We start from the raw sequence: 57,377 nt of genomic DNA on the forward strand, positions 1-57,377 counted from the left end.
CCCTCGCTATCCAGCACGGCCGGATTGGTCATCAGGTGCCCGACATTGCGCACCAGCATCAGTGAACGGCGCTTCAGCGAAAACCGCGAGCCGTCCGGCGCGAAATAGTCCGTGTCAGGGTTCAGCTTTCGGGTGAAGCTCTTGCCCACCTTCTCGACTTCTTCTGCCAGATCGCCTTTCATCAGGCCAAGCCAATTGCGATAGACCACGACCTTGTCTTCCGCGTCGACGGCGGCGACGGAATCCTCGCAATCCATGATCGTGGTGATGGCCGACTCGAGGCGGACATCCGAGATCTTCGCCGGATCGTCCTTGCCGGTCAGCGTGGTTGCGTCGATCACGATCTCGATATGCAGGCCGTTCCTTCTCAGCAGCAAATGGGTCGGCTGCGACGGCTGGCCAAGATAGCCGGCAAATTGAGTAGGGTCGGCAAGCTCGACGGTCTTGCCATCCTGGGCTGCAACCTTCAGCTTGGCATCGGTGACGACGAAGGAGGTGACTTCGCTCCAGCTTGCCCCCGACAGCGGCACGGACCGATCGAGGAATTCGCGCGCCCAGGCAATCACCTTCGCGCCGCGAACCGGATTATAGCCCTTGCCCTTTTCGGCTCCGTCGGCTTCGGGAATGGCATCCGTTCCGTAGAGCGCGTCATGGAGCGAACCCCAGCGCGCATTGGCGGCATTCAGCGCGTACCGGGCGTTCATCACCGGCACGACGAGCTGCGGCCCGGCGATCCCGGCAATCTCGGGATCGACCTTGTCGGTCGAGACGCTGAAATCCGGCCCTTCGGGCAAGAGATAACCGATCTCGCGGAGGAAAGCCTCATAGGCCGCTAGATCCGTTGGCGCGCCGTTCTTGCGGTACCAGTCGTCCAGCTTCTGCTGAAAAGCGTCACGGGTGGCAAGCAAGGCGCGGTTCTTGGATGCGAGATCATGAACGATCTTCGAAAATTCGGAGAAAAACCGCCCGGCATCGACGCCGGTGCCCGGGAGTGCTTCCTTCACCAGGAAATCGTGAAGCTCCTCGTCGATCGCGAGACCGTTCTTTTCAATGCGACCCATGCATACCTCCCGATGTGCGCTGCAAAAAGTGTCTCACATTGCGCGGGCAAGGACGGGTGTCAATGCGACGAAGGCCTGAAACGGTTCGGTTCCGCCTCAACCTGCGGCGATCCGCGGCCTTCCCGTGGCCGTGGCCGTAATCCTGGCCTCTATGAGTTTTCTCGACCCTTCGATTTCCGGCGCGTCCACATCTTCCGAAAGCGTGACGACCGCCTCGTCGGCTCCCCCGGCTTTGGCCTGTGCCAGCGCCGCGGATACCGCTCGTTCCCGTGCAGCCGCCAGTGCTGAGGCCTCTCCAACGATCGCCAGTCGTTCGCCACCGCCGGACAGGATAAATCGACCTTCATCCGGAGAGGTCACGACGACACTGACGACCGCGCGGATTTGCCCCACGACCGCCCCGACCGCATTGGCGACATCGGCGTCCGACGGAATGACGGCTTCTGCGCCCAGCATATCCGCCACCGCAGGATAATAGACAGGAGCCGAAGCCCCGAGCCCGATCAGCGGCCGATCGAGCGACAGCAGCAAGCGGGCGATGCCGGGGCTTTTCTTGAGTGCCCGGTCGACAGCCAATGAAACGGATGGATCGATCCCTTCCGCCCCATCTTCCGCCAGACAGGTCGCAAGGACAGCCTCCGACGATTGGCGGGTCAGCCGGTAGACGATCTTCTCGGCGAATTCCTCCGGCGATCCCGCGATCTGTCGGCCGGAGCCATCCTTGCGCCGGATCGCAAGTTCCAGCCCCATTCGTGCCGCGTCGCCATTCCATTGGTTCTGCCGTCCAAGCACATGCAGGGCGTCCGAAGGCGTCAGGCCTGCCAGATGCACCAGGCCGCGCGCAACCAACCGGTCCAGTACCGCCTTCTGGGAGTTCATCGTCAAGAGATCGTTGAGTGCGATCGGCCCCTCTCCTATTCGGGCATAGAGGGCCTGCTCCGGCGTCGGCAGGCCCTGAGCCACCATATCCGGCACTCCTGTGCGCACCGCAAACCGGCCGTCATGCCGACCGACATGGGTGGCACGCAATTGCCTCTCGAGAGAGGAGATAACCGCTTCGCCGTGCGTTGCAGCCAGCAAACTGAGCGGCAACAGACGCCGAGGACCCAGCGTGAATCGGGCATCGAGGCCGCGATCATCGATATGCACCTCCGAATCGCCGCCTAGCCCATAGGTGCGCAGTGCCACGGCCTCCACCATGGTCCGATGGCCGCCCACGACCGCGCCTTCCTCGGCGAGCTTCGGCCGCCCTCCGTCAAGCACCGCGACATCGGTCGTGGTGCCGCCTATATCCGAGACGACGGCCTCGTCCAATCCAGTGAGAAACCGTGCACCCACCAGGCTGGCCGCCGGACCGGACAAGATCGTTTCGATAGGATGAAGCCGAGCCTCGGAAGCAGAAATCAGCGCGCCGTCGCCGCGCACGACCATCATCGGCGCCGATATGCCGCGGCTCGCCAGAAAATCCTCGCAGGAGCCGATCAGGCGATCGACAATCGAGACAAGGCGCGCGTTCAGCAACGTCGTCAGCGCCCTTCGCGGGCCTCCGAGTTTCGAGGTGAGTTCATGGCTGCATGTAACCGGCAGATGCAAAAGATTTCGAATGCGGTCTCTCACCCGGATTTCGTGAGCCGGATTCCGGACGGCGAAATAGCCAGCCACGGCAAAGGAGGAGACGGTGGTACCGAGCCCGGACATCGCCTTGTCAAGCTCGCTCATCTCGAGCGGCGTTTCGTTTCCATGGACATCGTGGCCGCCGGGTAAAAAGATCACGGGATCATTGCCAAGGGCTTCGGACAGCCCGCCGCGGGTGACATCCTCCGGTCCGAAGCCGATCATCACCAATGCCGCGCGGCCGCCCTGCCCTTCGACGAGTGCATTGGTGGCGAGCGTGGTCGAAAGAGAGACGAGCCCGATTTCCGAGGCGGAATACCCGCTCCTTGCAAGGACTGCATCGACGGCACCGGCGATGCCATCAGCAAGATCGTGCCGTGTCGTCAGCGACTTGGCCTTGGCGATGACACCCTCGCCTTCCCGGAAGAGTACGGCATCCGTATAGGTGCCGCCCGTGTCGATGCCTAAAAGAATGGGAGAGGTCACGCGAAATTCCTGAAGATCGTTCTCCGATCAATATCGCATGCTTGGCAAAGATCAATTCACCAAGGAAGACGTTGAGCGTCGCAGACTGACTCGCATCGGCATGCCATTACGGGGCTGTGTCGTCAGCTTCTGCACCGGCCAGACCTTGGTCTTCGGCGTCACGTCGAACCGATAGCGGTGCATCAACACCGAGAGTGCGATCACCGCCTCCTGCAGCGCAAAGGTCGCCCCGATGCAGGTTCTTGGCCCGACGCCGAAGGGCAGATACTGGAAACGGTTGATGCTGCCGCGGTTTTCGGGAAGGAAACGCTCGGGCATGAAGGCGCGCGGCTTATCCCAGAGAAGCTCGTGGCGATGCAGGGTCCATGGCATGACGAGAACCGTAACCCCGGCATCGATATCGATCGCTTCCCCTTCCGGGCTCGTCCAGGAATCGCGTGCGATTGCAGCACGGTTCAGCGAAGGTGCCGGCGGATAAAGCCTCAACGCCTCTTCGAAGGCAGCCCGCACCCACGGCATCAGATCCAGCCACTCGACAGGCTCTGCTCCCGTCACAAGAACCCGGTCGATTTCCTCTTCCATACGCTCGCGGATATAGGGCGATTGCCCCACGCAATAGAGTGTCCAGGCAAGCGCCCGGGCCGTCGTTTCGTGGCCAGCGCCGATAAACGTCAGGATATTGTCCTCAATCTCGTCCCGAGTCAGGCCTTCGGGACCTTCCAGCTGCAGAAGAAGCGTCAGGAAGTCCTGCGGCACCGTGTCCGGGTCCTTGCGCATCCGCTCGCGACGAAGCGCCATGGTCTCCGCCACGATGGCTCGGAATTTTTCCAGCACCCTTCTTCCGCCGATACGGGTCAGCCGGGGCACCCAGGGCGGTGCACGCATCATGTCCATGGGGTCGATACGCCCCATTCGATGCAGGAGCTGGTCGACGTCCTCCGATACCGAGTCCTTGCCCCCGGCAATTTCGCCGGAGAACAGCGTCTCGGACAGGATGGCATAGGTGAGATCGGTCATTTCGACGGAGATGTCGAAGACTTTCCCACCAGCGCCAACGTCCTGATATTTCCTGGCGAATTCCAGCACTTCGGCCAGCATCTGGCCCGCGAAGCCTTTGGAATGCCTGGGGGTGAAGACAGGCGCCATGGCTCTGCGCGAGCGCCTCCAGACCTCTCCCTCGGCGGTCAGCAATCCGTCCTTCAGGATCGGGCGCAAGACCAGCTGGCGGATTTCCGACATCTCGTAGTTTGCGGAGTTGTCGACCATGATGTGGCGGATAAGACCCGGATGATTGACGATCAGGGTCCTCTCCTTGAAGAACTTCGTCTCAATCCAAGGCAGGGTATAGGAAGCCCGGCCCCAAAGCTCCAAGGGATTGCGCAGAGCGATCCAGATCACCTCGGCGGGATTGAGCAGCCGATTACGCGGTACGGGCGCCGGCGGTACGAAGGGTTCGGGGCGCATGTCCATCGACGGCCCTCCTCAAAGGTCTCCTGAGGAAGAATATCAGCCCTCAGAGAAGAGATTTCAACTCGGCCAGCTTGTCGTTGACGAGCCAGCCGTAATAATTCTCCTCGGGCAGACCGCCGCGGTTCTTCAGCGCTGCGGCGCGTTCGGCCGATCCGCCGGTGTTGTAAAGGGTCGCGGTGACGCCGGGGTTGCGGGAGATGTCGATGCCCGCAATAGTCTTATAATCGTCGATGGCGCGGCGGATGCTGGCGGCCATATAGGCAAGCGATTTGTCCGGATCCATGATTGCATCATAGACGCTCGCAGCTTTGTTTTCATCCAGCTTCGGATAGCCGGATGTCCTTGCAACCATGTCCGACAACATCAAGGCCGTCAGCGGATTGACCTGGCCGAGGCCGAAGGTCTGGCCGGCATAAAAGGGCTGGAAGAAGACGGCGCTGAAACGGTTGTCTGGATAGGACACGCCCGTCACAGTGCGGCCCCGGAAACTCCGCTCCCAGACAGTCTCGCGGCAGGTCCACAGGCGGTAGGAATCGGAAACGTCGTCACATTTTTCGAATTCCGGCCGGGCGAGAAATTCCTGGATCGACTCGTCGCCGTAGCCGAACCGGAAACTGTTGCCGGCATAAGCCGCTGCCTTGACATAATAGGTCTGGAGCCGGTCATAGGCGTCGACATTGTAGGTGTGTTCGCCGACGATCGCGCCGATCATGTGGATCGCGTCGATGCCATAGTCGGCAGCGGTCGCCTTGATTTTGGCGACCAGCTTCCTGTCGGAGGCGAGCAGATCGCGGATCTTTTCGTATTTTTCATCGAAGCTGGTCTTGCCGGCACGGGTCCGGCGCACCGACGCACCCGGCACCTTCGGTTGCTCGGCATGGCGATTTCCCTCCGGCACCACCGTCAGACCGGTGGCGAAAACGGAGGAAGCCGCCGGTAGAGCGACGGCAAGAACCAATGCCAGAAGAATGCGTCTCAAGATTTCGTGTCCCAGGATTTCGTCTATGCCGGCTTCCGGCACGGGATGCTTAAAGCCATTCCATCGGCTCGCTTCAAGGGGGAACCGCATTTCCAGAAAACACGTCCCCCTTACGTGAATCGTCACCGACCTGTCGAGACGCGACCATTCAAAATCCCGTCAGTCTGCATAAAAGCAGCCGGACGTTGCCCGGCTGCCACGTTGCGACACTATAGAATGTAACGGGACAGATCGGTATCGGCGGCAAGATCACCGACATGCTTGCGGACATATTCCGCATCGATCATCACCGACGTACCTCCCTGGTCCGGAGCGTTGAACGAGATTTCGTCAAGAACCCGCTCCATTACTGTCTGGAGACGGCGGGCGCCAATGTTTTCCACCGAGGAGTTGAGATGTACGGCGACATCCGCCAATGCGTCTATCGCATCCTCGGTGAAATCGAGCGCCAGTTCTTCCGTGCCCATAAGCGCCTTGTACTGCCGGATCAGGCTTGCTTCCGTTTCGGTCAAGATCCGGCGGAAATCCTCCTTCGTCAGAGGCCTCAGTTCCACGCGGATCGGCAGGCGGCCCTGCAGTTCCGGCAGCAGGTCCGAAGGCTTCGCCACATGAAAGGCGCCGGAAGCGATGAAGAGAACATGATCCGTCTTCACCGGCCCGTATTTGGTCGAAACGGTCGTCCCTTCGACCAGGGGAAGCAGGTCACGCTGGACGCCTTCCCGGGAAACCCCGGCACCGAGGCCACCGTCACGGGCGGCAATCTTGTCGATCTCGTCCAGGAACACGATCCCATCATTCTCGACCGACCGGACAGCTTCCCGCTGGATGACCTCGTTGTCGATCAGCTTGTCGGATTCATCCCGGATCAGTTCGCCATAGGACTTCGCCACCGTCGTACGCACCTTCTTGGTACGACCGCCCATCGCCTTGCCGAACATTTCGGACAGGTTGAGCACGCCGATATTGGCGCCCGGCATGCCTGGAATTTCGAAGCCGGGCATACCTGAGCCCGTATCGGAGATTTCGATCTCGATCTCCTTGTCGTCCATCTCTCCGTTGCGCAGTCTCTTGCGGAAACTGTCGCGCGTCGCTGGAGACGCGGTCGCACCCACAAGCGCATCGAGCACTCTTTCTTCCGCGCTCATATGGGCCTTGGCCTGCACTTCCGCGCGCTTCTTCTCCCGCACCAGGCCGATCCCGACTTCCACGAGATCGCGAATGATCTGCTCGACGTCGCGACCTACATAGCCGACCTCGGTGAACTTGGTCGCTTCGACCTTGATGAACGGCGCTCCGGCAAGTTTGGCCAGACGGCGGGATATTTCCGTCTTGCCGACGCCGGTCGGGCCGATCATCAGGATGTTCTTCGGCATCACCTCGTCGCGCAGGCTCTCGTCGAGCTGCTGGCGGCGCCAGCGATTGCGGAGCGCAATCGCGACGGCGCGTTTGGCGTCATGCTGACCGATGATGTAGCGGTCGAGTTCAGAGACGATTTCTCTGGGTGAAAAAGTAGTCATTTCAAATCCGTTTCTTCCGGTGCATCCAGCGCCATGAAATGCGCCGGACCATAGATGGATGTCCTGGTGTCGATGTAGCGGAAACCTGCCTTTTCATAGGCGCGGATCGCGCGGATATTTTCCGGGTCGGGGTCGATGACGATCCGTTTAGCGCCGGCTGCGAAAAGTTCATCCACAAGCTGGCGAACGATCGCACTGCCATGCCCTTTTCCAATGAGATCCGGCGTCCCGATCGAGATATCTATGCCAAGTGTGCCTTTCGGCTGATCCTGGTAGGGATGCCCCTCTTCCAGATGCGGATCGTAGTACTGGAGGTAAGCGATCGGCTGGCCGTCCAACTCTGCGATCATAGGCCTCGTTTCGATACTCGACATCGAGTGCCTGATGCTTGTCAGCTCCTCACCGACCTCGCCCCACCATTCCGCCACATGCGGTTCGGCGAGCCACTTCGCCAGCAGAGGAAAATCTTCGCTGACGACATCGCGGAAATGATAGCGGCGGGCGCCGTCAGCTGTCGGCATCCAACGCTTCCACAACCAGGTTGTGATTGGTGTAGACGCAGATGTCGGCGGCAATATCGAGCGCCTGCCGGGCAATCTCTTCCGCCGACTTGTCCGTATCCATCAGGGCGCGCGCGGCGGCGTAAGCAAAATTCCCGCCGGAGCCGATCGCCGTCACGCCATGTTCGGGTTCCAGCACGTCGCCATTGCCGGTCACGGCAAGCGTGGTGGATTTGTCGGCGACCAGCATCATCGCTTCGAGATTGCGCAGATACTTGTCCGTGCGCCAATCCTTGGCAAGTTCGACGGCCGCGCGCATGAGCTGACCCGGATATTGCTCGAGCTTCTTTTCCAGCCGGTCGAGCAGGGTAAAGGCATCCGCCGTGGCGCCGGCAAAACCGGCAATCACTTCGCCCTTGCCGATACGGCGCACCTTGCGGGCATTGCCCTTCATCACGGTCTGGCCGAGGCTCACCTGGCCGTCACCAGCCATGATCACCTTGCCGCCTTTCCGTACAGTGATAATTGTTGTCATTCAGCACCCGTTGAGCCCCTGGTGGGGGCATTGGTTGGAGGCACGAAAAGCCTCGTTGGACCCTATGTAAGTTGGGCGCCGCGGAATGCAATCTTGCGGACGGGGATGTCCGGCTTTTGCTGGATATTTGGCTTTCTGCCTGATAAGGAGCCTCATCTAGTGCATGGAGCAGACCCCGATGGGCGAAACCACGATCCGGCGTGCAGGAACCATTTCCCGCAAGACCAACGAGACTTCCGTTTCCGTTTCCGTCAATCTCGACGGCACCGGGGCGGCAAAGGTTTCCACGGGCGTCGGTTTTTTCGATCATATGCTCGACCAGTTGTCACGACATTCGCTTATCGACATGAATATCGACGTGAAGGGCGACCTGCATATCGATGATCATCATACGGTAGAAGATACCGGAATCGCGCTCGGGCAGGCACTTTCGAAGGCGCTCGGCGACAGGCGGGGCATTCAGCGGTATGCTTCGATCGACCTTGCTATGGACGAAACCATGACCAAGGCCGCCATCGACATTTCCGGCCGGCCTTTCCTTGTCTGGAACGTCGCTTTCAGCGCGCCGAAGATCGGCGCATTCGATACGGAACTCGTGCGGGAATTCTTCCAGGCTTTTGCCCAGAACGCCGGCATCACGCTGCATGTGACGAACCACTACGGCGCGAACAACCACCATATCGCCGAGACCTGCTTCAAAGCCGTGGCGCGGGTGCTCCGCGCGGCAACCGAAATCGATCCGCGGCAGGCCAATCGCGTCCCCTCCACAAAGGGAATGCTGGTCTAGCCGCTCCGGGAGAAACTCCTTGAGAAGCTATCTCGTTCTGACACCGCCTGGAGGCCCGGATAGGGACCACCGCTCGACGCTCGTACTGCCGGACGGGTTTTCCTGGATGGCGCTATTCTTTCCATGGATCTGGCTCATCTGGCACAGGCTCTGGCTCGCCGGGATCGTGGTACTCTTCGGCCAGATCGGCGGCGGCCTTCTGACGAGCTTGCCCGGTTTCGAGCTTGGAGGCTTCCTGTGCGCCTTCGCGATCAACTTGCTCGTCGCGCTGGAAGGTCGACATTATCGCTCCGAAGCGCTGATCAGACGCGGCTGGACGGTGGAAACGGTGATTACCGCGCCCGATCTGGCGACAGCGGAAGAGATCTATTTTTCCCATCTGCCGCAACCCGACGAACAACAACTGCCGGCCCCGAGCGCATGGACGAAGCAGGCAAAGCCGTCCACGTACGGCTGGCAAGGGCCAGGTATCGGCCTTTTCGACTACCAAGGAGGACGCTGATGCGCGTCGCAATCATAGACTACGGGTCGGGCAATCTGCGTTCTGCGACCAAGGCCTTCGAGCGGGCCGCCCGCGAGGCGGGCATCGAGGCCGTGATCGACCTCACCGACAAGGCGGATGCCGTCGCGACAGCCGACCGGATCGTACTACCGGGCGTTGGCGCCTATGCCGATTGCCGGGCGGGGCTTGATGCGGTTCCGGGCATGCGGGACGCCATCATAGACGTCGTCGAACATAAAGGGCGCCCCTTTCTCGGCATCTGCGTCGGCATGCAGCTTATGTCTTCGCGTGGGCTAGAGAAGACGATCACCGAAGGGTTCGGCTGGATCGAGGGAGACGTTGTCGAGATGACCCCCAACGACCCTCACCTGAAAATCCCGCAGATCGGCTGGAACACGCTCGACCTGCATCACCCCCACCCGCTCTTCGAAGGCATTCCGACAGGTCCCGCCGGGCTGCACGCCTATTTCGTGCATTCGTACCATCTGGCGGCAAAACACCGGCACGACGTGATCGCCACCACCGAGTACGGCGGCGCCATGACGGCTTTTGTCGGACGCGACAATGTCGTGGGCTCTCAGTTCCACCCGGAAAAGAGCCAGACACTGGGCCTCGCCCTGATCTCCAATTTTCTGCGCTGGAAGCCTTGAGCTCGCGTACTGCCAGGACTGAACACCCCATGATCCTATTTCCCGCAATAGACTTGAAAGACGGCCAGTGCGTCCGCCTGAAGCTCGGCGACATGGCGCAGGCCACCGTCTACAATCCCGACCCCGCAGCGCAGGCCAAGGCCTTCGAGGACCAAGGCTTCGAATGGCTGCACGTGGTTGACCTGAATGGTGCCTTCGCCGGCGAAAGCGTCAACGGCGCCGCCGTCGATGCAATCTTGAAAGCCACGAAGAACCCCGTTCAACTCGGCGGCGGCATCCGGACGCTCGATCATATTGAAGCCTGGCTTTCGCGCGGACTTGCCCGCGTCATCCTCGGAACCGTTGCCGTGCGCGACCCGGGGCTGGTGATCGAAGCCTGCAAGAAGTTTCCCGGCAAGGTCGCCGTCGGCATCGATGCCAAGGGCGGCAAGGTCGCCGTCGAAGGCTGGGCCGAGGCTTCGGAACTTGGCGTCATCGAGCTTGCCCGGAAGTTCGAGGGAGCCGGCGTTTCAGCCATCATCTACACGGATATCGATCGCGACGGCATTCTGACCGGTATCAACTGGCCTTCGACGCTTGAGCTTGCGAATGCTGTTTCCATCCCAGTGATCGCGTCCGGCGGGCTTGCTTCTCTTGACGATATCGCCCGCATGCTGGAACCGGATGCGGCGCGGCTCGAAGGTGCAATTTCCGGCCGCGCGCTTTACGACGGCCGTATCGATCCCGCGCAGGCATTGGCGTTGATCCGCGCCCAGAAAGGACGTGCCGCATGACCTTGAAGGCCCGCGTTATTCCTTGCCTGGATGTTAAGGACGGCCGCGTCGTGAAAGGCGTGAACTTCGTCGATCTCATCGATGCCGGAGATCCGGTGGAGGCCGCAAAAGCCTATGATGCTGCCGGCGCCGACGAATTGTGCTTCCTCGACATCACCGCCTCTTCGGACAATCGCGAAACCATCTTTGACGTGGTTGCCCGCACGGCAGAGCATTGTTTCATGCCGCTCACCGTCGGCGGCGGGGTGCGGGCCACTTCCGACATCCGCAAGCTGCTGCTGGCCGGAGCGGACAAGGTCTCGATCAATTCGGCCGCCGTCAACAATCCGGATTTCGTGGCAGAGGCGGCCGACAAGTTCGGCAACCAGTGCATCGTCGTCTCGATCGATGCCAAGAAGGTATCGGCTGCTGATGAAACCGCCCGATGGGAGATCTTCACCCATGGCGGGCGCAATCCGACAGGCATCGATGCGGTCGAATTTGCGATCAAGATGGTGGAGCGGGGCGCGGGCGAACTGCTTGTGACCTCCATGGACCGCGACGGCACGAAAAGCGGCTACGACCTACAACTGACGCGCACGATTGCCGATAGCGTCCGAGCGCCCGTCGTCGCATCCGGCGGTGTCGGCAATCTCGACGATCTGGTCGCAGGCATCAAGGAAGGCCACGCCACCGCCGTGCTCGCCGCATCGATTTTCCATTTCGGTACCTATACGGTGGGTCAAGCGAAGCATTATATGGCCGAGCATGGCGTTGCGATGCGGCTCGACTGACCGGGAGAGACAGTGTGAGTGAATTTTCTCTTGGTGACCTCGAACGGATCGTGGCGCAGCGCGCCAAGGCCTCGCCCGATGAATCCTGGACGGCGAAGCTCGTGGCCGCCGGGCAGATGAAGGCCGCCAAGAAGCTTGGCGAAGAGGCCGTCGAGACGGTCATTGCGGCAGTCTCACAGGACCGGAAGGATCTGGTCGGCGAAAGCGCGGACCTCCTCTATCACCTTATGGTCGTATTGAATATTGCCGGCATCCCGCTACAGGATATCCTGGAAGAGCTTCAACGGCGGACCGGTCAATCCGGGATCCAGGAAAAGGCGGGCCGGCCGACATCATGAATATAGCACCTCAATCCGCCGAAACGTCCGATCCGGACGCGATTGTCGAATATTACTCGCCCTATCATCGATTCACGGCTGACGAATGGGCGAGGTTCCGCGCCGATACGCCCCTGACGCTGACGGCGGACGAGGTAGGGCGGCTTAGATCCCTCGACGACCCGATCGATCTCGACGAGGTGCGGCGGATCTATCTCTCGCTCTCGCGCCTGCTGTCTTCGCATGTCGAAGCTTCTCAGCTTCTATTCCAGCAGAGAAACCGCTTCCTGAGCCTCTCGGACGTCACCAAGACGCCTTTCATCATTGGAATCGCCGGGTCGGTGGCCGTCGGCAAATCGACGACAGCGCGTATCCTGCAGGAATTGCTCGCCAGATGGCCGTCGAGCCCGAAGGTGGATCTGATCACCACAGACGGTTTTCTCCATCCCAATGCCGTGCTGCAGCGCGAGAACCTGATGGAGCGCAAGGGTTTTCCGGAAAGCTACGACGTGGGCGCCATCCTGCGCTTTCTTTCGGCGATCAAGGCAGGCGAGCCCAACGTCAAGGCGCCGCGCTATTCGCACCTCACCTATGACGTGCTGCCCAACGAATTCACTCTCGTCGACCGGCCGGACATATTGATCTTCGAAGGCATCAATGTCCTGCAGTCGCGGGCGTTGCCCGCCGATGGAAAGATCGTGCCGATCGTTTCGGATTTCTTCGATTTTTCGATCTATATCGACGCGGACGAGGAGCAGATTCATACCTGGTACGTCCAGCGCTTCATGAAACTGCGCCAGACCGCCTTCCGCGATCCGACTTCCTTCTTCAAGAAATACGCTGCCATTGACGCGGACGCAGCACGCGCCGTCGCCGAGGGGCTTTGGGAAAACATCAATCTCAAGAACCTGCGGCAGAACATCCTGCCGACGCGTCCTCGCGCCGACCTCATCCTGCGTAAGGGGCGCAATCACCTCGTGGAAACGGTGTCGCTCCGCAAATTGTAGGCGATGGATCGGCGGCTATCGATAATTTTAGATGTTGACTCGGCGAAGGGTCAGATTGATCCGGCCGCCGTTCTTCAGAAGCGTAGACGTGCCGGGATAGATGCGATCGACGCCGTGGAAGACCAGCCGCCCTTCCCCGCCGAGCACTACGATATCCCCGCTCGCCAGCCGGAAGGAACGCGTCGGGTCCTTGCGGCTCAAGCCACCGACCCGGAACAGACAGCTGTTGCCAAGTGAGACCGAAAGAACCGGCGCTGCCAGATCGATCTCGTCCCTGTCCTGGTGCAGCCCCATCTTGGCCTCGTCCGAATAGAAATTGACGAGACAGGCTTCCGGCGCTTTCGGGTAGTCCGAGAGCGACGTCCACAGATCGATCAGTTCCTGCGGAATGGCGGGCCATGGCTTCCCCGTTAGCGGATGAAACGGTTGATACCGATAGCCCCCATCCTTGTCGGTCACCCAGCCGAGCGACCCGCAATTCGTCATGCGCACCGACATGGGTTTTCCCGTGCCGGGCATTTCCGGCACATAGAGCGGCGCTTCCGTTACAATGGCGCGAATCCTCTCGACCAGGCGTTCCTGCGCCGGCCGATCCAGATATTCCGGCAGATGACGTATGCCGTTCGATAGCGTTGCCAAGTCAATCTCCGGTGGGGCGGCCCCGCATTTTCTTCACCTCCGAGCGGCCGGACTTCTCCTTCAGCCGGCGCTCGACCGAACCTTTGGTCGGCTTGGTGGCTTTTCTTGGCGGCGGCGGCGGTTTGGCGGCCTCCAGGATCAGTTCCTTCAACCGCTCGCGCGCCTCTTCGCGGTTGCGCTCCTGGCTCCGGAAACGGCTCGCTTCTATCATCAGCACACCGTCCTTCGACACCCGTTTTCCGGCAAGCTTGAGGGCATTTGCCTTGATTCGCTCAGGCAGCGAGGGGGAATTGGCGATATCGAAGAACAGCTGAACGGCTGTGGAGACCTTATTGACGTTCTGCCCGCCCGGACCGCCGGCAAGCACGAACTGCTCGGTCAATTCCCATCCGGCGATGGTAATGCGGCTGTTGATAACGAGGGGATTGCTGGCCATGATCGACGGGTCTTTGCGTTTGGCCGCATCTTTCCCACAAAGCCGGCAAAAAGAAAACCGCCAGCTGAGCAGCCGGCGGTTCCACGTGAATCATTGCTTGAGCTTATTCGGCGGCGACGAGAAATCCAGGCGCCGCGTCGCGCACCTCGCTGTCGACGTGATCCTCGAACTTCTCGAAGTTCGAAATGAACATCGAAACCAGCTTCTGCGCCTGAACGTCGTAAGCCAAGCCGTCGGCCCAGGTCGAGCGCGGGTCGAGAATAGAGTTGTCGACACCCTCGACGGCAACGGGCACCGCAAAACCGAAATTCGGATCCGTGCGGAACTCGGCGCTGTTGAGACTGCCGTTGAGAGCGGCGGTCAACAGAGCGCGGGTTGCCTTGATCGGCATACGGCGACCGACGCCGTAAGCGCCGCCGGTCCAACCGGTATTGACCAGCCAGCAATTGACGCCGTGACGGGCGATCAGCTCCTTGAGCAGATTGCCGTACTCGGCCGGATGGCGCGGCATGAAGGGAGCGCCGAAGCAGGTCGAGAAGGTGGCCTCCGGCTCTGTCACGCCTTTTTCCGTACCGGCGACCTTGGCGGTATAACCGGAAAGGAAGTGATACATGGCCTGTTCCGGCGTCAGCTTGGCGATCGGCGGCATGACGCCGAAGGCATCGGCCGTCAACATGATGATCGTCTTCGGATGCGGTGCAAGGCCGGTTTCCGATGCGTTCGGGATGAAATGCAGGGGATAGGCGCTGCGGGTGTTTTCGGTCAGCGAGCTGTCGTTGAAGTCCGGAACGCGGTTCTCGTCAAGCACGACATTCTCGAGCACGGTGCCGAACCTGCGGGTCGCGGCATAGATTTCCGGTTCCGCCTCGGCAGATAGCCTGATTGCCTTGGCATAGCAGCCGCCTTCGAAATTGAAGACGCCGGTCTCGCCCCAACCATGCTCGTCGTCGCCGATAAGGGTTCGGCTGGGATCAGCCGAAAGCGTCGTCTTGCCGGTCCCCGAAAGGCCGAAGAAAACGGCGGTATCGTCCGCCGAGCCGACATTTGCCGAGCAGTGCATCGGCATGACGCCCTTGGCCGGCAACAAATAATTCAGGACCGTGAAAACTGACTTCTTGTTCTCGCCCGCATAGGACGTGCCGCCGATCAGAACCAGGCCATTGGTCAAGTCGCAAGCAATGACCGTCTCCGAGCGGCAACCGTGGCGGGCCGGGTCAGCGCGGAAGCTCGGGAGGTTGATGATGGTCAGCTTCTGCACGAAGTTTTCGAGAGAGGCGCGGTTCGGCCGGATCAAAAGATTGCGGATGAACAGCGCGTGCCAGGCCAGTTCCGTGATCATACGGGTCGGAAGCGCATTTTCCGGATCGGCGCCGCCGATCAGATCCTGCACATAGAGAGCCTTGCCAGCGGCATGGGCGAGCATGTCCTTCCGCAGGACCTCGAAGTGTTCCGGCGACATGGGCTTGTTATTGTCCCACCAGATCTGGTCTTCGGTATTGCCGTCGCGGACGATGAATTTGTCCTTGGGGGACCGGCCGGTGTGCTGTCCCGTGATGGCCCTCAGCGCGCCGTCGGCCGTCAGATCGGCTTCACCGCGGCGAATGGCTTCTTCATAAAGCTCGACTTCGGACAAATTGTAATTGACACGCGATACATCGCCGAAACCGATCGCCGCCAACCCGTTGGACGGGTTGTGAAGTCCAAACTCCTCCATGCGCGCATTCCTTCCGCTTATAGTTGAACGTGGCGCGAAATTAATGGGGGATTTCGGAAAGGGCAAGGGCAATTCCTAAAATTGCCTAGCAATATCAATTAATTAATCGATTTAAAAAAATTTATTCCTCTTTAAATCGGTTTAAGGATGGTTTTAATCCCGCGTTAGCGGCACGTCGAATTTCTGATACAATTCTAGGATCGTAAGCCGCCCCTTTATCTTTGCCACAATTTGTTCCACCTTTATACTCAAGAAGCGCATCGGCTGAAGCCCCCGGGCTGGGGCGATTCCGGGAGATGCGCATAAATGGTGACGGAGACGGAGAGCATGCAGACAATCGCGCTCGTGGACGACGACCGCAATATCCTGACTTCGGTGTCGATTGCACTGGAGGCGGAAGGATACAAGGTTGAAACCTATACGGACGGCGCCTCTGCGCTCGACGGGCTGATCGCCCGCCCGCCGCAGCTGGCAATCTTCGATATCAAGATGCCGCGCATGGACGGAATGGAACTGTTGCGGCGACTTCGTCAGAAGTCGGACCTGCCCGTCATCTTCCTGACGTCCAAGGACGAGGAGATCGACGAGCTGTTCGGACTGAAGATGGGCGCCGATGATTTCATCACCAAACCGTTCTCACAGCGTCTTCTGGTGGAACGGGTGAAGGCGATCTTGCGCCGCGCGGGCAGCCGCGAAGCGCAGGCTGTCGGAAGCGGAAAGGTGGCATCGGATCAGCAGGCCGCGCGCACGCTGGAGCGGGGCCAGCTCCTTATGGACCAGGAGCGTCACACATGCACCTGGAAGGGCGAGCCGGTGACACTGACGGTGACCGAGTTTCTGATCCTGCATTCCTTGGCGCAGCGGCCAGGAGTCGTGAAGAGCCGCGACGCGCTGATGGATGCGGCTTATGACGAGCAGGTCTATGTGGACGATCGCACGATCGACAGCCACATCAAACGGCTGCGCAAGAAATTCAAGATGGTCGACAACGACTTTGATATGATCGAAACGCTCTACGGCGTAGGTTACCGGTTCCGCGAGGCGGCTTGAAACAGGCTTCCTTGCGGCATGATAACTTGAGGCCACGGCCGGACCAGAGATAATTGGTCCGGTGGAAGGACTGCAGTGGCAGATCAGACATTCGACAATGAAATGGCCAGAACGGAGAAGGTCGAGGCGCGCCGCGCGCCGCGGCGTTTCTGGTCGCGGCCTTTCACGCTCATCCGCCGGGTGTTCGGCCACGCCGTCTTTTCCAGCCTCACTCGCCGCATCCTGTTTTTCAACATCGCCGCGACGGTTGTTCTCGTCGCGGGCATCCTTTACCTCAACCAGTTCCGCGAGGGACTGATCGACGCCCGGGTGGAAAGCCTTCTGACCCAAGGCGAGATCATTGCGGGGGCGATCTCGGCCTCCGCGTCCGTCGACACCAACTCGATCACCATCGATCCGCAAAAGCTTCTCGAACTTCAGGCCGGCCAAAGCATTACGCCGGTGCCGAACGACGAGGATCTGGATTTTCCGATCGATCCGGAACGGGTGGCCCCGGTCCTGCGGCGTCTCATTTCGCCGACCCGCACGCGCGCCCGCATCTTCGACGCCGACGCCAATCTGCTGCTCGACTCCCGCCATCTCTATTCGCGCGGCCAAGTCCTGCGATTTGACCTGCCACCGGTCGAAAACGAGACGCAGACCTGGAGCGAATGGTTCGGCAGCCTTTTCAACCGCCTTCTGCAGCCGGGCAATTTGCCGGTCTACAAGGAAGCTCCGGGCGGTGACGGCTCGATTTATCCGGAAGTGATGAATGCGCTGACGGGCGTGCGCGGAGCGCTGGTGCGCGTCACCGACCGCGGCGAGTTGATCGTATCCGTCGCGGTCCCTGTCCAGCGTTTCCGGGCTGTCCTTGGCGTACTTCTGCTCTCGACCCAGGCCGGCGATATCGACAAGATCGTACATGCCGAGCGGCTGGCGATCATGCGGGTCTTCGGCGTCGCGACACTGGTCAACATCCTGCTGTCGCTGCTCCTGTCATCGACTATCGCCAATCCGCTGCGGCGGCTCGCGGCAGCGGCTATCCGGGTGCGGCGGGGGGCCAAGCAACGCGAGGAGATCCCGGATTTTGCCTACCGGCAGGACGAGATCGGCAACCTTTCGATCGCCCTGCGCGAAATGACCAACGCGCTTTATGATCGGATCGATGCGATCGAGAGTTTTGCAGCGGACGTCAGCCACGAACTCAAGAACCCGCTCACTTCGCTGCGAAGCGCGGTGGAAACCCTGCCTCTTGCCAAGTCGGAGGAGTCGAAGCAGCGGCTGACGGAGATTATCTTCCACGACGTGCGCCGCCTCGATCGCCTCATCAGCGACATTTCCGACGCCTCGCGGCTTGATGCGGAGCTTGCCCGTTCCGATGCCTCATCGGTCAACATGGAAAACCTGCTCGGCAATCTGGTCGATATCTCGCGCCAGATACGAACCGGACGCAAGCCGGTAGAGATCGACCTGGCGGTCGACCGCAAGGGTGGCAACAAATCGGCCTATCTCGTCAACGGCCACGATCTCCGCCTCGGGCAGATTGTTACCAATCTCATCGAAAATGCCCGCTCCTTCGTACCGGAGAAAGGGGGGCGCATTTCGATCCGCCTGTCGCGTATCAAGGACAGCGTCACCATCACCGTCGATGACAATGGCCCTGGTATTCAGGCGGAAGATATCGACCGGATTTTCGAGCGCTTTTACACCGACCGGCCGGAAGGCGAGAGCTTCGGCCAGAATTCCGGCCTTGGTCTGTCGATCAGCCGTCAGATCGCGGAAGCCCATGGCGGTACGCTGAAGGCTGAGAACCTGCACGACCCGAAAACCGGCGCCACGTCGGGTGCGCGATTCGTCCTCTCGCTGCCGGCCGGCGAAACGCAATGAACGGAGGCACGCTCAACATCCACGCCACGGCCGTGGTTCTGGGCACGCGCGGAATTTTGTTCACTGGGCCTTCCGGCAGCGGCAAATCCATGCTCGCCTTCGCCTGCATCGCCGCAGCCCGAAGACAGGGTGCCTTTGCGGCTTTGGTCGCCGACGACCAGGTTTTCGTCTCTCGCCACGGTGAGCAGCTCGTCGCAAGCCGTCCCGACCCGATCGCGGAGCTTATCGAATTACGCGGCAGCGGCATTGCAAAGGTTGAGAGCATTGCGGCCGCCGTACTCGATCTCGCCGTGGCAGTCATCCCCCATCCGGAAAGCGAGCGGCTCCCACCCGAAAACGAACGTTTCTCCATTGCCGGCATCGGAGAGCTTCCGCTCATCAGGATATGGCAAGGAACGCCTGATCCGCTTGCGGTTCTCGCAGCGTTTGCCTCCGATCTCCACGGTGAAATCCCCTTTTGATTGTCCGGCCGCCTGATTTTTTAACTTGAACTTCGATTCTACATGGAGAAGATGGCTTCCCACCGCTGGACGGCTTTATTGCGATGCGATAATGCCGCGAGTTTCCATAGCAGGGGGCAGTTTTCATGATCGGACTTGTGCTTGTCACTCATGGCAAGCTGGCTGAGGAATTTCGTCATGCAGTCGAGCATGTCGTCGGACCTCAGAAATTCATCGAAACCGTATCGATCGGCCCCGAAGACGACATGGACCAACGCCGGCAGGACATTGTCGATGCCGTGAGCAAGGCAAATGACAGCCATGGCGTCATCATCCTTACCGACATGTTCGGCGGCACCCCTTCCAACCTCTCCATTTCCGTCATGGAAAGCGGCAAGACGGAAGTTATCGCCGGCATGAATCTGCCCATGCTCATCAAACTTGCCGGGGTGCGCAGCGACAACAACATGGACAAGGCCCTCGCCGAAGCGTCGGAGGCCGGCCGAAAATATATCAATGTCGCAAGCCGTGTCCTCAGCGGCAAATGAGAACCAACGCCCGGATGTCGTCCTCCCTCTCCCGCGAATTCCTGATCGTCAACAAGCGCGGCCTGCACGCCCGCGCATCCGCTAAATTTGTGCAGATGGTCGAAAGCTTCGATGCGCAGATCACCGTCTCTAAGGACGGCACGACGGTCGGCGGAACATCGATCATGGGGCTGATGATGCTCGCCGCAAGCACCGGCTGCACCATCGAGGTTGCCGCTGCCGGCAAGCAGGCCCTTGAGGCGCTGGAAGCGCTCGGACAGCTCGTAGCGAACAAATTCGGCGAAGAAGCCTAACCTTTCTCGTCATTTCGTCCTGATATAAAGATATAAAGACTTCTTTATATCCTGGTTGCCTCGTGACCGTAAGCCTGCTAAACCGCTGGCAGCCTTCGCCTGCCTGGGCGATCTGTCGCGCGTCCTGCACGCGAGGCAAGCGTTATCGAACACCTGGAGAGCTTCATGAGCACTGAAAAGGATTACGTCGTCGCGGATATCAATCTTGCCGCCTACGGCCGCAAGGAACTCGACATTGCCGAAACTGAAATGCCAGGCTTGATGTCCTGCCGCGCCGAATTCGGCGAATCGAAGCCGTTGAAGGGCGCTCGCATCACCGGTTCGCTGCACATGACCATCCAGACGGCGGTGTTGATCGAAACCTTGAAGGAACTCGGCGCTGAAATCCGCTGGGCATCCTGCAATATCTTTTCGACGCAGGATCACGCTGCAGCCGCGATCGCGGCAGCCGGCATCCCCGTCTTCGCCGTCAAGGGCGAGTCGCTGACCGAATACTGGGAATATACCGACAAGATCTTCCAGTGGGCCGATGGCGGCTTCTCGAACATGATCCTCGACGACGGCGGCGACGCCACCATGTATATCCTGCTTGGCGCCCGCGCCGAAGCCGGAGAGGACGTGTTGTCGAACCCGGGTTCGGAAGAAGAGGAAATCCTCTTCGCACAGATCAAGAAGCGCCTGAAGGCTTCGCCGGGCTGGTTCACCAAGCAGCGCGACGCCATCAAGGGCGTCACGGAAGAGACGACGACCGGCGTTCACCGCCTTTACGAACTCTCCAAGAAGGGCCTGCTGCCCTTCCCGGCGATCAACGTCAACGATTCCGTCACCAAGTCGAAGTTCGACAACAAATACGGCTGCAAGGAGTCGCTGGTCGACGGCATTCGTCGCGGTACCGACGTGATGATGGCCGGCAAGGTTGCCGTCGTTTGTGGCTACGGTGACGTGGGCAAGGGTTCGGCCGCTTCGCTCGCCGGAGCCGGCGCCCGCGTCAAGGTCACGGAAGTCGATCCGATCTGCGCGCTGCAGGCAGCGATGGACGGCTTTGAAGTCGTGGTGCTCGAGGATGTGGTTTCGACGGCAGACATCTTCATCACCACCACCGGCAACAAGGACGTCATCCGCATCGAGCACATGCGCGCGATGAAGGACATGGCGATCGTCGGCAATATCGGTCACTTCGACAACGAGATCCAGGTCGCAGCACTCCGTAACCTAAAGTGGACCAACGTCAAGCCGCAAGTCGACCTGATCGAGTTCCCGAAGGGCAACCGCATCATCCTGCTGTCGGAAGGCCGCCTCCTGAATCTCGGCAACGCGACGGGTCACCCGTCCTTCGTGATGTCCGCGTCCTTCACCAACCAGACTTTGGCGCAGATCGAGCTCTTCACCAACCAGGGTCAGTACCAGAACCAGGTCTATATCCTGCCGAAGCACCTCGACGAGAAGGTCGCGCGCCTGCACCTCGATAAGCTCGGCGTGAAGCTGACCGAACTTTCCGAGGAACAGGCTGCCTATATCGGCGTGTCGACTCAAGGGCCGTTCAAAGCGGAACACTACCGCTATTAATCGGTAGCCGGTTAATCCACAACATGTAGCGGCCGCAGCCTTGACAATAGGCTGCGGCCTCTTTTTTGGCCGAATCCCTTCCCGGCGATTCCCTTAACAAGTATCCTTTTATGAATGATTCGTGCGGTTCCGGCCCGTCGACCTCAGGTCGTCGGCTCCGGGCAAGGCACGAAATGGTATGTCTTGTCGATGAGCGGCAATTGGACGGAGACAGACCGGTTATGTCGGTAAAAATAACGAGCCTGTTCAAGCAGGCCGATCCCTCTTGCGACGGAGTTGGTTCTCCGGCCTCGCAATCCGTATCCGGAGATCCGGATGACGGAGCGGCTGCGGGCGGATTCAATCGTCTCGCCCGCTTCGGCAGCGCCATTCTTTCGGGAACCGCTCTCTCTGGACTTGCGACAGCTGCTCTTGCGCAGCAGTCCGCCACGGAAGCGACCCGCCTCTTTTCCTCAACCGAAGTCGTGGTTTCATCGGTCGTCCTCGGCGCACTTGGCGCCGCGCTTCTTTCCGCTGTCTGGCTGGTGCGTCAACGGGGCAATATGGAGGCCGAGACGCAGGAAATGCGCAGCGCACTTTCGGATGCACAACAACGCATTTCCAAATATGAGGCCCTGATCGCCGACAAGAACCGACGCATCGTCATCTGGGAGGGCGGAGCATCGAAGCCCGAGTTCCTCGGCCAGCTGCCAGCGGAGACCGGAGCTCCACAGCAGGATCGCGACTTCCTGGCGTTCGGCCGCTGGCTTCGCAGCCTATCTGCAGGCGAACTCGAAAAGTCGATTGAGCTTCTTCGCAGCGAAGCACGCACCTTCGATATGATCGTCGAGACCAACCGGGACGAGATTCTCGAGGTTCAGGGCCGCGTTTCGGGTGGCAAGGCTTTTGTGCGCTTTATCGCGCTCAATAACTTGCGCGCCGAGCTTGCCGAACTGAAAATCGAACGCGAACGGCTTGCCGGCTCGATTTCCCTATTCCACTCGCTGCTCGATGCGATCGAACAGCCGGTATGGCGGCGAGACCATCAAGGTAAACTCAGCTGGGTCAACCACGCCTATGGCGACGCCGTCGAAGCGCCCACGCCAGATCGGGCAATCGAAGAGGGACGCGAATTCCTCGGCACGATCGCCCGCGAAAAGATCAAGGCGGCCGCGACGCCGGCCTCACCTTTCCATGACCGGATTTCGACAGTGGTGCATGGCAACCGGACCATGTTCGATGTTGTGGACGTCGTCATGCCGGGCGGTTCCGCGGGCATGGCTATAGACGTGTCCGAGGCGGAAGCGGTGCGCGAGGAACTGAAGCGAACGCTGAGAAGTCATGCGGAAACTCTTGATCACCTCGCAACCCCGGTTGCGATTTTCGATGGGGACCGCCGGCTGCAGTTCTATAATCAGGCCTTTGCCCAGCTCTGGGGCCTAAGCCTTCCCTTCCTGGATTCGCGGCCGGACAATAGTGAGTTGCTGGACAAATTGCGCAGCGAAGGCAAATTGCCGGAGCAGCTCAACTGGCGGAGCTGGAAGGAAACCGCGCTTTCCGTGTACCGCTCGCCGGACACGCAGACGGACCTCTGGCATCTACCGAATGGCCAGACGCTGCGCGTGATTGCCACGGCGCATCCGCAGGGCGGCGCCACATGGGTCTTTGAAAACCTGACCGAGCAGGTGAGCCTCGAAACCCGCTACAATACATTGGTCAAGGTTCAGGGCGAAACCATCGACCACCTCTCCGAAGGCGTTGCCGTTTTCGGTCCGGACGGGCGCATCCGTCTCTCCAACCCGGCCTTCCGGGCGCTGTGGGGCATCACGGCCGACGAAGCCAAGCCGAACACTCACATCAAGGCGATCGAGGCGGCCTGCGCGCCGTCCTACGACAAGCCGGACGGCTGGCGCCGGTTTGGCCAGATGCTGACCAATTTCGATGACGAACGGCCCTCGCTTCAGGGAACCTTCGAGCTCTATTCGGGCCTGGTCCTCGACTATGCCGTGACCCCGCTGCCGAACGCCCAGACGATGTTCACCTTTGTCGATATGACGGCAAGTGCGCGGGCCGAACGGGCGCTGAAGGAGAAGAACGAAGCGTTGCGGAAGGCCGACGAGATCAAGAACGATTTCGTGCAGCACGTATCCTACGAGCTTCGCTCGCCGCTCACCAATATCATCGGTTTTACGGATCTCCTGAAGACGCCGGGCATCGGTCCTCTCAACGAGCGGCAATCGGAATATATCGACCACATCTCGACGTCGTCCTCGGTCCTGCTGACGATCGTCAACGACATTCTAGACCTTGCGACCGTCGATGCAGGCATCATGCAGCTCCATTATTCGGAACTGGCCATCGACGATCTGCTCGATGACGTGGCAATGCAGATTGCCGATCGGCTGCACGAAAACGGAGTTACGCTTGCCATCACCGCGCCGGCCGGCCTGGGCACGATCGTCGCGGACCAGCAACGGCTGAAGCAGATCCTCATAAAGCTGCTCACCAATGCAACGAATTTTGCGCCGGAAGGGTCAGCCATCACCCTCAATTGCTGGCGCACCCCCAATGACGTATTCTTCTCCGTGACCGACAGAGGCCCCGGCATCCCGGAAGAAATACTGAAGAACGTCTTTAACCGCTTCTCCTCCAGCGCCAAGGGTGGCAAGCGCAGCGGCGCGGGCCTCGGCTTGTCGATCGTCGAAAGCTTCGTCAATCTGCATCACGGTGACGTCACGATCGACAGCCAGCCGGGCCAGGGGACGACCGTCACCTGCCGCGTTCCGAGCGCCGCCGGCAAGACACATTCCGTCGCCGCCGAATGACGGGCGCCACGGATTTAACGCTTCTTCTTGCCAACGAAGCCGACACGATTCGGCTGGGGGAAGATTTGGCACTTGCGCTCAGGCAAGGCGACTGGCTGGCTCTTTCCGGCGATCTCGGCGCCGGCAAATCCACACTTGCCCGCGCTTTGCTGCGGGCATTGGCCGACGATGACGAGCTGGAAGTCCCAAGCCCGACCTTCACGCTCGTGCAGAGCTACGACCTGCGGATTCCGGTGGCGCATTTCGACCTCTACAGGCTCGGTCACGCCTCCGAGCTGGATGAGCTCGGTTTCGATGAAGCGCTCGCAAACGGCATCTGCCTTGTCGAGTGGCCGGAAATCGCCGACGACCTGTTGCCCTCCACACGTATCTCCCTGCGCCTCGAACATCATGAAGGCGGGCGACAAGCAACGATTAGGGGACCGGAAGCCCAGATGAAGCGCGTCCGCCGGGTTCTGGCGATCCGTGCGTTTTTGAGCAAGCATGGTCATGATAACGCTCGGCGCCGTTTCCTGACCGGCGACGCCTCGATGCGGGCTTACGAGAAGATCACGACATCGGCTGGCGAGACACTGATCCTGATGGACTGGCCAAAGCCGCCCGCAGGTCCGGCCGTACTCGACGGCAAACCTTACCCCAAGGTGGCGCATCTGGCCGAAGACGCCTATCCTTTCGTCGCCATCGCCCAGTATCTGCGCGAACTGGGGCTGGCTGCGCCGCAGGTCCTGCATGTCGACTATGACCAGGGCATTTTGCTGATCGAGAACCTCGGCAGCGAAGGCGTCCTGGACGCGAACGGTCGACCGATCCCGGAGCGCTACCGTGAAAGCGTCGTATGTCTTGCTTTTCTGCACAGCCACGAGATGCGGCAGGACCTGCCCGTCGGCGAAAGCCATATCCACCACATTCCGGACTTCGATCCGACCGCAATGGCTATGGAAGCTCGGCTTCTTGTCGACTGGCATCTGCCGTGGAAACGCGGCACTCCGGCGACCGAAGAAGAGCGGGAGGACTATCTTGCAATCTGGGCTGGCCTGATCCGGGAGCTGGAAGGTTCCGAAAAGAACCTTCTGCTGCGCGACTTCCATTCACCCAATATCATCTGGCGCCCAAACGAGTCGGGCGTGCACCGCGTCGGGCTGATCGATTTTCAGGATGCGATGATCGGTCCGACGGCCTATGATCTTGCGTCGATCGTCCAGGATGCGCGGGTCGACATACCAAAACCGCTCGCCGACCAGATGATGGTCGACTACGTGACCCTACGACGCTCGCTCGGCGCCTTCGACGAACCGGCTTTCCACAAAGCCTGGGCGATCATGGCGGCTCAACGCAATTGCAAGCTTTCGGGCCTCTGGGTGCGGCTCATGCAGCGGGATGGCAAACCGGGCTATATGAAGCACATGCCCCGCACGCTTGGTTACCTTGCAACCGCTTTAAAGCACGAAACCCTGACGCCTCTGCGGGAATGGTGCAAGAAGGTCGGAATAGAGCTACCCGAATCATAGCCACGGCTCTAAAACAGCAGGCATGACCACCATCCAACAGGCCATGGTACTTGCCGCAGGCCTCGGCACCCGTTTGCGGCCAATCACCGATACGATGCCCAAGCCGCTGGTGCCCGTCTCCGGCAAGCCGATGATCGATTATGCGCTCGACGCTCTGGCGGATGCCGGCGTCAGGCGCGCGGCCGTCAACGTCCACCATTTTGCCGGCATGATGGAGGCACATCTTGCAGCTTATCCCCGTCTGCAAATCGTGATCTCGGATGAACGTGCGGCGTTGATGAATTCCGGCGGAGGCCTCGCCAAGGGGCTCAAACTGCTGGATCCGGGTCTCCTCTACGTCATGAATGCCGATCTTTTCTGGATCGGCGAAAAACCAAGCGCAAAGACGAACCTTCAGCGCCTTGCCGAATTTTTCGATCCGAATGCGATGGATTTGGCACTCCTCTGCGTCCCCCTCGAACGGACCACCGGCCACAACGGCAAGAAGGATTTTCAGCTCGACCCGGATGGGCGCCTCTTTCGTTATGCCGATGGCGGCGATAACCCAGTCGTTTATGCCGGCGCGATCGTCATGCATTCCTCCCTCCTCGATGAGGCGCCGGCGGATGCCTTCAATCTCAACATCTATTTCGACCGGGCGATCGAAAAAGGCCGCCTGTTCGGCATGATGATGGAGGGAGAATGGATTACCGTCGGCACACCGGAAGCCCTGCCTGCCGCCGAGGCGGTCATTACCCGCCATTCAGCGGGAGCCTGAGCCGTGGATATGCGGCAGAAACGCGTGTTTTCCATCCCGCCGGGCGCGCCGTTTCTGAAAACGCTGGCCACTGCCCTTTGTGAAGGGCGCCTCGATGAGACGTTCCGTTACGATCCTTCCGAACCGCTTTCGCTCGCAAATGTAACGATCTTCGTGCCGACGCGGCGTTCCGCCCGCGTGTTGCGCTCGGAATTCGTCGATCTTCTCGGCGGTCGCTCGACGATCCTGCCGGTCATTCGTCCACTTGGGGAAACGGACGACGACAGCGGCTATTTCGACCTTGCGGCACCGGAGGAAATGGATCTGGCGTTGCCGATCGGCGGCACCGCTAGCCTCCTGGAACTCGGGCGGCTGATCCTTGCCTGGCGCAACCAGCTTCCGAAGATCGTGCTCGACATACATTCGGAATCGCCGCTTGTGGCCCCCGCAAGCCCCGCCGATGCAATCTGGCTTGCTCGGGCGCTTTCCGAGCTCATCACCGCGGTCGAGACCGAGGATCGCGACTGGTCTGACTTGAAGAACCTGAACACGGGTGAACATGCGCTCTGGTGGCAGCTGACTGCGGAGTTCCTGTCGATCGCCAGCGCCTTTTGGCCGGCGCGCCTGGAGGAACTCAAACGTTCTTCGCCGGCAAGACATCAGGCAGCAATCCTGCGTGGCGAGGCTAAAAGGATCGCTACACGCGATCACAAAGGGCCTGTTATCGTGGCGGGCTCCACAGGTTCCGTGCCGGCTGCGGCCGATCTGATCGCAGCCATTTCCCGGCTGCCGAACGGAACCGTGGTCCTGCCCGGTCTCGATCTTTCCATGCCGGCGGATCAATGGGCGACGATTGGCGAACACGCCATCGACGGCTTGTCCGAACCCGCAAGCCGCAGCCACCCGCAATTCGGCCTATGGCGGCTGCTGCAGAAGCTCGGCGTCACGCGGGACGATGTCCGCATCCTGGGTGAGGTGCCGGACGAACTGATATTCCGGGCAACCGCAATCTCGCAGGCCCTCGTCCCCGCCAAGGCAACCGATCGCTGGAATAGCTGGCGGGAAGCGGCTGACCCTCACCAACTCGGGCGGGCATTCGCCGAAGTATCCCTCATTGAGGCCGCCAACGAACGCGAAGAAGCCGTCGCGATCGCGATTGCACTGCGTCTGGCGCTCGAGGAACCCGGCAGAAACGGCGGAGACAGCCAAGCTGCGCTCATCACGCCCGACCGGATGCTTGCCCGCCGGGTCACCGCCGAACTCGCACGCTTCGGCGTCATCGCAGACGATTCGGCCGGCTCGCCCCTTTCCGGCACGCCGCAAGGCACGATCACCCAGCTCCTGCTGGAAGCGACGCTGCGACCGGGAGATCCGGTGGCCATCGTCGGACTTCTGAAGCATCCCCTCCTGCGTCTCGGCCTTCCGTCGGGCGACCTGCGCACCGCCGTCGAAGCCTTGGAAGTCCTGGCACTGCGCGGGGGAGTCGGCGACATGGACATATCCGCTCTGGAGCCGCTGCTTGAAAAGCAGCTCGCCGATCAGTTGGACGACAGGCACCCGCCCCGTTGGCGGCTCTCTTTGACCCGAGAAGCGGCAGACCAGGCCCGTGATCTGGCCCGCCGCCTATCCGAAGCGGTGGAACCGCTTGCCGGCGCGCTGCTTCGCAGACGTCCCGATGGTCGCGGGCTGACGACCCGTCTTCTCCTTTCCGACTGGGCGGAGCGAACCGGTCGGGCGCTGGAGGCGATCTGCATAGACGAAAAGGGAAATCTCGCTGCCCTCTGGTCAAGCGAAGCGGGGGAGCGGCTGGCGAGCCTCCTGTCGGAGGTCATCGACACGGACGGCCAGATGGAGGCGGACGGGCCGCAATGGGTCGATATCGTGATGGCGCTGACGACGGGGGAAGCGGTAAAGCCACGCTCCCTCAGCCATCCGCGTGTCTTCATCTTCGGCACGCTGGAAGCCCGCCTGCAGAGCGTCGACATGATGATCCTCGGCGGGCTGAACGAGGGCTCCTGGCCCGGCCAGACGGTGAACAACCCCTTCCTTTCCCGGACGATGAAGACGGATATGGGCCTTGAGCCGCCTGAGCGGCGCATAGGACAGCTGGCTCACGACTTCGAAATGGCCTGCGGAACCCGCCACCTTATCCTGTCGCGTTCGTTGCGCCAGGGTTCCACCCCGACCGTGGCCTCGCGCTGGCTGCAGAGGCTGCTTGCGCTCGGCGGCAAGTCCTTCGCTGACGAGCTGAAAGCCCGCGGTCAGCAATATCGCGACTGGGCCGCGGTCATCGATGCAGGCGAGAGGCAGGATCAAGCCAAGCGCCCTGCTCCGAAACCGCCGGCCGAGCTGCAGCCGACGAAATATTCATTCAGCGAAGTGGGTCGGCTGCGCCGCGACCCCTATTCCGTCTACGCCCGCCGCGTCTTGCAGCTCGATCCGCTTGCACCATTCAATCAAGATCCAGGCGCCTCGGAACGCGGCACGCTCTATCACGCCATCATCGATCGCCATACCCGCGAAGGCCACCAACCCGGATCGCCGGCAGCAAGCGAAGCGATGAAGCGAATCACCGAGGAGCTTTTCGACGCCGCACAATTGCCGCCGCATATCGATCAGGTCTGGCGGCCGCGTTTCCGGCACGTCGCCCGGGCGTTCCTCGATTGGGAAACCGGCCGCGCTCCGGACGTCCGCAAGACCTTGACGGAAGTCGGCGCCGGCTGGGAGCTGGAGCCTGCCGGCATACGCGTCACCGGCATTGCCGACCGCATCGACATCACGGGCTCCGGCCAGGCCGATCTCATCGACTACAAAACCGGCCTCAGCCCGTCCGTCTCGCAGGCACGGGCGTTGCTCGACCCCCAGCTGGCGCTCGAAGCAGCCGCCCTGATGGCGGGGGCATTCCGTGACGCGGGGCTGCTGCAGCCGAAGGACCTCGTCTATGTCCGCCTGCGGCCCGGAGACCGTTTCAAGTCGGAAAAGGTCAACAACGAGGATGCAAACGCAACGGCGAAACGCCAGCCCAAATCAGCCCTGGATCTGGCCCAGGAATCGCTTGAGCAGCTTACTCGTTTCGTCGTTGCGTTGCGCACCGGTCAAGCCGGCTTCGCATCCCGGCTGATCCCGTTCATGCAAGGCGATTTCGGCGGCGAATACGACCACCTTGCCCGTGTGGCGGAATGGTCCACCGCGGATGACGACGGGGAGGCCGAAACGGATGAATGACCACCTTCCCGAGGACGACGATCCGCTGCGGTGGATCGACTGGACGACAGTGCAGCAGTCGCTGGCTTCCGATCCGGTCAGTTCCGCTTGGGTATCGGCCAATGCCGGCTCCGGCAAGACCCATGTTCTGACCCAGCGTGTCATCCGGCTTCTGCTTTCCGAATGCCGGCCCTCCTCCATCCTCTGCCTCACCTACACGAAGGCTGCGGCGTCGGAAATGTCGAACCGCGTCTTTCAGAGGTTGTCCGAGTGGACGGTGCTCTCCGACGACGAACTGCGGAAAAGAATCGCAGCCATCGAAGGACAGGAGCCGGATTCGTTTAAACTTGCCGAAGCACGGCGGCTGTTTGCAAAGGCGCTGGAGACGCCGGGCGGCCTGAAGATCCAGACGATCCACGCCTTTTGCGAGGCGCTGCTCCACCAGTTCCCGCTTGAAGCCAATGTTGCCGGCCACTTTTCGGTTCTCGACGACCGCGCAGCATCCGCGCTGCTGGCGGAAGCCCGCCGCTCCCTGCTGACCGCCACGTCCGCGGAAGAGGACCCGGAACTTGCGGAAGCGTTCGCGCATGTACTCGATCTCGGTGACGAATTCGGCCTCGAGACCTTGCTGTCCGACATTATTTCGAACCGCACCGCGATCCGCCGCTTCGTCGCGCGGGCGGAGCGCCACGGTGGCGTCGGCGTTGAATTGAAACGCGCCTTCGGGCTTCAGCCGGCGGATACCGAAGAGAGCATCGCAGCCGGCTATTGGCCGCTGCCAGCTCTTTCAGGCCTGACGCTCGACCTCTATCTGGCCCTGGCCGACCAGAAAGGGGGGCAAAAGGTAACGGAGGTGGCCTACGGGCTTCGGATGGTCCAGAGGGAGCCCGACGTCTTCAAGCGGGCTCAGCATCTCGACCAGATTTTCCTGACACGCGAAGGCAAGCCGAAGGCGGACAGCTCGCTGATTGCCAAAGCGATGGTCACAACCGCGCCGGAGCTGGCGCAAGCGATCGAAGCCGCCCGCATGCATATCGTTGCATGCCGGGACCGGCTGCGGCTTATCCGCATGTTCGAAGCAACCAAGGCGGCACTGGCGCTCGCCCGGCGGCTCAACGAAGACTATGAGGACCTCAAGAAACGGCGCAGTCTGCTGGATTTCGAAGACCTGATAGCCCGTACCGCAGAGCTCCTCACCCGTGAGGGCGTCGGTGCATGGGTGCACTACAAGCTCGATCAGGGCATCGACCACATCCTTGTCGACGAGGCGCAGGATACCAGCCCTGTTCAGTGGACGGTCATCAAGTCGCTTGCCGAGGATTTCTATTCCGGGGCCAGCGCGCGGGCGGCCCGGCGCACGATCTTCGCCGTTGGGGACGAGAAACAATCTATCTATTCTTTCCAGGGCGCGCGGCCGGAACGTTTTGCCGAGGAGCGCAGCGAAACCGAAAGGCGGGTGACGGGAAGCGGTCAGCCGTTCCATCCGGTACGGCTTCCCCTCTCCTTCCGCTCCACCGCCGACGTGCTGGCCGCCGTCGACCAGGTGTTTTCGCTGGAAGAGAATTCGAGGGGTCTCAGCGCGCTGGGCGAGCCCGTTCAGCACCGCTCCAACCGGATCGGTCACCCCGGGGCCGTCGATTTCTGGGACGTCGTGATGCCGGAAGCCTCCGAGCAGGAGGAGGATTGGACCGCGCCTTTCGACTCGACGCCCGATAAGGCCCCGTCCGCCATTCTTGCAAGCCGGATCGCCAACCGGATCGGCGAAATGATCGGCAGCGAAACCATTATCGAGAAGGGCGTCGAGCGACTGATCGAGCCCGGTGATATCCTCGTGCTCGTCCGCAAGCGCGACGCTTTCGTCAATGCGCTCACCCGGGCGTTGAAACGGCGCGACAACATTCCTGTCGCCGGTGCGGATCGGTTGCGGCTGACCAGCCACATCGCCGTGCAGGACCTGCTGGCGCTCGGGCGTTTCCTGCTGCTTCCTCAGGACGATCTGTCGCTCGTCGCTCTCCTGAAAAGTCCGCTCTTCAACCTTTCGGAAGAAGATGTCTTCGAGATCGCAGCGCTTCGCCCGGCGAATGCGAGCGCCTGGACACAACTCAACGGCCTGGCGGAAGAACAGCCTTTGCGGTTCCGCAATGCAGCGGACCGGCTACAGCATCTCCTGACGCTTTCGCGGGAGGTCAGCCCGCATGATCTCTTTGCACGGATTCTCGGCCAGTATGGCGGCCGGCGTAAATTCCTTGGTCGGCTCGGCACCGAAGCCGGCGACATCCTCGACGAGTTTCTAACCTTCGCCCTGGATCACGAAACCAACGGTCTGCCTGGGCTGCAAGCCCTCGTTTCCACGCTTGAGCTGGAATCTCCCGAGGTGAAACGCGAGCAGGACGGCGGACGAAACGAGATTAGAATTATGACCGTGCATGCCTCCAAGGGGCTAGAAGCACCGGTCGTCTTTCTCGTGGACAGCGGTTCGAAAGCGTTCATTTCCTCCCATGTGCCAAAGTTCAGATTGCTGAGGATTGCGGGTGAGGAAGTGCCGGCCTGGGTTCCGGGGAAGGGGCTCGCCAATGCCCTCACGGCGGCCGATGACGAGCGGATAAGACGGTCGACCGAGGAAGAATACCGCCGGCTTCTGTACGTTGGCATGACTCGCGCCGCCGACCGGCTGATCGTCTGCGGCTACCGCGGCAAGATCGACAATCCCGACACCTGGCAGGCCATGATTGCCAGGGCGCTCTCAGCCGACGAAAACCGCTGCAAGCCGGTGCAGTTCTCCGGTGCGGACGGGGAATGGAGTGGCTTTCAATGGCGGCTGCCTGGAACTGCCGGCAGGATCGAGAAAAGTCAGGAAAGGCTCCCGGCGTCAGGAGACAAAAGCGCTCTGCCTGCCGCCCTCTCCAGGGCGCTACCGCCGCAGACGCTTTTGCCACGTCCCTTGAGCCCTTCGGGTGCCGGCGCCATGATCGATGACGATGCCGACGATCTGATCGTCACGTCACCGCTCTTCCGCGAAGAAAAAAGTGTCGGCCTCGCATTGCAAAAGGGCCGGCTCGTACACCGCATGCTGCAGATGCTGACGGAGTTTCCCGAGGCCGAGCGGGAGACCGCCGCCCGGCGCTATGCGGAGCGGGCCGCACGCTTCTGGCCGGCAGCCGAGCGAGACAATCTCGTGGCCAGCGTCATGTCGGTGCTTTCGCAGGCCGAGCTCCGGCCAATCTTTTCCGAAAAGAGCCAGGCCGAGGTCTCGATCATGGGGACCCTGGCTCTGGAGGGAAAGGACTATGCCATTTCCGGGCGAATAGACCGGCTCGTGGTGACGGAAGATCGGGTGATCATTCTCGACTACAAGACCAATCGCGTTCCGCCAGAGACGCCAGACGACGTGCCATTTTCCCATCGCGCCCAGCTTGCCATATACCGAGAAATCCTGAAGCCGCTTTATCCGGCAAAAGACCTCGACTGCATCCTCGTTTATACCGAAACAGCTGCCGTTATTACCCTACCACCGGAACTCCTGTCACGTTCGCTTGCAGAACTCAAAACAAAGTGAGATGACCGCCATTGAAAACTTTGAGCGCCCGTCTCACATTTACACCAACAGAGAATCGTGAAGGAGAGCCCTATGGCTACCGTGAAAGTCGATAACAGCAATTTCCAGTCCGAAGTCCTGAATTCGGCCGAGCCGGTGGTCGTGGACTTCTGGGCTGAATGGTGCGGTCCCTGCAAAATGATCGCTCCGAGCCTCGAAGAAATTGCCACCGAGCTGGCAGGCAAGGTGAAGGTCGCCAAGCTGAACATCGACGAGAACCCGGAACTGGCAGCCCAGTTCGGCGTACGCTCGATCCCGACGCTCGCGATGTTCAAGGACGGTGAAGTGGCCGACATCAAGGTCGGGGCCGCTCCGAAGACTGCCCTTTCGGCTTGGATCTCCGGCGCCGCTTAAGCCTTTTTACGCAGCATGACCTCGAAAAACCCGGTTGTCCCCTGCAGCCGGGTTTTTTGCTGTTTCCGAAAAGGACCCTTATTTCGGTGGAGTGCCGTTGTCGGCAAGCACGTTGCCGGCGAAATAAAGCGATCCGCCGATAAGGATACGGGGCGGCGGGGCTCCGGGTAGCTGCCTTTCCGTAATTTCCCGCAAGGCTTCCTCCGTCGAGCCCGCCGGTTCCGCGACCAGCCCTGCATCGAAGGCGGCATGGGCCAGGACCACGGGATCGAGTGCCGACTCACTGCCCCTGATGCGGACGGTGAAGACATGTTCGGCAATGTCTGCGAACGCCCGGAAATATCCGACAGGATCCTTGGTATTGATCATCCCGGCGATGATATAGAGCGGCCGAGGCTGGCGCTCCTCGAAGGCGGCCATAGCTTCGGCAACCACCTCGCCGGCACCGGGATTGTGTCCGCCGTCCAGCCAGATTTCCGCGCCTTCCGGCGCATGACCCAGAAGCTTGCCTTCGGTAATCCGCTGCAACCGGGCCGGCCACTCGACCGTTGCCATCGCCTTTTCCATCATGGCTTCGGTCACCGGAAAGCCTGCCGCCTTGACGGCTCGGATCGCCGCTGCGGCATTGGCATATTGGTGCCGACCGGGAAGTCTCGGCAGCGGCAGATCCGCAAGGCCAAATTCGTCCTGGTAAATCAGGCGGCCGAATTCCTCGTGGGCGGAAAAATCCTGACCGTAGACAGACATCGGACAGCCCAGCCGCTCCGCGGTGGAAACCAGTGTATCCTGGGCTGCCTCAAATTCCTGGTGCCCTATGACGACCGGCCGGCCGCGCTTCATGATGCCCGCCTTTTCCGCAGCGATCAGTTCCACACGATCGCCAAGATAGGCCTGATGATCCAGCGAGATCGGCATGATGACGGAGACGGCCGGATCGGAAATGACATTGGTGGCATCGAAACGGCCGCCCAGGCCGACTTCGAGGATGACCGCATCGGCCGGCTGCTCGGAGAAGAGCAGAAAGGTAGCCGCCGTCAGAATTTCAAAGACCGTAATGGTCTGGCCGTCGTTTGCGGCAGCGATACGTCGCAGCACATCCGCTAACATGGCATCATCGACCAGCTGGCCTCGCCCACCCGTGACGCCGATCCGGTAACGTTCGTGCCAATTCACGAGATGTGGGGAAGTATGAACATGCGTTGCATAGCCGCCCGCCTCGAGCAGCGCCCGGCAGAAAGCCGTCGCCGACCCCTTTCCATTGGTGCCTGCAACGTGGATGACCGGCGGCAATTTCTTATGCGGATTACCGAGAACTTCGAGAAGCCGTGTGATCCGATCAAGCGAAAGGTCGAAACCCTTCGGATGAAGGGCCATCAGCTTGTCGATTTCCTGTTCAGCCGCGCTGACAACGGGCTCGTTCATCGTGCTCATCCCGCCGCTCCGGCTCTCGACACGTCAATCGGTCAGGCGCTGGCCGCAACCGGTGCTGCAATCGCCTGCTGGATCGGCTGCTTCGTCAGCATTTTCAGGATTCTTGCCAGCGTCGACGGGATGTCGTGACGCTTTACGACCATATCGACCATGCCGTGTTCAAGCAGATATTCCGAAGTCTGGAAACCTTCCGGCAGCTTCTCGCGCAGCGTCTGCTCGATCACCCGCTTGCCGGCAAAACCGATCTCAGCACCCGGCTCGGCAATGTGGACGTCGCCCAGCATTGCATAGGAAGCGGTGACGCCGCCGGTCGTTGGATTGGTCAGCACGACGACATAGGGCAGGCCCGCTTCCTTCAGCATGTTGACGGCAACGGTGGTGCGCGGAAGCTGCATCAGCGACAGGATGCCCTCCTGCATGCGCGCCCCGCCGGAAGCCGGGAAGATGACCAGCGGGCACTTTTCGGAAACCGCCCGTTCGCAGGCCCTGACGATCGCCTCGCCGGCTGCCATGCCGAGCGAACCGCCGATGAAATTAAACTCGTGAACGACGGCGACGAGCTTCAGACCCTGCACCTGCCCGACGCCGGCCAGGATGGTATCCTCCTGCTCAGTCTTTACCCGGCTGTCCTTGAGGCGATCGGCGTAACGTTTGGAATCGCGGAACTTCAACGGGTCCTGAGCGACCTTCGGCTGCGGCAGCGATTCGAAGTGGCCGCCGTCGAACAGATCCTTCAGTCGCGCCTTGGCCGGCATCTTCATGTGATAGCCGGATGCGGGGATGACCCACTTGTTCTCTTCCAGATCCTTGTGGAAGACCATTTCGCCGGTTTCCGGGCATTTGATCCAGAGGTTTTCCGGAACGTCCCGGTTCGGGCGGCCAAGCATGGAATTGATACGTGGCCGGACATAATTGGTGATCCAGTTCACTTGGGCGTACTCCCGTTGGAATCTTGCCTAATGTGGGTAAACTATTCGGCGGCAACAAGGCGGGCGGCGCGTACGCCGGTCGCCAGGCCGCGAACCAGGGTCGAAACAGCTGCGACTGTATCCGGACCTGCCGCACCGTCCTTCGTCAGGCTGCCCGCAATCTGCGCGACGATTGCCGAGCCGACCACAACGCCATCGGCCGCAGCGCCAATCGCCTTGGCGTGATCGGCCGTCTTCACGCCGAAGCCGACGCAGACGGGCAGCTTTGTGTGGCCCTTGATGCGCTTGACGGCGCCCGAAACCAGCGACGGGTCCGGCAGAGCCGAACCGGTGATGCCGTTCATCGAGACGTAATAAACAAAACCGGACGTGTTCTTGAGGACGGCCGGCAGACGCTTGTCATCGGTGGTAGGTGTTGCGAGTCGGATGAAGTTGATGCCCTTGGCAAGAGCCGGGATACAAAGTTCATCGTCCATTTCCGGGGGCAGATCGACGACGATCAGGCCGTCTATCCCGGCCGAGATTGCGTCATCGAGAAACTTGTCGACGCCGTAGACATAGATGGGATTGTAGTAGCCCATCATCACAATCGGCGTCTCGTTGTCCCCTTCGCGGAATTTCCGCGCCAGTTCCAACGTCTTTGAAAGGGTCTGGCCGCCTTTGAGCGCCCGCTGACCCGCCATCTGGATTGCTGGCCCATCGGCCATCGGATCCGAGAACGGCATGCCGAGTTCTATGACGTCCGCACCGGCCTCCGGCAAAGCCTTCATGATGTTCAGCGACGTTTCGAAATCCGGATCGCCGCCCATGAAATAGGTGATCAGAGCGGGACGGCCCTCGGCTTTCAGCGCCGCGAAACGGTTGTCCATACGAGCTGTCATGTCAGAGTTCCATTCCGAGAATCTTGCCGACGGTGAAGATATCCTTGTCGCCCCGGCCGGAGAGGTTCATCAGGATGATCTCTTCCTTGCCCATTTTCGGCGCGCGCTTGATGACTTCTGCGAGGGCGTGGCTCGGCTCCAGTGCCGGAATGATGCCTTCAAGTCGAGTGAGAACCTGGAATGCGTCCAGAGCTTCCTGGTCCATGATCGGCACATATTCCACCCGGCCGATGGAATGCAGCCAGCTGTGCTCAGGGCCGATGCCCGGATAATCGAGGCCCGCCGAAATCGAATGGCCTTCGAGGATCTGCCCGTCTTCATTCTGCAGCAGATAGGTGCGATTGCCATGCAACACGCCCGGCGTGCCGGCGGTGATGGAAGCGCAATGTTCTTCGCCCTGAAGCCCGCGGCCGCCTGCTTCGACGCCGACGATCTTTACATCCTGGTCGTCCAGGAAGGGATGGAAGATGCCGATTGCGTTGGAGCCGCCGCCCACCGCGGCGATGACGACATCAGGAAGCCTGCCTTCCGCTTCCAGGATCTGCTCCCGGGCTTCAGTGCCGATGACAGACTGGAAGTCGCGGACCATTTCCGGGTAAGGATGCGGGCCGGCAGCCGTGCCGATCAGATAATAGGTGTCATCGACATTGGTGACCCAGTCGCGCAACGCCTCGTTCATGGCGTCCTTCAGCGTGCCGTTCCCGGCTGTCACCGGCTTTACTTCCGCACCAAGGAGCTTCATGCGGAACACATTGGGGGCCTGACGCTCGACGTCGGTGGCGCCCATGTACACGACGCAGGGGAAACCGAAACGGGCGGCGACGGTGGCTGAGGCCACGCCGTGCTGACCGGCACCGGTTTCTGCGATGATACGGGTCTTACCCATGCGCTTGGCAAGCAGGATCTGCCCGATGCAGTTGTTGATCTTGTGCGAACCGGTGTGGTTGAGCTCTTCGCGCTTGAAATAGATCTTCGCTCCGCCGAGATGGGCCGTCAGGCGCTCGGCGAAATAAAGCGGGCTTGGACGGCCGATATAGTGAGCGCCGAGATCCGCCAGCTCCTTCTGGAAGACAGGATCGGTCTTCGCCTTCTCCCATTCGCCCTGCAGATCCAGGATCAGCGGCATCAGCGTTTCGGCGACGAAGCGTCCGCCGAAAATGCCGAAACGGCCGTCCTCGTCAGGGCCGGAACGAAACGAATTGGGTTGTGGCGTCTGGTTCACTCTCAACTCCTTAGGCGATCTTCTGCCGCGCTGCTGCGATAGCATCGAAGACCGCATCGATCATGCCAAGGTCCTTGACGCCCGGCGCACTTTCCACACCGGACGACATATCGATACCGGTTGCGCGGGTAGACGCGAGCGCGGCAGCGACATTATCCTTGTTCAATCCCCCGGAAAGCATGTAATCCACGCTTTCGTCAAGCGAAGCCATCACACTCCAGTCAAAGGAAACGCCGTTGCCGCCCGGAAGTTCGGATCCCGCCGGGGCCTTGGCATCGAACAGGAAACGGTCGGCGACGCCGATATAAGCGTCGATGCGGTCGAGATCGCCGGCCTCCCTGACCGAAAAAACCTTCATGACCGGCAGGCCGTAGAGCGCCTTCAAGTGCAGGACGCGTTCCGGGCTTTCGTTGCCGTGCAGCTGCAGGATATCCGGACGGAGCAGTGAAACGATGTCGTCCAGCTCCTCGTCGTCGGCATTCACCGTGACGGCGACGATCTTCACGCGCCCCCGGACACGGTCCGCCATCTCGCCAGCAACCTCCGGCGCAATATTACGCGGGCTTTTGGGAAAAAAGATAAAACCGATATGCGTGGCGCCCCGCGCCACGGCGCGATCGACAGCCTCTGGGGTCTTCAATCCGCAGATCTTGATATCAGGTTTCATGAGGTGCGGGAGTGACACGAAATCTTGCCGAAGTCGAGGCAAATCGTGCCAAGACGGATTGGCCCCTTGGCGATCTTCGGGTCTTGCGGGGCTCGCCCGGGAGGACGAGCGTTTGTTCTTTCGTCATCCTCGGCCTTGAGGCGAGGATCGGCCGGGACACGTCGTGTGCCTCGTATAAATTAGTTTAGGTGACACGCAACGTGTCCCGTTCGGTGTGTTTTTTCCGCGCAACTCCGGTTCCTCTGCGGCGACCCGTTTGTCGATGATGTTTATCAGGGCCGGTTTGTGTGCGACACACGCACGCCCCGCCGGTTCCGGCGAGAGGGGAACCATTTTCTGCGCAGCCCCTGACGATCCGCTTGCATAAGGGCGGTTCGCCAGATCACCGGTCCCGCCTCGCCGGTTATGCGGGCCGGTGTAGCCGAAGCGGGATGGGCAAATTCTAGGCGAGCCCCATGGGACGGGGATGGGATTTTTGTTAAGCTATTGAAAAATCCGGCACCAGGAGCCGTATTTTGCCCCTCTCCCGCTGAGATAAAGAGAAGATGTGGCCCGTGGCGATCAATCAAAATCGATTGCATGGAGCTGCGACCCATGCTGCTTCAGCCATTTGCGGGCCTCTTCCATCCGCGGGCAGAGCTCCTTGCAGAGCGCCCAGAACTTCGGACCGTGGTTCATCTCCTTCAGATGCGCCACCTCATGGGCCGCGAGATAGTCGATGACGAGAGACGGGGCCATGACGATGCGCCAGGAAAAACTCAGGTTTCCATCCCAGGAGCAGGAGCCCCAGCGGCTGCGGGTATCCTTCATGGTGATCGACCGAACCGGCTTGCGGATCGCGGCAGCATGGCGAGCAACAAGAACCTCCAGATCCTTGCGCGCCTCCTTCTTGAAAAAGGCCGAAAGCCGTCGGCCTATGTGACCCTCAAGTCCGCTCACCTTCAATACCGGTTGACCGTCCAGTACCAGAGCCTCGGTTATCCCTCTCAGGGAGCCAGTATGCTCGATGCGGTGAGACACGCCACGAAATGGAACGCAGCCGCCCGGGCGAATGGGGTTTTCGGTGGAAAATTTCGCAAGCCGCGTCAGCAGCCATCCCTGATGACGGTCAAGAAAATCCTCGATCTCGTGCCGCCGCAACCCAAGTGGTACCGTGAGATTGAGCGCCCGACCGCCCGGCTCGATCCGGAGCGTGATGCGGGTGGCCCGACGATTTTCCCTGATCGTCAGCGGCATTGCGCGATCGCCGACATCCAGGGTGCGCTTCACCGTTTCGAGGGGTCTCGATTTTGTGCGGGGGGGCTTTTTCAGAAGCGCGAACATTCTTTCTTTCTAACCGATTCCCTTCCCTAAAAAAGCCGGCGTTTTCGACGCCGGCTCCATTCTGTTTCACGTGAATCCAAGCAGGAGTTACAGGTCGACGACCGGGTTCTCACCGGAAGGCCGATTCTTGCGCTCGCGCATGAAGCGGTCGAACTCGTCCTGGTCCTTGGCTCGGCGAAGCTCGCGGACGTAGGAATCGAATTCATCGCGCATCTCGTCCAGCTTACGGCGCTCTTCTTCGAGGCGGTCGAGCTCAGCCTTGCGCCAATCGTCGAACGCGACGTTGCCCGTCGAAAAATGCGTGTTGTAACGAGACTTCGCCCGGCGGCAGCCGGCGAACATGCGATCGGCGCGATCGTTTGCGTCGCGCTTGAAGCAGCGAAGCCTGTCTCCGAAGAGGATATAGGCAAGCATGGCGAGGCCCAACGGCCAGAAGACCACAAAACCGAGCACCATGAGAGCGATGGTGGCCGGCGTCCACTCCGGACGAATCAATGCTGACTGGTTCATAGGTCACACCCTAAGGTTTTCAGCGGGTGGCCGCATGCCAGCCCGACTGAATTCGATTTGGTGAGCGTATGACCCCCCTTCAAGAAGGGGAATCATTAAATTCAAGAAGATGCTGAAATATATGCCGGAAATCGGAACGAGGCGGTCTCAGCCGGCCTTGCCGCCCTTGATGATCCGTTTGAACGGCGTCGTCCTGGATGGTGTGCGGGCGTGCTTTTGGGTGAACGCGACGATCCGGGGCGCGATCTCGCGACGGAACCGCGACCCGTTGAACACGCCGTAGTGACCGACATCCGGCTGCATGTAATGCTGGCGCATGTCCTCCGGGATGTTCGCGCAGATGGTCTGTGCCGCCTGCGTCTGGCCGAGACCGGAGATATCGTCGTTTTCTCCCTCGATCGTCAGCAGCGCCACATTGCGGATGGCCGACGTATCGACGGGGATGCGGCGATGCATCATCTCGCCCTTCGGCAGCGAATGCTTGATGAAGACCGTGTCGACCGTCTGAAGATAAAATTCTTCGGTGAGATCCATAACGGCCAGATATTCGTCATAGAAATCCCGATGCTTTTCAGCCGACTCGCCGTCGTTCTTGACAAGGTGTTCATAAAATTCCTTGTGCGCGACGAGGTGCCGGTCAAGGTTCATCGACATGAAGCCGGAAAGCTGAAGGAAGCCTGGATAGACACGGCGCATGAACCCCGGCTGCGGCCACGGCACGTTCATGATGACGTTTTCGCGGAACCATTCGAGCGGCTTCTGCTGCGCGAGATCGTTGACAGCCGTCGGATTGATGCGGGTGTCGATCGGCCCGCCCATCAAGGTCATCGAAGCGGGGATCATCGAATCCTGCTGGGACTCCATGACGGCCACCGCCGCCAGGACCGGCACCGAGGGCTGACACACCCCGATCACATGCGTACCAGGCCCGATGACATGCAACATCTCGATGATGTAATCGATATAGTCGTCCAGATCGAACCGTCCCTCGGACAAGGGCACCATCCGGGCGTCGATCCAGTCGGTAATATAGACATCGGCATGGGGGAGAAGCGCTTCGACAGTACCCCGCAGAAGCGTGGCATAGTGGCCGGACATCGGCGCAACCACCAGAATCTTTTGATCCTGCCCCCTGCCGCCCGCCACGTGGCGTTTGAAATGCAGAAGATTGCAAAAAGGCTTTGCCCAGACGACCTCCTCGGTCACCGCAACAGGCTTTCCGTCAATCGTGGTTTCGGCGTGTCCGAAAACCGGCTTACCGTAACGACGGGTGACCCGCTCGAAAACTTCCAAACCTGCCGCAACGGTGCGGGCCACGGTGGTCTGCGAGAAGGGGTTGAGGGGATTGGCATAGAAAAAGCGCATGGCATCCGCAGCGGCGCGGAAGGGCGCCATGACGGCGTGGTTCATCTCATAGAGCTGATAGAACATCGAGGTGCCACCTTTCTTGATTTCCGACAGGGTATTCGGCAGGGGCATCGAACCAATCGGTTCGTTATTTATGGGGGAACAGGCTAGCACTTTTCTATTGCAATGCAACATCTGGGAGAGAACCGGCTGGACATGCCTGAGGGCGGAACGAGCGGAACACAAATCATCTGTGCTCTCTAGAATGGCACGCAAGCCTTAAGGTTCCGTGATGGCCGGGCAGATACGGACTCCCACAAGCAAGGATGAGAGTCCGTCAATCACTTATACATCGGCGACAAAGGTCTGGCGCTGGCTGCCAAGGCCTTCGATGCCAAGCTCGACGACGTCTCCGGCCTTTAGGAACCGCGGAGGCTTCATGCCGAGGCCGACGCCCGGAGGCGTTCCTGTAGAAATGATGTCGCCCGGATGCAGCGACATGAACTGGCTGAGATAGGAAACGAGATAGCCGACGCCATAGACCATGGTTCTGGAAGAACCGTTCTGCATGGTTTCGCCATTGACCTTCAGCCACATGCCGAGGTTCTGCGGATCCGCGATCTCGTCCTTGGTGACGAGCCAGGGGCCGACAGGGCCGAAGGTGTCGCAGGACTTACCCTTTGTCCACTGGCCAGCGCGCTCCGTCTGGAACGCGCGTTCGGAAACGTCGTGGCTGACGCAATAACCGGCGACGTAATCCATGGCATCGGCTTCGGAGACGTATTTGGCGGTCTTCCCGATCACGACGCCGAGCTCGACTTCCCAGTCGGTCTTTTCCGAACCCCGCGGAATGAGGACGTCGTCATTCGGTCCGCAGATCGCGGAAGTCGCCTTCATGAAGATGACCGGCTCCGGCGGAACGGTCGCACCCGTTTCGGCGGCATGATCGGAATAATTGAGGCCGATGCAGATGAACTTGCCGGTGCCGGCGACGCAGGCGCCGATGCGGGTCGGCTGAAGCTCGGGCAGACTTTCCGGATCGATCGCCGCAATCTTAGCAAGTCCCTCCGGCGATATCGCCGAACCCGCTATATCGGCCACGTGGCCGGAAAGATCGCGAATCTTACCATTGCTATCGACCACGGCCGGCTTCTCCTGGCCCGGCTCACCAACGCGCATCAGTTTCAAGGAATCTCTCCTCCGGTTGTCAGACAAGGCGCGTTTATGGATCAAGAGCCCCTGCTTGTCACGTCCGTTTCAGGGGGAAAGTGACCTGTTGCCCTCGGCGGGCTGTCGACTATGTAGATGTCTGTGATTTTTTTTGCCAACCCGCCAAGGGAAGTTCATGACCAGCAGCAATTCCCGACAATCCGAGTTTCCCATCGATGCCTTTTTCCTGGATCGGTGGTCGCCGCGGGCCTTCACGGAGGAGACGATCAGCCAGGAGACGATGCTGACGATCCTAGATGCCGCCCACTGGGCACCGTCCTCCGGCAACAACCAGCCGTGGCGATTCATCTATGCACTTCGCGGAACTGCTTCGTTCCCCATTCTGGTGGACATCCTTGTCCCCGGCAACCAGCGCTGGGCAAAGAATGCCGCCGCACTCGTGTTCGTCGTCTCGAAAACCTATCGGGTTTCCAAAGACGGCGAACGAAAGCCCGCCTATACCCATTCCTACGATACCGGCGCTGCCTGGTTTTCCGTCATCTGCCAGACGATGAAGCTTGGTTATCACGCTCACGGCATGGAAGGTTTCGACAAGGAAAGGGCGATCGAGGCGCTCGGCATTCCGGAAGGCTATCGAGTGGAGGCGGCGGCGGCGATCGGCCGGATTGCCGATCGGAGCACGCTTCCTGACGATCTTGCCGAGCGGGAATTCCCGAGCAAGCGGAAGCCCGTTTCCGAAATTGCCTTCGAAGGCAGGTTCGCCGGGGAGCCATGAGGCTTGGCACCGAGATTTAAGAATTGTTTCACGTGAATCCCTATCCACAGGAAAGATTCACGTGAAACATTTTTTACTCTGGACATAGAAAAAGCGGCGGGCATTGCGACCCGCCGCTTTTATTGTCGTCCGGTGCCGGAACGTCAGATGTCGAGGTTGGCGACGCTTAGCGCGTTCTCCTGGATGAATTCGCGGCGCGGCTCGACTTCGTCGCCCATCAAACGCGAGAAGAGACCGTCGGCGTCCGTCGCATCATTGACCTTCACCTGCAGCAGAGAACGGACGTTCGGATCGAGCGTCGTTTCCCAAAGCTGCTCGGCATTCATTTCACCGAGTCCCTTGTAACGCTGCATGGAGAGGCCCTTGCGACCGGAAGCGAAGATCGAATCCAGAAGTGCACGCGGACCCGGAATCTCCTGCGCCCCTTCCTTGCGGCTGAGCACCGGCGGCGTGCGGTAGATTTCCTGCAGGCGCGCCGTCATCTGATCGATATGGCGGGCATCCGCCGAGCCAATCAGGGCAACATCGACGACCGCGACCTCCTTGACGCCGCGCACCATGCGCTCAAAGCGCAAGCCGCCTTCCGTCGTCACATGGCCGGACCAGCCCCGCTCCGTTTCTTCGGCGATCATGTCCAGCCGCCGGGCCACTTCATCTGCCGTCTGCCGGGCGCGTTCGGGATTATCCGTCAGTTCCGGGTTCAACGCGCCGGCGATCGCCGCCTGCTCGATGATCGAACGGCTGTAACGGGAGTGCAGCCCTTCGACCAGGGAGCGAAGGCGAAGGGCATCCTGAATCACTTCACGCAGATCCTGACCGGCCCTTACCTCTCCCGAGCCGAGCGTCAAGGTCGCGTCCTCCAGACCCATGCCGATGAGATATTCCTCAAGCGCCTTCTCGTCCTTCAGATACTGGACCGATTTGCCGCGCGTCACCTTATAAAGCGGCGGCTGGGCGATATAGATATGCCCACGTTCGATCAGATCCGGCATCTGCCGGAAGAAGAAGGTGAGCAGAAGCGTTCTGATATGAGCGCCGTCGACGTCGGCGTCCGTCATGATGATGATCTTGTGGTAACGCAGCTTGTCGACGTTGAATTCGTCCTTGCCGATCGACGTGCCGAGCGCCGTGATCAGCGTACCGATTTCCTGGCTCGACAGCATTTTGTCGAAACGCGCGCGCTCCACATTCAAGATCTTGCCGCGCAGGGGCAGGATCGCTTGGTTTTCGCGCGAACGGCCCTGCTTTGCCGAACCGCCCGCCGAGTCACCTTCCACGAGGAAAAGTTCGGACTTTGCCGGATCACGTTCGGAGCAATCGGCGAGCTTGCCCGGCAACGAGGCAATGTCGAGAACACCCTTGCGACGGGTGAGTTCGCGCGCCTTGCGAGCCGCCTCGCGGGCGACGGCGGCTTCGACGACCTTGCCGACCAAGATCTTTGCTTCGGTCGGATGTTCCTCGAACCAAGTGCTAAGAGCCTCGTTAACGAGGCTTTCGACCACTGGCCGGACTTCCGAGGAAACAAGCTTGTCTTTCGTTTGCGACGAAAACTTAGGATCCGGGACCTTGACGGAAAGCACCGCGGTCAAGCCCTCACGGCAGTCTTCCCCCTGCAGTGTGACCTTTTCTTTTTTGGTGATACCGGAGGTGTCGGCGTAAGACGTGACCTGGCGGGTCAGCGCGCCGCGGAAACCCGCCATATGGGTGCCCCCATCGCGCTGCGGAATGTTGTTGGTGAAGCAGAGCACGTTCTCGTGGTAGCTGTCGTTCCACCACATCGCGACTTCGACGGTGATGCCGTCCTTCTCGCCCTTGATGGCGACAGGCTTTTCGACCAGCGGTTTCTTAGCGCGGTCGAGATAACGGACGAAGGCTTCCAAACCGCCGTCATAGAGCATCTCTTCTTCACGGATATCCGGCTTGCGCTTGTCCGTTAGCCGGATTCTCACGCCCGAATTCAAGAATGCCAACTCGCGAAGACGATGCTCGAGGGTATTGTAATCGTATTCCGTCATGGTGAAGGTCTGCGGGCTTGCGAGGAAGGTAACCTCAGTGCCGGAGCGGCCTTCATACTCCCCGATAACCTTCAGCGGCGCATCGGCGACTCCATGCGTGAAGGAGATCTCGTGGACCTTGCCGTTGCGCCGGATGCGCAGTTTCAGCCAGACCGACAGAGCATTGACGACGGAAACACCAACCCCGTGCAGACCGCCGGAAACCTTGTAGGAGTTCTGGTCGAATTTCCCGCCGGCATGGAGCTGCGTCATGATGACTTCCGCAGCCGACACACCCTCGCCGGTGTGGATGTCGGTCGGAATGCCGCGACCGTTGTCCGTCACGGTGACCGAGCCGTCAGGGTTCAGCGCCACGGTCACCAGATCGGCATGGCCGGCCAGGGCTTCGTCGATCGCGTTGTCTACGACTTCATACACCATGTGATGCAGGCCGGAGCCATCGTCTGTATCGCCGATATACATGCCGGGACGCTTGCGGACAGCATCGAGGCCCTTCAGGACCTTGATCGAATCGGCACCATATTCGGCACTCGCGTCATTCTCGCTGACGGTTGTATCGGTCATCAATTTTCTTCCAATCGTTTGAGATGCTGGCCATGCGAATCACCAGCTATTCCACCCCCGAAATATAGGCAAACCGGGGCGGTTTCTAAAGGTTGGTCCGTGGGAACACGGCATGAAAGCCGTGGATGGGCGCCGAAAGTCAATCCAGAGGAGGGTTTTTCTTCAACAGCATGTCCATTTCTTCTATCACGTCCGGGGCCAAAGTGCGAATCCGTTGCGCAAGGCGGTTGGCAAAGGCGGTGTAGGACGCCGGCATGCCCGACGTGTCCAGAACCACCTTCGGATGAGAGTCCGCTGCGAGCCCGAACAGTTCTTCTGCCTCATCCCAGATGATATTAAAATACCCGGCAATTCTCTGCAGGAGCTCGAAGGTCGGCTTGCCGCGCCGCCCGTGTTCAAGCGCAGAAAGATAAGCTGGCGTAACGCCGATCGCTTCGGCCAGCATCCGCTGGGTGATACCCCTTCGGCGGCGTAGTTCACGAAGCGCCTGACCGAAGGGCGTCATTCGCGCTCTTCCCCATGAGCCCGGCTGCGGGCAAGACGGACATACATCGCACCTTCCCCGCCGTGATGGCGCGCGGCCCACTCGTACGACGATATCAGAAACCGGAATTCGGCCTTTGAAAACCAGAGGGGCACGGCGCGGCGCAAAGCACCTTCACTACCCATCGAGCTGCCTTTTCCGGTGATAACCAGCACATGACGAAGACCCCGCTCATAAGCCCGAAGCAGGAAATCGAGCAGCAGGTCATGGGCTTCGTCCTGGAAAAGGCCATGAAGATCAAGCCGCGCCTCGATCGGGAGCCGTCCCTTGGCGAGCTTCTTCTTGACCGGCTTTTCGAGCGGATGATGATGACCGACGGAGCGTTTCGGCTTCTTTGCGGTTTCGGCCACCGGGCTTCCCGGCAAAGGCATGGCTTTCGGTCGGACAGGTTGTTCCGCCATTAGTTTGGCCGCTTCCTGCTCTTCAAACTCGAGGATTTCCTTCATCCGGCCCGGCAAGGCACGCGCAGACTTAGCCACCTTGCCCCAAAGGATTCGCTCTTCCGGATCGAGTTTGCGGCCACCCTTCATCCGCCGAACCTGTCCGCCAGATGCCTTGGCAGGAGAATATAAAAATCGGCTTCGTTGCGAACCGTCCCCGCCAACTCGCCCGCCTCGAACCCGGAGCCGGTAAAAATGTCGCCGCGCGAAGGGCCGACGATTGCGGAGCCGGTGTCGAGAGCCAACATCAGGCGGCTAAAGGGCTTGCCACCATCCAGATGGGTCAGCGTCTCGGAGCGTATGAAGAAGGGAAAACCGAAGGTGTGTATCTGCCGGTCGACCGCCAGCGATCGGCCGGCGATCAGCGGCACCTTAGCCGCCGCCACCGGTCCTAACGACGGATCGGAAACATCCGCCTCCCGAAAGAAGATGTAGGAGCGATTGTGCCACAGGACCTCATCGACCTTAGCCGGATTCCGTTCAAGCCAACTTCGGATGCTCTGCATCGAAACCGTAGCCGGGTCGATTTCTCCCCGGTCGATCAGAAGCTTTCCGATCGGTGAAAACGGATGGCCCGCCTTTGCGGCATATGTGATGCGCCTCACTCTTCCATCGGGATATCTCAGGCGCGCCGCTCCCTGCACATGCGCGAAAAAGACATCCACCTTCGATCTGGCAAAAGCGATCTCGAGGCCTCGCCCCGCGAGAAAACCACGGTCTATCTCGCCGCGGTCCGGATAAGCGACAATCCCGGTTCCGGATTGACGTCCAAACATGTAGCCGGAGTCCATTTCCGCCGGCCGGTTGGAGTCATCAAGATCGATCAGATCCGGAGGGCGGTAGTAGAAAGGATAGCGCCATGTCCCGTCGGATGTCTCGGAGACTTCCACTTCCGGCTCGTAAAAGGCCGTTACGAAACCCCGCCGCCCGTCTTGCCGGGCGATCTGAAACGGGATGCAATGGGCTTCAAAAAAAGCACGCGCCGACGCCGCATTGGAAGGGCTCTCGCTCGCCTTTTCAAGAAGGACCGTCAGATCCCCGGCCGTCAGGCCAAGCGAGCCGGTACGATATGGCTTGACCTTGAGGACATCCTCAAGACAGGACCTCATTCCGGGAAAAAGCGCACGGGGGTCCTCGTCCTCCCATCCCGGCAGATCCGTGAAGGCAACCCGCCGCAGCGCAAACCCAGCAGAACCGCCTGTCATTGCTCGGATTCGGTAGCGACCAGCTTCCAATTCGGGTCGCGGGAGCGGATGTCGCGGGCAAAAGTCCAGATATCGGTCACCTCGGCCACGGTTTCCTGGTCACCATCAATCAAGGTACCCGCCTTGTCGTAGGTAGCGGAGATCAGCTGGCTGATGATACGGACCGTAATCTGCGTTTCGGAATCCTTGATGACGGCGTGGGTTATGTCCGATTTGTCGATGCCGACAAATGTGGATTTTACCACTTCCCCCCTCGCCTCGCGTTCGGAGATCGCTGCATCGAAACCTTCATAGACTTCCTTCGAGAGCAGACCTTTAAGGGTCTTACGGTCGCTATCGGCAAACGCCATCACGATCATCTCATAGGCCATGCGCGCACCATTGAGGAAATCGCGCGGGCGGAAGGACGGATCCGCCCTCAAAATCTCCCGAAGGGAGGCATTGAGCGGCGTGTCAGGCTTGGCAACGGCATCAATGTCCAGATAACGCTGCTCGTCATCGGGAGCATCGCGGCGCGGCAAGGTCACAACCTTGCTGTCGTCTCCGCCCGGATTCTTCGCCACATCCCGCGGGCTGTAAGGATCGAACGGCGGTTTCTCGTTTCCCGTCCGCCGGCCGAGCACACTGCGCAGCTGAAGGAAGATCAGCACAGCGGCGACGAGGAAAAAGAGTGTTATAAAGTCGTTGGAACCCATATTGACCCGCAATGCCGTTTAAATCGTTGGTACAGCTTCTCATATAGTCCGCATCCGCCCATCATTCAAATAGCGAAGGCGTCAGTATCGACACGCGCGGGGCGAGATTAAAACAGGGAACATCATGCGTTTCTTTCTGCTGCCAATTCTTCTTCTGTGGCCATTGGCCGAAATTGCGGGTTTTGTCCTCGTCGGCCGAGCACTCGGACTGTGGGCGACACTAGGCCTCGTGGTCGGCACGGCGATCCTCGGCGCCATCCTGCTTCGCAGCCAGGGCATGCAGATCCTGAAACAGATCTCGGCCGAAAGCCGCGACGGCCGGATGCCCGGACGCACCTTGGTCGACGGTGCGATGATCGTCGTAGCTGGTATCCTGCTTTTGCTGCCGGGCTTCCTGACTGATCTTATCGGGCTCGCGCTCTTCATCCCCTTCGTGCGCAGCTTTCTGTGGTCCCTGGTCGGCAGGCGCATCGTCGTGATCCGCACACGCACGACCAGCCACTACGAGGGTAGCCGAACTAGACCGGCCGGCCAGAAACCAGGCCCAGTCGTCGATCTCGACGAGGAAGATTTTCATCGAGACGACAATTCTGCGAATTCCGGTTCGACCTCCCCTTGGGCCGGACCCAAAAGTCGGGAACCTTGAACGGGCCTGGAAGTTTGCCAGGGTTGTAAGGCATATTCCGAAATGTTAGAGGGCCTCAACGTTCCAGAGCCTCGAGGAAGTCCCAATGGCAGACGAAAACAACCAGGCCGCCCAGCCGTCCATCAACATTCTGGCGCAATATACCAAGGATCTCTCGTTCGAGAATCCCGGCGCGCCACGTTCGCTGCAGGCCCGCGACAAGGCTCCCGGCATTACGATCAATGTCAATGTCAATGCCAATCCGCTTTCGGAGGCCGATTTCGATGTAGTGCTGACGCTGAACGCCGAAGCCAAGGATGGCGACAAGGTGGTTTTTGCGGCGGAGCTCGTGTACGGCGGCGTCTTCCGCATTACCGGCTTTCCTCAGGAACATATGCTGCCGCTTCTCTTCATCGAGTGCCCGCGGCTGCTTTTCCCCTTCGCCCGCCAGATCGTCGCCGACGTCACGCGTAACGGCGGCTTCCCGCCGCTGATGATCGATCCGATCGATTTCGCCCAGATGTTCACCCAACGTATGGCTGAAGAGCAGGCTCGCTCGAAGGTCCAGGCCCTGAACAGTTGATTCAAGCGTCATATCATCAAAAAGAAACCGGGCTAAAACCCGGTTTTTTTATTCGGCAGGCTTGTATTTGAGCCAGAGTGCCTTGTCTTTGAGCGAGGCCACCATTGCGGCATGCGCCTCGACCTCTGCTTCCGTCAATCTGTTCGGCAAAGGCCGTGGCCGGCCGACAGCAGTCACTACGATTTCGTCCACCTCGATGACGGTCGTTGACCGCTCGGTACCCATCAGGCCGAGGGCAGCCTGACGCCCGCCCGTCATCTCGATATAGACTTCCGCCAGAAGCTCGGAGTCGAGGAGGGCGCCGTGCTTGGTACGATGGGCGTTGTCAATGCCGTAGCGGCGGCAAAGCGCATCGAGCGAGTTCGGACCCATCGGATGCTTGCGGCGAGCCAGTGCGAGCGTATCGACTACACGGTCGGTCTGCACCGGGGGCAGTCCTATCCTTTCGAATTCTGCGTTGATGAAGCCGATATCGAAGTTGGCATTGTGGGCAATCCATTTGGCACCGTCGAAAAATTCGACGATCTGATGGGCAATATCTGCAAAACCTGGCTTGTCCTTCAGGAACTCATCGGTGATGCCATGCACCGCCAATGCATCCGGATGAACCTTGCGGTCGCCAGGATTGATGTAAAGATGCAGCGTCTTGCCTGTCGGAAAATTGTTGATCAGCTCGATGCCGCCGATTTCGATCACGCGATCGAATCGGGTCTCGAGGCCGGTGGTTTCCGTATCGAAGATAATCTCACGCATGCTCGCTCATCTTTCCGGATCTTAAAGAGGCGATTATTTCCCGCACCCTTGCTTTCGCGCTCTGGAGACCGAGGCCGGTGTCGATCAGAAAATCGGCTTTTTCTCGTTTCTCTGAATCAGGCAGCTGGCGGGAGAGAATCATCGCCAATTTTTCCTCGGTCATGCCGGGGCGCGCAAGTACCCTCGCCCGCTGGATCTGTGGATCACAGGTGACAACCACTACCACATCCACCCGATCTGCACCTTTCACCTCAAAAAGCAGCGGAATATCTAGGACAACAATATCCGTCTTCGACTGCCGATGCCGCTCGAGAAAGGCGATTTCACGCTGGCGGACCAGCGGATGGACGATCGCTTCGAGGATCTGGAATTTTTCTGGTGCGGCAGAAAGCTGGCGCGACAGCTCCTGTCGATCGACAGCGCCGTCCCTGACGCTACCTGGAAAAGCAATACCGATGGGTGCCACGGCATCGCCGCGGTAAAGGTCGTGCACAACGGCATCGGAATCATTCACCGGCACACCCTCCTCCGCAAACATTTTTGCGGTCGTGGACTTGCCCATGCCAATGGAGCCGGTGAGGCCGACGACAATCATCCGTGTCTTTCCATATCGGCAATCACTATATCCCGAAGCGCCGCATCGACAGTCGGCCGGCGGCCGAACCACTTCTCGAATCCCGGCACCGCCTGATGCAGAAGCATTCCAAGGCCATCGACAATCGGGAACCCCTGCTCTTCTGCCTGAGCCAGCAAAGGGGTCTTCAGTGGTATGTAAACGATGTCTGTCACCACGGCACCGCTACGGAGAGGGGAAAAATTCACGTCAGGTGCCGGACTGCCGTCCATACCAAGCGAGGTGGTGTTGACGAACAATCCTGCGCCCGTCATCACCTCGTTCAGGGCTTCCATTGGATGAGCATGTACCTTGGCGCCGAAGCGGTCTGCGAGCTCTTTTGCTCGGGGCAATGTGCGATTGACCACATGAATCTCGCCAATGCCGCGGTCACGGATCGCCTGAATGACCGCCCTGCTCGCTCCGCCCGCGCCGAAGATCACCGCCCGATCGGCTCGGTCCCAGCCAGGGTGACGGTCATCGAGATTTGCGGTGAAGCCGTAACCATCTGTGTTCGTCGCATGGAGGATTCCGTCCTCCATCCACAGCGTGTTGGATGCTCCGAGTTCTTCGGCCAGTTCATCCGGCCTGTCTGCGAGTTTAAAAGCAAGTTCCTTATGCGGAATGGTGACATTGCCGCCGCGATAACCGGAACTGCCATCCCTCAAAGAGCGGATAAAAGCTGGGAAGTCCGCTTCCGTCACCGCCTCCGCCCGATAGGAGCCGGCGATGCCGAATTGCTTCAGCCAGTAATTGTGGATCATCGGCGAGCGGGAATGCTTGACCGGCCAGCCGGTGACGAAGGCGTTAACCAAGAATGTTTCACGTGAATCAGCCATCGATTGCAGCAAGCTCCCGCAGCTTATCGAGGAGCGGCAACATCGGCAGACCCAGGATGGTGAAATAGTCGCCTTCAATCTCAGAGAAAAGTTGAATTCCCTCGCCTTCCAGCTGATAGGCCCCGACGCTGGAAAATGCCTTTTCGCCCACCCGCGCCAGATATCGGTCAACAAAGGCTTCCGTCAGCGGGCGCACCGTCAGGTTGGCGTGGGAGACGTGCTCCCACAAGACGCCGTGATCCCTGACAATGGCGATGGCGCTGTTCAGCCGGTGGGTCTTGCCCGACAGCGACAGAAGGTTCTCCTTCGCTTCGCCAAGCGATTTCGGTTTGTGAAAAACACGATTGCCGAGCGACATGGTCTGGTCCGACCCGATCACCAGCGCACCCGAATGCCGCTGACTGACCTCCAGGGCCTTTGCTCTCGCAAGAGTGAGTGCGACCTTATCAGGACTTGCTCCTTCCAGGCTGGCTTCAATCTTCCGCTCGTCGATATCCGCCGCCTGACTTTCAAAGGTCAAGCCGGCATTTTCCATAAGCATTCGGCGAAAAGGGCTGGAGGAGGCAAGTACGAGAGGCGACGTCACGAATATCTCCCAGAAACCGCAGGCGGTTTCGCTTAACGCAGCTTCGGGCGCAGCGCAACGATCGCCGCCGCCGTCTCTTCGATGGATCTTCGCGTTACGTCGATGATCGGCCAGTTATGACGCGCGCAAAGTGCTCGCGCATATTTCAGTTCCTCGTTGATGCTGGCCCGGTCGGTATAATGGTGTCGGTCGAAACCCTGCGTGGCGCCCAGATCACGGTTCTCGCGCACCTGACTGATCCGATCCGTCGTCGCTATCAAACCGACAATCAGGGGCCGGGCGGCACGATAGAGGCTTTCCGGCAGGTCCACGCCTTGAACGATCGGGATATTGGCAGTCTTGATGCCGCGATTAGCGAGGTAGATGCTGGTCGGCGTCTTCGAGGTGCGGCTGATCCCGATCAACACCACGTCTGCTTCATCATAACTCTCCGGCATCTGGCCGTCATCATGATCCATCGTGAAGTTGAGGGCTTCGATGCGTTTGAAATAATCGGCATTCAGAGCGTGCTGGGCACCGACGCGACGGCGCGACGGCGCACCCAGATAAGCCTGGAAGGTGATCATGACCGGTTCCAGGACATTCACTGAGGGCAGTCCCATGTCCCGGCACCGTTCATCGATCAATCCGGCCAGCTCGTGATCGACAATCGTATAGAGCACGATACCCGGTTCCTGGTCGACGGCTTCGAGCACCGCCAGCAGCTGCTTGCGGTTGCGAATCAGCGGGTAGACATGTTCGACTGCAAGCGAGGACTGAAATTGGGCGGCGGCCGCGCGGCCCGCGGAGATGAGAGTCTCTCCGGTTGAGTCAGATATCAGATGCAGATGGAAGAAATTTTTTCGGTTCTCCACGCTAATCTTTACCCTTTGTTGACAACCCGGGAGAGACGATCGACTCGGCCGGGCCAAAGCTCCGGGCTTGGGAAAACCTCCGAGTTTTCCACATTCGCTGGTTCTGCGGATGTAGATCGAGGATGCTTGTGCACTCTGTGGACAAGGGCATCAAGCACCTTTTCGCTCCACAGCTTATCCACAAACTGCATTCGCTCCAGCACTACCATAACGCTTTGATCCAACTTGAGGAATCGGCTTATCCCTAAAAACCTCGCAGTGACCGCGTTTTTCTCTCCCGAACTTTGCAAAAGGCGGCCGATGGTCGCGTTGCCCGTGGTTTGACTTTAATCCTTGCTACTCACCGACTCTAAGAAATAGAAACCTATTCTAGATTCATTTCTTTTATTTTAGGGGAGACCCCATTGACCGGCCCATACCGGAAGATCGTCGAGGTGCTGAACGGCCAAACCGTTGCTCCGCCACCAATCTGGCTCATGAGACAGGCGGGACGTTATTTGCCGGAGTACCGGGAAACCCGAGCCCAGGCAGGGAGTTTCCTCGATCTCTGTTACACGCCGGATCTGGCTGTCGAGGTGACTTTGCAGCCGATCCGGCGCTACGGCTTCGATGCGGCCATCCTGTTCTCAGACATTCTCGTGATTCCCGACGCGCTGAAACGGAATGTTCGTTTTGTGCAGGGCGAAGGGCCGCAGATGGATCCCATCGACGTTTCCGGCATCGGAAACCTTAGCGGCGATAGCGTGCTGGATCACCTGGCACCCGTGATCGAAACGGTACGTCGCCTGCGGCGGGAATTGCCGGAAGAAACCGCGCTGCTTGGTTTCTGTGGAGCGCCCTGGACGGTGGCGACCTACATGATCGCCGGACATGGGACGCCGGACCAGGCGCCGGCACGGCTTTTCGCCTACCGACATGCCGAAGCTTTTGAGAAGCTCCTGTCCTTCCTGGCGGAAATCTCAGCGGAATATCTGATCGCCCAGATCGATGCCGGTGCTGATGCGGTTCAGATTTTCGATTCCTGGGCGGGTGTGCTCGGCGAGCGTGAGTTCGAGGATTTTGCGGTAAAACCAGTGGCCCGGATGATTGAAATCGTCCGCGCCCGTCGGCCGCAGGCAAAGATCATCGCATTCGCCAAAGGGGCGGGCCTCAACCTGCTTCACTACCGCCAGAAGACGAAGGCCGACGCGATCGGTCTCGATTGGTCGGTTCCGCTTTCCTTCGCGGCCGAGCTGCAGAAGGAAGGCCCGATCCAGGGCAATCTCGATCCGATGCGGGTCGTTGCGGGTGGTAAATCGCTCGATGAGGGGGTCGACGCTATTCTCGACAAGCTTGGGCATGGGCCGCTGATCTTCAATCTCGGCCATGGCATCACCCCGGAGGCTGATCCGGAAAACGTGACGAGCTTGATCAGGCGGGTGCGTGAGGCAAGAGCATGAGCCCCGACGAGCTGCAGGCGGGAAAACCGGCGGGACGGCGCTCGACCCTCAGGGCGGTCGTGGCTCTCGGCATATTCATCGCAATCCTCGCGGCAGTTTATCTCGCCCGGCCGGATGATTTCATCCTTTACGTCAAGGCTTTTCATGTGATTGCCGTGATCTCGTGGATGGCCGGGCTTCTCTACATGCCGAGGCTGTTCATCTATCACAGCGACGCCGAACCGGGCTCGGCACAATCGGAAACATTCAAGATCATGGAGCAGCGGCTTCTGAGGATCATTATGAATCCGGCGATGATGATCACATGGGCTCTCGGTCTTTACCTCGCCTGGGATGTCTATCAGCTCCGGGGCGGGTGGCTGCACGGGAAAATCACCCTGGTGGTTCTTCTCACGGCGGTGCATGTGCTGTTCAGCCGCGCGGTGAGGGCGTTTGCCGCAGACGGTCCGAGAAGGTCGCCGCGTTACTGGCGGATGATGAACGAGTTGCCGACCTTGCTGATGATCGGAATCGTCATTTTGGTGATCGTAAAACCTTTCTGATCGCTTTCTTTGACGAGATTTGGCGAACCCTCTTGCGGCGTTCCACGTGAATCGCTATTTTCTCCCCATCTCATCTCGTGGCATGCGTGTAATTTCCCGTCGTCCCCGGATCATTTTCCGCGGTAGCGAATTTCACCGACACGCCTACAATCTCCCTGAAATCCTCAATATGGTCCCCCTTCATGGCTGAAATGAAGCTTCAAGAACTCAAGAGCAAATCCCCTACGGATTTGCTGACCTTTGCCGAATCACTTGAGGTCGAGAATGCCAGCACGATGCGCAAGCAGGAGCTGATGTTCGCAATCCTCAAGGTTCTGGCGAGCCAGGACGTCGAAATCATCGGCGAGGGGGTGGTTGAGGTCTTGCAGGACGGGTTCGGCTTCTTGCGGTCGGCAAACGCCAACTACCTGCCGGGTCCCGACGATATCTACATCTCCCCGTCCCAGATCCGCCGTTTCTCCCTGAAAAGCGGCGACACCGTCGAAGGGCCGATCCGCGGCCCGAAGGAAGGCGAGCGCTATTTCGCTCTGCTGAAGGTCAATACGATCAATTTCGACGATCCGGAAAAAATTCGCCACAAGGTCCATTTCGACAATCTGACGCCGCTCTATCCCAACGAGCGCTTCAAGATGGAGCTCGATATCCCGACCTCCAAGGACCTGTCCGCGCGGGTCATCGATCTGGTCGCTCCACTCGGGAAGGGTCAGCGCGGCCTTATCGTCGCTCCTCCGCGGACCGGCAAGACCGTTTTGCTGCAGAACATCGCCCATTCGATCACCGCCAATCATCCGGAATGTTACCTGATCGTTCTTCTGATCGACGAGCGGCCGGAGGAAGTGACGGACATGCAGCGTTCGGTGAAAGGAGAGGTTGTTTCCTCGACTTTCGATGAACCGGCGGTTCGGCACGTTCAGGTCGCCGAAATGGTCATCGAAAAAGCGAAACGTCTTGTCGAACACGGCCGCGACGTCGTGATCCTGCTCGATTCCATTACCCGCCTCGGCCGCGCCTACAACACCGTCGTTCCCTCGTCCGGCAAGGTTCTGACAGGCGGTGTCGACGCCAATGCGCTGCAGCGTCCGAAACGCTTCTTCGGCGCAG

The 57,377-nt window shown here is 60.1% G+C and carries 53 protein-coding genes and 1 pseudogene (1 of these 54 running past the window's edge); 25 read left to right on the forward strand and 29 right to left on the reverse strand.

Annotation, left to right across the window (positions count from 1 at the left end; translation table 11 throughout):
* The 7 genes and pseudogenes from EDE05_RS15095 to hslV form a co-directional block, all read right to left on the reverse strand.
* Positions 1–1,061: pseudogene (locus EDE05_RS15095) on the reverse strand (malate synthase G); the annotation flags it as partial.
* Positions 1,062–1,157: 96 nt separating this feature from the next.
* A complete protein-coding gene (locus EDE05_RS15100; protein WP_132411006.1) occupies positions 1,158–3,161 on the reverse strand; it encodes a hydantoinase/oxoprolinase family protein in 2,004 nt (667 codons plus the stop codon).
* 51 nt (positions 3,162–3,212) lie between these two features.
* The gene (locus tag EDE05_RS15105) at positions 3,213–4,631 is read right to left on the reverse strand and encodes a cytochrome P450 (protein ID WP_132411008.1); all 1,419 of its coding nucleotides are present in this window, start codon (positions 4,629–4,631) and stop codon (positions 3,213–3,215) included.
* A 43-nt stretch (positions 4,632–4,674) separates the two neighbouring features.
* Positions 4,675–5,589: a DUF1402 family protein gene (locus tag EDE05_RS15110; protein ID WP_245505143.1), complete on the reverse strand. Its 915-nt coding sequence runs from the start codon at positions 5,587–5,589 to the stop codon at positions 4,675–4,677.
* A 230-nt stretch (positions 5,590–5,819) separates the two neighbouring features.
* The gene (gene hslU / locus EDE05_RS15115; RefSeq protein ID WP_105372247.1) at positions 5,820–7,127 is read right to left on the reverse strand and encodes an ATP-dependent protease ATPase subunit HslU; all 1,308 of its coding nucleotides are present in this window, start codon (positions 7,125–7,127) and stop codon (positions 5,820–5,822) included.
* Entirely contained in the window at positions 7,124–7,648 is a 525-nt protein-coding gene (locus EDE05_RS15120) for a GNAT family N-acetyltransferase (RefSeq protein WP_132411012.1), read from the reverse strand. Before EDE05_RS15120 ends, hslU begins: the two co-directional genes overlap by 4 nt.
* Positions 7,635–8,162, reverse strand: a complete 528-nt coding sequence (hslV, locus tag EDE05_RS15125; RefSeq protein ID WP_112738415.1) for an ATP-dependent protease subunit HslV — start codon at positions 8,160–8,162, stop codon at positions 7,635–7,637. Before hslV ends, EDE05_RS15120 begins: the two co-directional genes overlap by 14 nt.
* A gap of 178 nt (positions 8,163–8,340) precedes the next feature.
* On the opposite strand from hslV, the gene hisB reads away from it, so the two are divergent.
* Genes hisB through coaA form a run of 7 tightly spaced genes read left to right on the forward strand, consistent with a single transcriptional unit; the run spans position 8,341 to position 12,971 of the window.
* Positions 8,341–8,949, forward strand: a complete 609-nt coding sequence (hisB, locus tag EDE05_RS15130; RefSeq protein ID WP_132411203.1) for an imidazoleglycerol-phosphate dehydratase HisB — start codon at positions 8,341–8,343, stop codon at positions 8,947–8,949.
* 19 nt (positions 8,950–8,968) lie between these two features.
* The gene (locus EDE05_RS15135; protein ID WP_132411014.1) at positions 8,969–9,451 is read left to right on the forward strand and encodes a DUF2628 domain-containing protein; all 483 of its coding nucleotides are present in this window, start codon (positions 8,969–8,971) and stop codon (positions 9,449–9,451) included.
* Entirely contained in the window at positions 9,451–10,101 is a 651-nt protein-coding gene (gene hisH / locus EDE05_RS15140) for an imidazole glycerol phosphate synthase subunit HisH (protein ID WP_132411016.1), read from the forward strand. Before EDE05_RS15135 ends, hisH begins: the two co-directional genes overlap by 1 nt.
* 29 nt (positions 10,102–10,130) lie before the next feature.
* Positions 10,131–10,874: a 1-(5-phosphoribosyl)-5-[(5-phosphoribosylamino)methylideneamino]imidazole-4-carboxamide isomerase gene (gene hisA / locus EDE05_RS15145; RefSeq protein ID WP_132411018.1), complete on the forward strand. Its 744-nt coding sequence runs from the start codon at positions 10,131–10,133 to the stop codon at positions 10,872–10,874.
* Positions 10,871–11,647 (forward strand): imidazole glycerol phosphate synthase subunit HisF, encoded by a 777-nt coding sequence (hisF, locus tag EDE05_RS15150; protein ID WP_105372240.1) that lies wholly within the window; start codon positions 10,871–10,873, stop codon positions 11,645–11,647. Before hisA ends, hisF begins: the two co-directional genes overlap by 4 nt.
* Positions 11,648–11,661: 14 nt before the next feature.
* Complete coding sequence (locus EDE05_RS15155) at positions 11,662–11,985, forward strand: phosphoribosyl-ATP diphosphatase (protein WP_105372239.1); 324 nt, start codon at positions 11,662–11,664, stop codon at positions 11,983–11,985.
* The gene (gene coaA / locus EDE05_RS15160; RefSeq protein ID WP_105372238.1) at positions 11,982–12,971 is read left to right on the forward strand and encodes a type I pantothenate kinase; all 990 of its coding nucleotides are present in this window, start codon (positions 11,982–11,984) and stop codon (positions 12,969–12,971) included. Before EDE05_RS15155 ends, coaA begins: the two co-directional genes overlap by 4 nt.
* Before the next feature lie 27 nt (positions 12,972–12,998).
* On the opposite strand, the gene EDE05_RS15165 is transcribed toward coaA, so the two are convergent.
* The 3 genes from EDE05_RS15165 to EDE05_RS15175 all read right to left on the reverse strand — a co-directional run bounded on the left by EDE05_RS15165 (position 12,999) and on the right by EDE05_RS15175 (position 15,760).
* Complete coding sequence (locus tag EDE05_RS15165; protein ID WP_132411020.1) at positions 12,999–13,610, reverse strand: alpha-ketoglutarate-dependent dioxygenase AlkB; 612 nt, start codon at positions 13,608–13,610, stop codon at positions 12,999–13,001.
* Between the two features lies 1 nt (position 13,611).
* Positions 13,612–14,046 carry an alternative ribosome rescue aminoacyl-tRNA hydrolase ArfB gene (gene arfB / locus EDE05_RS15170; protein WP_132411022.1) on the reverse strand — a complete coding sequence of 145 codons (435 nt, stop codon included), beginning with the start codon at positions 14,044–14,046 and terminating at the stop codon, positions 13,612–13,614.
* A gap of 103 nt (positions 14,047–14,149) precedes the next feature.
* Positions 14,150–15,760: a phosphoenolpyruvate carboxykinase gene (locus EDE05_RS15175; protein WP_132411024.1), complete on the reverse strand. Its 1,611-nt coding sequence runs from the start codon at positions 15,758–15,760 to the stop codon at positions 14,150–14,152.
* Positions 15,761–16,087: 327 nt separating this feature from the next.
* On the opposite strand from EDE05_RS15175, the gene EDE05_RS15180 reads away from it, so the two are divergent.
* The 12 genes from EDE05_RS15180 to trxA all read left to right on the forward strand — a co-directional run bounded on the left by EDE05_RS15180 (position 16,088) and on the right by trxA (position 33,724).
* Complete coding sequence (locus EDE05_RS15180; protein ID WP_105372275.1) at positions 16,088–16,810, forward strand: response regulator transcription factor; 723 nt, start codon at positions 16,088–16,090, stop codon at positions 16,808–16,810.
* A gap of 102 nt (positions 16,811–16,912) precedes the next feature.
* A complete protein-coding gene (locus EDE05_RS15185) occupies positions 16,913–18,676 on the forward strand; it encodes a sensor histidine kinase (RefSeq protein ID WP_245505144.1) in 1,764 nt (587 codons plus the stop codon).
* Complete coding sequence (locus tag EDE05_RS15190) at positions 18,673–19,137, forward strand: HPr kinase/phosphatase C-terminal domain-containing protein (RefSeq protein ID WP_112796089.1); 465 nt, start codon at positions 18,673–18,675, stop codon at positions 19,135–19,137. Before EDE05_RS15185 ends, EDE05_RS15190 begins: the two co-directional genes overlap by 4 nt.
* Before the next feature lie 125 nt (positions 19,138–19,262).
* On the forward strand, positions 19,263–19,664 hold the full coding sequence (locus tag EDE05_RS15195; protein ID WP_105372232.1) for a PTS sugar transporter subunit IIA: 402 nt from the start codon (positions 19,263–19,265) through the stop codon (positions 19,662–19,664).
* Positions 19,665–19,678: 14 nt separating this feature from the next.
* Positions 19,679–19,957, forward strand: coding sequence for an HPr family phosphocarrier protein (locus tag EDE05_RS15200; RefSeq protein ID WP_105372231.1), 279 nt, complete (start codon positions 19,679–19,681; stop codon positions 19,955–19,957).
* A 165-nt stretch (positions 19,958–20,122) separates the two neighbouring features.
* Positions 20,123–21,523, forward strand: coding sequence for an adenosylhomocysteinase (gene ahcY / locus EDE05_RS15205; RefSeq protein ID WP_105372230.1), 1,401 nt, complete (start codon positions 20,123–20,125; stop codon positions 21,521–21,523).
* A gap of 221 nt (positions 21,524–21,744) precedes the next feature.
* Positions 21,745–24,327 (forward strand): PAS domain-containing sensor histidine kinase, encoded by a 2,583-nt coding sequence (locus tag EDE05_RS15210; protein ID WP_132411028.1) that lies wholly within the window; start codon positions 21,745–21,747, stop codon positions 24,325–24,327.
* Entirely contained in the window at positions 24,324–25,835 is a 1,512-nt protein-coding gene (gene tsaE / locus EDE05_RS15215; RefSeq protein WP_132411030.1) for a tRNA (adenosine(37)-N6)-threonylcarbamoyltransferase complex ATPase subunit type 1 TsaE, read from the forward strand. The genes EDE05_RS15210 and tsaE overlap by 4 nt, the downstream gene beginning before the upstream one ends.
* Positions 25,836–25,857: 22 nt before the next feature.
* Positions 25,858–26,592, forward strand: a complete 735-nt coding sequence (locus tag EDE05_RS15220; protein ID WP_132411032.1) for a nucleotidyltransferase family protein — start codon at positions 25,858–25,860, stop codon at positions 26,590–26,592.
* 9 nt (positions 26,593–26,601) lie between these two features.
* Positions 26,602–29,796, forward strand: coding sequence for a double-strand break repair protein AddB (gene addB / locus EDE05_RS15225; RefSeq protein WP_132411204.1), 3,195 nt, complete (start codon positions 26,602–26,604; stop codon positions 29,794–29,796).
* Positions 29,789–33,331, forward strand: coding sequence for a double-strand break repair helicase AddA (gene addA / locus EDE05_RS15230; protein WP_132411034.1), 3,543 nt, complete (start codon positions 29,789–29,791; stop codon positions 33,329–33,331). Before addB ends, addA begins: the two co-directional genes overlap by 8 nt.
* 72 nt (positions 33,332–33,403) lie before the next feature.
* Positions 33,404–33,724 (forward strand): thioredoxin, encoded by a 321-nt coding sequence (trxA, locus tag EDE05_RS15235; protein WP_132411036.1) that lies wholly within the window; start codon positions 33,404–33,406, stop codon positions 33,722–33,724.
* Positions 33,725–33,802: 78 nt separating this feature from the next.
* Here trxA and EDE05_RS15240 read toward each other — a convergent pair whose 3' ends face one another.
* The 9 genes from EDE05_RS15240 to EDE05_RS15280 form a co-directional block, all read right to left on the reverse strand.
* On the reverse strand, positions 33,803–35,155 hold the full coding sequence (locus EDE05_RS15240; RefSeq protein WP_132411038.1) for a folylpolyglutamate synthase/dihydrofolate synthase family protein: 1,353 nt from the start codon (positions 35,153–35,155) through the stop codon (positions 33,803–33,805).
* Between the two features lie 32 nt (positions 35,156–35,187).
* Positions 35,188–36,084 (reverse strand): acetyl-CoA carboxylase, carboxyltransferase subunit beta, encoded by an 897-nt coding sequence (gene accD / locus EDE05_RS15245; RefSeq protein WP_105372222.1) that lies wholly within the window; start codon positions 36,082–36,084, stop codon positions 35,188–35,190.
* Positions 36,085–36,125: 41 nt separating this feature from the next.
* Positions 36,126–36,965: a tryptophan synthase subunit alpha gene (gene trpA, locus EDE05_RS15250; RefSeq protein WP_132411040.1), complete on the reverse strand. Its 840-nt coding sequence runs from the start codon at positions 36,963–36,965 to the stop codon at positions 36,126–36,128.
* A gap of 1 nt (position 36,966) precedes the next feature.
* Complete coding sequence (trpB, locus tag EDE05_RS15255; protein WP_132411042.1) at positions 36,967–38,187, reverse strand: tryptophan synthase subunit beta; 1,221 nt, start codon at positions 38,185–38,187, stop codon at positions 36,967–36,969.
* A 10-nt stretch (positions 38,188–38,197) separates the two neighbouring features.
* Positions 38,198–38,854 (reverse strand): phosphoribosylanthranilate isomerase, encoded by a 657-nt coding sequence (locus EDE05_RS15260; protein ID WP_132411206.1) that lies wholly within the window; start codon positions 38,852–38,854, stop codon positions 38,198–38,200.
* Positions 38,855–39,415: 561 nt separating this feature from the next.
* On the reverse strand, positions 39,416–40,177 hold the full coding sequence (locus EDE05_RS15265) for a M48 family metallopeptidase (protein WP_112796065.1): 762 nt from the start codon (positions 40,175–40,177) through the stop codon (positions 39,416–39,418).
* An 87-nt stretch (positions 40,178–40,264) separates the two neighbouring features.
* Positions 40,265–40,687: a DUF2852 domain-containing protein gene (locus EDE05_RS15270; protein WP_134101912.1), complete on the reverse strand. Its 423-nt coding sequence runs from the start codon at positions 40,685–40,687 to the stop codon at positions 40,265–40,267.
* 147 nt (positions 40,688–40,834) lie between these two features.
* Positions 40,835–42,118 (reverse strand): polyhydroxyalkanoate depolymerase, encoded by a 1,284-nt coding sequence (locus EDE05_RS15275; protein ID WP_132411208.1) that lies wholly within the window; start codon positions 42,116–42,118, stop codon positions 40,835–40,837.
* Between the two features lie 261 nt (positions 42,119–42,379).
* Positions 42,380–43,222 carry a fumarylacetoacetate hydrolase family protein gene (locus EDE05_RS15280; protein ID WP_132411046.1) on the reverse strand — a complete coding sequence of 281 codons (843 nt, stop codon included), beginning with the start codon at positions 43,220–43,222 and terminating at the stop codon, positions 42,380–42,382.
* Between the two features lie 157 nt (positions 43,223–43,379).
* Here EDE05_RS15280 and EDE05_RS15285 point away from each other — a divergent pair, with 157 nt between their 5' ends.
* On the forward strand, positions 43,380–43,979 hold the full coding sequence (locus EDE05_RS15285) for a nitroreductase family protein (RefSeq protein ID WP_132411048.1): 600 nt from the start codon (positions 43,380–43,382) through the stop codon (positions 43,977–43,979).
* Between the two features lie 143 nt (positions 43,980–44,122).
* Here the strand turns inward: EDE05_RS15285 and gyrB are convergent, their stop codons facing one another.
* The 5 genes from gyrB to EDE05_RS15310 all read right to left on the reverse strand — a co-directional run bounded on the left by gyrB (position 44,123) and on the right by EDE05_RS15310 (position 49,442).
* Positions 44,123–46,558 carry a DNA topoisomerase (ATP-hydrolyzing) subunit B gene (gyrB, locus tag EDE05_RS15290; protein WP_134101915.1) on the reverse strand — a complete coding sequence of 812 codons (2,436 nt, stop codon included), beginning with the start codon at positions 46,556–46,558 and terminating at the stop codon, positions 44,123–44,125.
* A 139-nt stretch (positions 46,559–46,697) separates the two neighbouring features.
* Entirely contained in the window at positions 46,698–47,063 is a 366-nt protein-coding gene (locus EDE05_RS15295; RefSeq protein ID WP_112796052.1) for a helix-turn-helix transcriptional regulator, read from the reverse strand.
* Positions 47,060–47,632, reverse strand: coding sequence for a Smr/MutS family protein (locus tag EDE05_RS15300; protein WP_132411050.1), 573 nt, complete (start codon positions 47,630–47,632; stop codon positions 47,060–47,062). Before EDE05_RS15300 ends, EDE05_RS15295 begins: the two co-directional genes overlap by 4 nt.
* Positions 47,629–48,747 (reverse strand): murein transglycosylase A, encoded by a 1,119-nt coding sequence (locus EDE05_RS15305; RefSeq protein ID WP_132411052.1) that lies wholly within the window; start codon positions 48,745–48,747, stop codon positions 47,629–47,631. The genes EDE05_RS15300 and EDE05_RS15305 overlap by 4 nt, the downstream gene beginning before the upstream one ends.
* On the reverse strand, positions 48,744–49,442 hold the full coding sequence (locus EDE05_RS15310; RefSeq protein ID WP_105372273.1) for a Tim44/TimA family putative adaptor protein: 699 nt from the start codon (positions 49,440–49,442) through the stop codon (positions 48,744–48,746). The genes EDE05_RS15305 and EDE05_RS15310 overlap by 4 nt, the downstream gene beginning before the upstream one ends.
* 124 nt (positions 49,443–49,566) lie before the next feature.
* Here EDE05_RS15310 and EDE05_RS15315 point away from each other — a divergent pair, with 124 nt between their 5' ends.
* Together EDE05_RS15315 and secB are read left to right on the forward strand one after the other, a co-directional pair.
* Positions 49,567–50,088: an FxsA family protein gene (locus EDE05_RS15315; protein ID WP_132411054.1), complete on the forward strand. Its 522-nt coding sequence runs from the start codon at positions 49,567–49,569 to the stop codon at positions 50,086–50,088.
* A gap of 85 nt (positions 50,089–50,173) precedes the next feature.
* Positions 50,174–50,650 (forward strand): protein-export chaperone SecB, encoded by a 477-nt coding sequence (gene secB, locus EDE05_RS15320; RefSeq protein ID WP_105372209.1) that lies wholly within the window; start codon positions 50,174–50,176, stop codon positions 50,648–50,650.
* Between the two features lie 48 nt (positions 50,651–50,698).
* Here the strand turns inward: secB and dnaQ are convergent, their stop codons facing one another.
* Genes dnaQ through EDE05_RS15345 form a run of 5 tightly spaced genes read right to left on the reverse strand, consistent with a single transcriptional unit; the run spans position 50,699 to position 54,295 of the window.
* Entirely contained in the window at positions 50,699–51,403 is a 705-nt protein-coding gene (gene dnaQ / locus EDE05_RS15325) for a DNA polymerase III subunit epsilon (protein ID WP_105372208.1), read from the reverse strand.
* Positions 51,396–51,998 (reverse strand): dephospho-CoA kinase, encoded by a 603-nt coding sequence (gene coaE, locus EDE05_RS15330; RefSeq protein WP_132411056.1) that lies wholly within the window; start codon positions 51,996–51,998, stop codon positions 51,396–51,398. The genes dnaQ and coaE overlap by 8 nt, the downstream gene beginning before the upstream one ends.
* Positions 51,995–52,855 (reverse strand): shikimate dehydrogenase, encoded by an 861-nt coding sequence (locus EDE05_RS15335; protein WP_132411058.1) that lies wholly within the window; start codon positions 52,853–52,855, stop codon positions 51,995–51,997. Before EDE05_RS15335 ends, coaE begins: the two co-directional genes overlap by 4 nt.
* Positions 52,848–53,441 carry a Maf-like protein gene (locus tag EDE05_RS15340; protein WP_132411060.1) on the reverse strand — a complete coding sequence of 198 codons (594 nt, stop codon included), beginning with the start codon at positions 53,439–53,441 and terminating at the stop codon, positions 52,848–52,850. The genes EDE05_RS15335 and EDE05_RS15340 overlap by 8 nt, the downstream gene beginning before the upstream one ends.
* Before the next feature lie 32 nt (positions 53,442–53,473).
* On the reverse strand, positions 53,474–54,295 hold the full coding sequence (locus tag EDE05_RS15345; protein ID WP_132411062.1) for a pyruvate, water dikinase regulatory protein: 822 nt from the start codon (positions 54,293–54,295) through the stop codon (positions 53,474–53,476).
* A 404-nt stretch (positions 54,296–54,699) separates the two neighbouring features.
* Here EDE05_RS15345 and hemE point away from each other — a divergent pair, with 404 nt between their 5' ends.
* The 3 genes from hemE to rho all read left to right on the forward strand — a co-directional run.
* Positions 54,700–55,734, forward strand: coding sequence for a uroporphyrinogen decarboxylase (gene hemE, locus EDE05_RS15350; RefSeq protein WP_132411064.1), 1,035 nt, complete (start codon positions 54,700–54,702; stop codon positions 55,732–55,734).
* Complete coding sequence (gene hemJ, locus EDE05_RS15355) at positions 55,731–56,276, forward strand: protoporphyrinogen oxidase HemJ (RefSeq protein ID WP_132411066.1); 546 nt, start codon at positions 55,731–55,733, stop codon at positions 56,274–56,276. Before hemE ends, hemJ begins: the two co-directional genes overlap by 4 nt.
* 182 nt (positions 56,277–56,458) lie before the next feature.
* Positions 56,459–57,377 carry the 5' portion of a transcription termination factor Rho gene (gene rho, locus EDE05_RS15360; RefSeq protein ID WP_105372201.1) on the forward strand. It continues 347 nt past the right edge of the window, so only the first 919 of its 1,266 coding nucleotides appear in the window; it begins with the start codon at positions 56,459–56,461; its stop codon lies off the right edge, out of view.

Origin of the sequence: Neorhizobium sp. R1-B (genome assembly GCF_004368875.1) — a bacterium.
GTDB lineage: Bacteria > Pseudomonadota > Alphaproteobacteria > Rhizobiales > Rhizobiaceae > Neorhizobium > Neorhizobium huautlense.

Excerpts from the sequence above, each read along its gene's own strand:
- EDE05_RS15105 (WP_132411008.1), bottom strand. The coding sequence starts at position 4,631 with ATGGACATGCGCCCCGAACCCTTCGTACCGCCGGCGCCCGTACCGCGT.
- hslU (WP_105372247.1), bottom strand. The coding sequence starts at position 7,127 with ATGACTACTTTTTCACCCAGAGAAATCGTCTCTGAACTCGACCGCTAC.
- EDE05_RS15120 (WP_132411012.1), bottom strand. The coding sequence starts at position 7,648 with ATGCCGACAGCTGACGGCGCCCGCCGCTATCATTTCCGCGATGTCGTC.
- hslV (WP_112738415.1), bottom strand. The coding sequence starts at position 8,162 with ATGACAACAATTATCACTGTACGGAAAGGCGGCAAGGTGATCATGGCT.
- hisB (WP_132411203.1), top strand. The coding sequence starts at position 8,341 with ATGGGCGAAACCACGATCCGGCGTGCAGGAACCATTTCCCGCAAGACC.
- hisH (WP_132411016.1), top strand. The coding sequence starts at position 9,451 with ATGCGCGTCGCAATCATAGACTACGGGTCGGGCAATCTGCGTTCTGCG.
- hisA (WP_132411018.1), top strand. The coding sequence starts at position 10,131 with ATGATCCTATTTCCCGCAATAGACTTGAAAGACGGCCAGTGCGTCCGC.
- hisF (WP_105372240.1), top strand. The coding sequence starts at position 10,871 with ATGACCTTGAAGGCCCGCGTTATTCCTTGCCTGGATGTTAAGGACGGC.
- coaA (WP_105372238.1), top strand. The coding sequence starts at position 11,982 with ATGAATATAGCACCTCAATCCGCCGAAACGTCCGATCCGGACGCGATT.
- arfB (WP_132411022.1), bottom strand. The coding sequence starts at position 14,046 with ATGGCCAGCAATCCCCTCGTTATCAACAGCCGCATTACCATCGCCGGA.
- EDE05_RS15175 (WP_132411024.1), bottom strand. The coding sequence starts at position 15,760 with ATGGAGGAGTTTGGACTTCACAACCCGTCCAACGGGTTGGCGGCGATC.
- EDE05_RS15180 (WP_105372275.1), top strand. The coding sequence starts at position 16,088 with ATGCAGACAATCGCGCTCGTGGACGACGACCGCAATATCCTGACTTCG.
- EDE05_RS15185 (WP_245505144.1), top strand. The coding sequence starts at position 16,913 with ATGGCCAGAACGGAGAAGGTCGAGGCGCGCCGCGCGCCGCGGCGTTTC.
- EDE05_RS15190 (WP_112796089.1), top strand. The coding sequence starts at position 18,673 with ATGAACGGAGGCACGCTCAACATCCACGCCACGGCCGTGGTTCTGGGC.
- EDE05_RS15195 (WP_105372232.1), top strand. The coding sequence starts at position 19,263 with ATGATCGGACTTGTGCTTGTCACTCATGGCAAGCTGGCTGAGGAATTT.
- EDE05_RS15200 (WP_105372231.1), top strand. The coding sequence starts at position 19,679 with ATGTCGTCCTCCCTCTCCCGCGAATTCCTGATCGTCAACAAGCGCGGC.
- ahcY (WP_105372230.1), top strand. The coding sequence starts at position 20,123 with ATGAGCACTGAAAAGGATTACGTCGTCGCGGATATCAATCTTGCCGCC.
- EDE05_RS15210 (WP_132411028.1), top strand. The coding sequence starts at position 21,745 with ATGTCGGTAAAAATAACGAGCCTGTTCAAGCAGGCCGATCCCTCTTGC.
- tsaE (WP_132411030.1), top strand. The coding sequence starts at position 24,324 with ATGACGGGCGCCACGGATTTAACGCTTCTTCTTGCCAACGAAGCCGAC.
- EDE05_RS15220 (WP_132411032.1), top strand. The coding sequence starts at position 25,858 with ATGACCACCATCCAACAGGCCATGGTACTTGCCGCAGGCCTCGGCACC.
- addB (WP_132411204.1), top strand. The coding sequence starts at position 26,602 with ATGCGGCAGAAACGCGTGTTTTCCATCCCGCCGGGCGCGCCGTTTCTG.
- addA (WP_132411034.1), top strand. The coding sequence starts at position 29,789 with ATGAATGACCACCTTCCCGAGGACGACGATCCGCTGCGGTGGATCGAC.
- trxA (WP_132411036.1), top strand. The coding sequence starts at position 33,404 with ATGGCTACCGTGAAAGTCGATAACAGCAATTTCCAGTCCGAAGTCCTG.
- EDE05_RS15240 (WP_132411038.1), bottom strand. The coding sequence starts at position 35,155 with ATGAGCACGATGAACGAGCCCGTTGTCAGCGCGGCTGAACAGGAAATC.
- trpA (WP_132411040.1), bottom strand. The coding sequence starts at position 36,965 with ATGACAGCTCGTATGGACAACCGTTTCGCGGCGCTGAAAGCCGAGGGC.
- EDE05_RS15260 (WP_132411206.1), bottom strand. The coding sequence starts at position 38,854 with ATGAAACCTGATATCAAGATCTGCGGATTGAAGACCCCAGAGGCTGTC.
- EDE05_RS15265 (WP_112796065.1), bottom strand. The coding sequence starts at position 40,177 with ATGTTCGCGCTTCTGAAAAAGCCCCCCCGCACAAAATCGAGACCCCTC.
- EDE05_RS15270 (WP_134101912.1), bottom strand. The coding sequence starts at position 40,687 with ATGAACCAGTCAGCATTGATTCGTCCGGAGTGGACGCCGGCCACCATC.
- EDE05_RS15275 (WP_132411208.1), bottom strand. The coding sequence starts at position 42,118 with ATGTTCTATCAGCTCTATGAGATGAACCACGCCGTCATGGCGCCCTTC.
- EDE05_RS15285 (WP_132411048.1), top strand. The coding sequence starts at position 43,380 with ATGACCAGCAGCAATTCCCGACAATCCGAGTTTCCCATCGATGCCTTT.
- gyrB (WP_134101915.1), bottom strand. The coding sequence starts at position 46,558 with ATGACCGATACAACCGTCAGCGAGAATGACGCGAGTGCCGAATATGGT.
- EDE05_RS15295 (WP_112796052.1), bottom strand. The coding sequence starts at position 47,063 with ATGACGCCCTTCGGTCAGGCGCTTCGTGAACTACGCCGCCGAAGGGGT.
- EDE05_RS15300 (WP_132411050.1), bottom strand. The coding sequence starts at position 47,632 with ATGAAGGGTGGCCGCAAACTCGATCCGGAAGAGCGAATCCTTTGGGGC.
- EDE05_RS15305 (WP_132411052.1), bottom strand. The coding sequence starts at position 48,747 with ATGACAGGCGGTTCTGCTGGGTTTGCGCTGCGGCGGGTTGCCTTCACG.
- EDE05_RS15310 (WP_105372273.1), bottom strand. The coding sequence starts at position 49,442 with ATGGGTTCCAACGACTTTATAACACTCTTTTTCCTCGTCGCCGCTGTG.
- EDE05_RS15315 (WP_132411054.1), top strand. The coding sequence starts at position 49,567 with ATGCGTTTCTTTCTGCTGCCAATTCTTCTTCTGTGGCCATTGGCCGAA.
- secB (WP_105372209.1), top strand. The coding sequence starts at position 50,174 with ATGGCAGACGAAAACAACCAGGCCGCCCAGCCGTCCATCAACATTCTG.
- dnaQ (WP_105372208.1), bottom strand. The coding sequence starts at position 51,403 with ATGCGTGAGATTATCTTCGATACGGAAACCACCGGCCTCGAGACCCGA.
- coaE (WP_132411056.1), bottom strand. The coding sequence starts at position 51,998 with ATGATTGTCGTCGGCCTCACCGGCTCCATTGGCATGGGCAAGTCCACG.
- EDE05_RS15335 (WP_132411058.1), bottom strand. The coding sequence starts at position 52,855 with ATGGCTGATTCACGTGAAACATTCTTGGTTAACGCCTTCGTCACCGGC.
- hemJ (WP_132411066.1), top strand. The coding sequence starts at position 55,731 with ATGAGCCCCGACGAGCTGCAGGCGGGAAAACCGGCGGGACGGCGCTCG.